42 protein-coding genes (1 of these 42 running past the window's edge) are annotated in these 57671 nt (G+C 56.0%); 13 read left to right on the top strand and 29 right to left on the bottom strand.

The annotated features are described in order from the left end of the window. Window positions 1-143: 143 nt before the first annotated feature. The 12 genes from FE783_RS05245 to FE783_RS05300 all read right to left on the bottom strand — a co-directional run bounded on the left by FE783_RS05245 (window position 144) and on the right by FE783_RS05300 (window position 21817). Window positions 144-1202, bottom strand: a complete 1059-nt coding sequence (locus tag FE783_RS05245) for a hypothetical protein (RefSeq protein WP_138878298.1) — start codon at window positions 1200-1202, stop codon at window positions 144-146. 139 nt (window positions 1203-1341) lie between these two features. After that, window positions 1342-3138, bottom strand: a complete 1797-nt coding sequence (locus tag FE783_RS05250; RefSeq protein ID WP_138878299.1) for an NHL repeat-containing protein — start codon at window positions 3136-3138, stop codon at window positions 1342-1344. A gap of 132 nt (window positions 3139-3270) precedes the next feature. Beyond that, window positions 3271-6933: a dynamin family protein gene (locus tag FE783_RS05255; RefSeq protein WP_138878300.1), complete on the bottom strand. Its 3663-nt coding sequence runs from the start codon at window positions 6931-6933 to the stop codon at window positions 3271-3273. A gap of 137 nt (window positions 6934-7070) precedes the next feature. Then, entirely contained in the window at window positions 7071-7343 is a 273-nt protein-coding gene (locus FE783_RS05260; RefSeq protein ID WP_138878301.1) for an NAD/NADP transhydrogenase alpha subunit, read from the bottom strand. Between the two features lie 43 nt (window positions 7344-7386). After that, window positions 7387-8052 carry an endonuclease III gene (nth, locus tag FE783_RS05265; protein WP_138878302.1) on the bottom strand — a complete coding sequence of 222 codons (666 nt, stop codon included), beginning with the start codon at window positions 8050-8052 and terminating at the stop codon, window positions 7387-7389. 114 nt (window positions 8053-8166) lie between these two features. Then, the gene (locus FE783_RS05270) at window positions 8167-10905 is read right to left on the bottom strand and encodes an S-layer homology domain-containing protein (RefSeq protein WP_138878303.1); all 2739 of its coding nucleotides are present in this window, start codon (window positions 10903-10905) and stop codon (window positions 8167-8169) included. Window positions 10906-10956: 51 nt separating this feature from the next. Next, window positions 10957-11490, bottom strand: coding sequence for a GerMN domain-containing protein (locus FE783_RS05275; RefSeq protein WP_138878304.1), 534 nt, complete (start codon window positions 11488-11490; stop codon window positions 10957-10959). Window positions 11491-11706: 216 nt separating this feature from the next. Further along, window positions 11707-13695 carry an N-acetylmuramoyl-L-alanine amidase family protein gene (locus tag FE783_RS05280; RefSeq protein ID WP_138878305.1) on the bottom strand — a complete coding sequence of 663 codons (1989 nt, stop codon included), beginning with the start codon at window positions 13693-13695 and terminating at the stop codon, window positions 11707-11709. A gap of 668 nt (window positions 13696-14363) precedes the next feature. Next, window positions 14364-14963, bottom strand: coding sequence for a 3-isopropylmalate dehydratase small subunit (gene leuD / locus FE783_RS05285; protein WP_138878306.1), 600 nt, complete (start codon window positions 14961-14963; stop codon window positions 14364-14366). 34 nt (window positions 14964-14997) lie between these two features. Continuing rightward, window positions 14998-16419, bottom strand: coding sequence for a 3-isopropylmalate dehydratase large subunit (gene leuC / locus FE783_RS05290; RefSeq protein ID WP_138878307.1), 1422 nt, complete (start codon window positions 16417-16419; stop codon window positions 14998-15000). A gap of 199 nt (window positions 16420-16618) precedes the next feature. Beyond that, on the bottom strand, window positions 16619-20422 hold the full coding sequence (locus FE783_RS05295) for a heparinase II/III domain-containing protein (protein ID WP_138878308.1): 3804 nt from the start codon (window positions 20420-20422) through the stop codon (window positions 16619-16621). A 45-nt stretch (window positions 20423-20467) separates the two neighbouring features. After that, window positions 20468-21817, bottom strand: a complete 1350-nt coding sequence (locus FE783_RS05300) for an ABC transporter substrate-binding protein (protein ID WP_158301637.1) — start codon at window positions 21815-21817, stop codon at window positions 20468-20470. A 292-nt stretch (window positions 21818-22109) separates the two neighbouring features. Between FE783_RS05300 and FE783_RS05305 the strand changes: the two genes are divergently transcribed. Further along, the gene (locus FE783_RS05305) at window positions 22110-23702 is read left to right on the top strand and encodes an FAD-dependent oxidoreductase (protein WP_138878310.1); all 1593 of its coding nucleotides are present in this window, start codon (window positions 22110-22112) and stop codon (window positions 23700-23702) included. 192 nt (window positions 23703-23894) lie between these two features. Further along, the gene (locus FE783_RS05310) at window positions 23895-26771 is read left to right on the top strand and encodes a TIM-barrel domain-containing protein (protein WP_158301638.1); all 2877 of its coding nucleotides are present in this window, start codon (window positions 23895-23897) and stop codon (window positions 26769-26771) included. Here FE783_RS05310 and FE783_RS05315 read toward each other — a convergent pair. From FE783_RS05315 to FE783_RS05325, 3 genes are read right to left on the bottom strand one after another with little or no spacing between them, the layout of a single operon-like run. Next, window positions 26746-30429: a heparinase II/III domain-containing protein gene (locus FE783_RS05315; protein ID WP_138878312.1), complete on the bottom strand. Its 3684-nt coding sequence runs from the start codon at window positions 30427-30429 to the stop codon at window positions 26746-26748. The two genes, FE783_RS05310 and FE783_RS05315, sit on opposite strands and share 26 nt — an antisense overlap. A gap of 24 nt (window positions 30430-30453) precedes the next feature. Continuing rightward, window positions 30454-31473: a Gfo/Idh/MocA family protein gene (locus FE783_RS05320; RefSeq protein ID WP_138878313.1), complete on the bottom strand. Its 1020-nt coding sequence runs from the start codon at window positions 31471-31473 to the stop codon at window positions 30454-30456. After that, the gene (locus FE783_RS05325; protein WP_138878314.1) at window positions 31473-32477 is read right to left on the bottom strand and encodes a Gfo/Idh/MocA family protein; all 1005 of its coding nucleotides are present in this window, start codon (window positions 32475-32477) and stop codon (window positions 31473-31475) included. The genes FE783_RS05320 and FE783_RS05325 overlap by 1 nt, the downstream gene beginning before the upstream one ends. 330 nt (window positions 32478-32807) lie before the next feature. Between FE783_RS05325 and FE783_RS05330 the strand changes: the two genes are divergently transcribed. Beyond that, entirely contained in the window at window positions 32808-33716 is a 909-nt protein-coding gene (locus tag FE783_RS05330; protein ID WP_138878315.1) for a LysR family transcriptional regulator, read from the top strand. A 25-nt stretch (window positions 33717-33741) separates the two neighbouring features. Continuing rightward, complete coding sequence (locus tag FE783_RS05335; RefSeq protein ID WP_138878316.1) at window positions 33742-34515, top strand: MBL fold metallo-hydrolase; 774 nt, start codon at window positions 33742-33744, stop codon at window positions 34513-34515. 92 nt (window positions 34516-34607) lie between these two features. Here FE783_RS05335 and FE783_RS05340 read toward each other — a convergent pair whose 3' ends face one another. From FE783_RS05340 to FE783_RS05360, 5 genes are all read right to left on the bottom strand, one after another. Further along, a complete protein-coding gene (locus tag FE783_RS05340; RefSeq protein ID WP_138878317.1) occupies window positions 34608-35039 on the bottom strand; it encodes a methylglyoxal synthase in 432 nt (143 codons plus the stop codon). A gap of 244 nt (window positions 35040-35283) precedes the next feature. Further along, on the bottom strand, window positions 35284-36048 hold the full coding sequence (locus FE783_RS05345; RefSeq protein WP_138878318.1) for an amidohydrolase family protein: 765 nt from the start codon (window positions 36046-36048) through the stop codon (window positions 35284-35286). A gap of 33 nt (window positions 36049-36081) precedes the next feature. Next, entirely contained in the window at window positions 36082-36831 is a 750-nt protein-coding gene (locus tag FE783_RS05350; RefSeq protein ID WP_138878319.1) for an amidohydrolase family protein, read from the bottom strand. Between the two features lie 39 nt (window positions 36832-36870). Next, window positions 36871-38097: an aspartate aminotransferase family protein gene (locus FE783_RS05355; protein WP_158301639.1), complete on the bottom strand. Its 1227-nt coding sequence runs from the start codon at window positions 38095-38097 to the stop codon at window positions 36871-36873. Between the two features lie 259 nt (window positions 38098-38356). Continuing rightward, complete coding sequence (locus tag FE783_RS05360; RefSeq protein WP_138878321.1) at window positions 38357-39157, bottom strand: carbon-nitrogen family hydrolase; 801 nt, start codon at window positions 39155-39157, stop codon at window positions 38357-38359. Window positions 39158-39361: 204 nt separating this feature from the next. Here FE783_RS05360 and FE783_RS05365 point away from each other — a divergent pair, with 204 nt between their 5' ends. The 8 genes from FE783_RS05365 (at window position 39362) to mtnB (ending at window position 48574) form a co-directional block, all read left to right on the top strand. Then, window positions 39362-40564, top strand: a complete 1203-nt coding sequence (locus tag FE783_RS05365; RefSeq protein WP_138878322.1) for a pyridoxal phosphate-dependent aminotransferase — start codon at window positions 39362-39364, stop codon at window positions 40562-40564. A 362-nt stretch (window positions 40565-40926) separates the two neighbouring features. Continuing rightward, window positions 40927-42033, top strand: a complete 1107-nt coding sequence (gene proB / locus FE783_RS05370; protein ID WP_138878323.1) for a glutamate 5-kinase — start codon at window positions 40927-40929, stop codon at window positions 42031-42033. A 6-nt stretch (window positions 42034-42039) separates the two neighbouring features. After that, window positions 42040-43785 carry a proline--tRNA ligase gene (locus FE783_RS05375; RefSeq protein WP_138878324.1) on the top strand — a complete coding sequence of 582 codons (1746 nt, stop codon included), beginning with the start codon at window positions 42040-42042 and terminating at the stop codon, window positions 43783-43785. A gap of 36 nt (window positions 43786-43821) precedes the next feature. Next, on the top strand, window positions 43822-45069 hold the full coding sequence (locus FE783_RS05380) for a glutamate-5-semialdehyde dehydrogenase (protein WP_138878325.1): 1248 nt from the start codon (window positions 43822-43824) through the stop codon (window positions 45067-45069). A gap of 36 nt (window positions 45070-45105) precedes the next feature. After that, complete coding sequence (gene proC / locus FE783_RS05385) at window positions 45106-45981, top strand: pyrroline-5-carboxylate reductase (protein ID WP_138878326.1); 876 nt, start codon at window positions 45106-45108, stop codon at window positions 45979-45981. A gap of 2 nt (window positions 45982-45983) precedes the next feature. After that, the gene (locus FE783_RS05390) at window positions 45984-47267 is read left to right on the top strand and encodes a 2,3-diketo-5-methylthiopentyl-1-phosphate enolase (RefSeq protein WP_138878327.1); all 1284 of its coding nucleotides are present in this window, start codon (window positions 45984-45986) and stop codon (window positions 47265-47267) included. Then, complete coding sequence (locus tag FE783_RS05395) at window positions 47264-47926, top strand: 2-hydroxy-3-keto-5-methylthiopentenyl-1-phosphate phosphatase (protein ID WP_138878328.1); 663 nt, start codon at window positions 47264-47266, stop codon at window positions 47924-47926. Before FE783_RS05390 ends, FE783_RS05395 begins: the two co-directional genes overlap by 4 nt. A 3-nt stretch (window positions 47927-47929) precedes the next feature. Further along, entirely contained in the window at window positions 47930-48574 is a 645-nt protein-coding gene (mtnB, locus tag FE783_RS05400) for a methylthioribulose 1-phosphate dehydratase (protein ID WP_138878329.1), read from the top strand. 133 nt (window positions 48575-48707) lie between these two features. Here the strand turns inward: mtnB and FE783_RS05405 are convergent, their stop codons facing one another. From FE783_RS05405 to FE783_RS05440, 8 genes are all read right to left on the bottom strand, one after another. After that, complete coding sequence (locus FE783_RS05405; protein ID WP_138878330.1) at window positions 48708-49169, bottom strand: hypothetical protein; 462 nt, start codon at window positions 49167-49169, stop codon at window positions 48708-48710. 122 nt (window positions 49170-49291) lie between these two features. Continuing rightward, complete coding sequence (locus tag FE783_RS05410) at window positions 49292-50065, bottom strand: hypothetical protein (protein ID WP_138878331.1); 774 nt, start codon at window positions 50063-50065, stop codon at window positions 49292-49294. Between the two features lie 111 nt (window positions 50066-50176). After that, a complete protein-coding gene (locus FE783_RS05415; protein WP_338015766.1) occupies window positions 50177-50863 on the bottom strand; it encodes a DnaD domain protein in 687 nt (228 codons plus the stop codon). Between the two features lie 18 nt (window positions 50864-50881). Continuing rightward, on the bottom strand, window positions 50882-52180 hold the full coding sequence (gene asnS, locus FE783_RS05420; RefSeq protein ID WP_138878332.1) for an asparagine--tRNA ligase: 1299 nt from the start codon (window positions 52178-52180) through the stop codon (window positions 50882-50884). A 29-nt stretch (window positions 52181-52209) separates the two neighbouring features. Then, a complete protein-coding gene (locus tag FE783_RS05425; protein WP_138878333.1) occupies window positions 52210-53430 on the bottom strand; it encodes an acetate/propionate family kinase in 1221 nt (406 codons plus the stop codon). Further along, entirely contained in the window at window positions 53427-54296 is an 870-nt protein-coding gene (locus tag FE783_RS05430; RefSeq protein ID WP_138878334.1) for a 3-hydroxyacyl-CoA dehydrogenase family protein, read from the bottom strand. The genes FE783_RS05425 and FE783_RS05430 overlap by 4 nt, the downstream gene beginning before the upstream one ends. Window positions 54297-54485: 189 nt before the next feature. After that, entirely contained in the window at window positions 54486-55991 is a 1506-nt protein-coding gene (locus tag FE783_RS05435; RefSeq protein ID WP_138878335.1) for an AAA family ATPase, read from the bottom strand. Continuing rightward, window positions 55984-56517, bottom strand: a complete 534-nt coding sequence (locus tag FE783_RS05440) for a hypothetical protein (RefSeq protein ID WP_138878336.1) — start codon at window positions 56515-56517, stop codon at window positions 55984-55986. The genes FE783_RS05435 and FE783_RS05440 overlap by 8 nt, the downstream gene beginning before the upstream one ends. Window positions 56518-56764: 247 nt before the next feature. Here FE783_RS05440 and FE783_RS05445 point away from each other — a divergent pair, with 247 nt between their 5' ends. Beyond that, window positions 56765-57136, top strand: a complete 372-nt coding sequence (locus FE783_RS05445) for a cbb3-type cytochrome c oxidase subunit I (protein WP_138878337.1) — start codon at window positions 56765-56767, stop codon at window positions 57134-57136. Between the two features lie 60 nt (window positions 57137-57196). Here the strand turns inward: FE783_RS05445 and FE783_RS05450 are convergent, their stop codons facing one another. Then, on the bottom strand, window positions 57197-57671 hold the 3' portion of the coding sequence (locus FE783_RS05450; protein ID WP_138878338.1) for a cell wall elongation regulator TseB-like domain-containing protein. Its footprint extends 14 nt past the window's final position; only the last 475 of its 489 coding nucleotides appear in the window; the start codon falls outside the window, past its right edge; its stop codon occupies window positions 57197-57199.

Here is a 57671-nt window from a genome sequence, read left to right on the forward strand (position 1 = left end):
GATCGCCAACCATCTGGCCAAGCTAGCCAGGTAGGGCGATCTTTTCTGTTTCTGGTTAGAGACGTCTCAGAGTTATACATTCTTGATCCAGACTAGCTCGAAAAACTAGGCTTTATAAACAGCCTGACCGGACGATAGTCCGGTTAAATCATCTCGTAGCCGTACCGGTCGATTCTCCAGCCGGACGCTCCATATTGCAAATAACAGGTCAGCTTCGCATCCTGGGTGCCCGATACGATCCAAGTTACCGTAAACACATAGTCCCCGTTCCGGCCGGCCGTGAGCAGCGGATCGCGCACCTCTTTGATCACTACGGGGGGAATGAGCCCCGAAGAGCCGCCCCCGATCAAATAACCGCCTTCGACCTCGGGTACATGGGTCCGCAGCAGTTCGTCCGTCCTGTCTTCCGTAAACGCTCCCCGCAGCCAATGTTTCACTTGATCGCGTTGAGAGGCGCTAATTTTTTTGCCATTATAGGCCAGCCCGTAAAACGACTTGTTCACATTCTCGATCCAGGCGTAGACGGACCAAGGATCGCCGGCCGCTTTTCTCGGATCCGGCTTGAATGTCGGAAACGGCTTCATCTCTTTGGCGAAATCCGGGTTGTTTTGCTCCGGGCTGAGCGGCGGAACGAGATGCAGCGTCTTTACTCCCGCCAACATCGCCGAATCCGAGACGCCTTCCAGGATGTCCGCGTATACGGCTTTATAATCGGTAATAACGATAGAGCCGGTCCCCGTAGATCCCGCTTCACCGAATTTGGACTTGTCCGAATTTGTATCGAAATGCAGCACGAAACGATTCGGCACCTCGTGAAACGTTTTCGCTTTCGGCAAGCTTGCCGCCGATCTATCGTCGACCGTAAAAATAACGTCTCCGGGATTGTACGCTTCCGTTTCCAGATCGAGCACCTCGAATCGGCCGCTTATTTCTTTGCTTCCGCTAAACTGCACGGATACCGAGTTGGTGCCGTGCGTACCCGATTTTACGGACTGTACCGATAAGCCTGCTGCCGAATCGCCGGGACGAATCGTTGCCGGATCGAATAAATTCCCGCTTTCCGTCGGCTGCGGCAAGGAAGGCTGTACGGTCGAAGCGGCGAAAACCTCGGGATTGCGTTCGTAATAGCCGAGTAAGCCGAACAGGAGTACGGCTGCTAACGTCAGTACGGTTAAGATCCGTATCGACCATTCCCGAATCATCGTCCCTCACCTCCCTGTAACATTAGACGGTAAAATCCGGAAATTGTTGCGAGCATTTGCGATAAAAATCGACTTATTTAAACGAGAAACGTGAACCCGCTTCCATCGGGAAGCGGGCTCGATCGTTGTTCTATTACGATTATGAACGAATACCTTCAATAATATCCGCAGTTATCCGGTAAACCGCCTCCTCGACGGCAAAAGCCAAATCGCCGGCGGGCGTTGCGGCAGCGGCTCCGACATGTCCCGGCAGCGCGATTTCCCGGAGAACGGCCGCGCTGCCCGAATCGATCAGCAGCAGCTTGCGGCCGCAGAAGGCGGCCAATGTACGGCTGTCGACCTGCACCATCCAGCTGCAGTCGGCTCCGGTTGCGATACTGTCGACAAACCGCAGCGCCGCAGGGTCGAATATTCGTATGTCCGCCCCGGCACGAACGAATACCTTCGCGTCGAAGGCGACGATCGCTTTGCCGGTCCTCTCGGCCGATTCGAATCGGTGCTCGAATACGAGACCTTTCCCCGGCTCCCATACGCCGAAATAACATGGAACATCTTTATACGGGAGGCCGCTCGCTCCGCCATTCGTCGTGAAATACAAATACCGGCTGTCCGCGGCAAGCCCTGAAACTTGCTGCTCGTTCGGAATCGGGGACTTCCAGCACTCGACTTCGAGCGTCTGCGGATCGATTCTGGACAAGGCGCCGCCATAAGTCCCATAGTTGGCCGACCAGCCGGTCCAGATTGCACCGTCGGGACCCAGCACGCTGCGCCCTTCCGGACGGACGAATTCGGGCGATACCGATCGCAGCGTCTTCGGGTTTGCATTGTTCAGTTGATCCCACGGCTTCGAGGGATCGTAGACGATATGATCGCCCCCGACGTAGGAGGACATGAACAGCTTCCCCTCGAGAAACACCATGCCGTACACTTCACCCCCGGCATCGCATACCGAAGAGGAGTTCCATTCCGAGCGATCCTCGACGTCCAATCGAAAAATCGTCTGACCGAAGCCGCACGAGCCCCATAAGCGCCCTTCTGCGTCGGAAACAAGCGTATGGATGCCCGTCGCCGGCGCTTCTACGGGAATCCGCATCAGCTTCGGAGTTTCGTCCAGACTATCGATAAGGTATATATCTTGTCCGCGTACGCCAGCGAACCGTCCGTTCGCGAGCTCGATCGCCCGGTGCCGCTTGCCGTTCGGCAAAGTTGTTTCAATCGTTTTCAGCTTTTCCCCCAGTCCGTCATCCGGAAGCTGCTCGAACGTGCGGGGGTCATAAAACTCCAGCTGCCCGTCTTTGGCCGTACAAATAAATTCCTCCGTCACTTCCCGTACGACGAATCCGGGAGTGCCGAAATCGCGGAACGTCCGGCTCTCGATATGAAACGCTTTCAGGAACGGCTCGTCATAACCGCCTGCGAGCAATATGTACCCTGGAAGACTGCCGTCCACGGGGCGGCTGTATTGGTTTTTCGGATTGTCCGACGCCCTTCCCATATTCTCGAGCGTATGCGTCACCGGGTCGTATCGCAGCAGCGAGCAGCCGGGCCATGTCCCCCCGTACACGTTACCGTCGGAACCAAGCGTCATCTTCCAAAAATATTTCTCCCCCGGGTCGCTCAGCGGTTCGGCCCACGTGCGGGACGACAAGTCCAAGCAGTGCAGGTAAGCATGCTGCGGGCATGTGCCGACGACGAGCTTCTTATTGTTCCAATTGACGAGCCCCCATGCTCCGGAATCGCCCGGCAGCGGGATCGATTCGCCTTCACCCGTGACCGTGTCGACTAGGATCAGGTTGCCCGTTTGTCCTGCGGCGAAGTTGGACAATACGAGCTTTTCCCGTCCGTCCAGCGGGTCGATGATGACTGTCGACGCCAAAATATTGAAGTTGCGGCAAGGACGTCCTAGTAGCTCATATATGCTTTGCTCCGTATTCATCCGATTCCCTCCATTTGATAACCAGTATTCTACCTGTCTCTCAGTATAACGCGGCATCTTCGCGAGTCAAGACAAAACAGAAAAAAGACGCTCTCCAGCTGCATGCCGGAAAACGTCTTCTTCTTCTTATGCTTATGCCTCGATTAAAGCTTGCAGCTTCTCGCGGGTTGCCGTCAGCTGACCGATATCCACTTTCATATCGAGCGCGGCGAGCATCCCTTCCGCATGCTCGGTCATACGCCGATCCAACCGTTCCTGCACGGTAGACACCCGCTCCCGGTACTGGGCGATATATTCCGATGTGAACAAGACGCCGTGCCGCTCGACATATTCCGCAATCGGCCGCGTCAACAGCTTCTCTACCGCTTCCTTCAGCTGGGCTTTGCCCGGTCCTTCGAAGAAATGTTTGCCGCTCTTGTAAAATCCGGCAAGCCATTTCTCGTCGGCCGGTACATCCATCGTCTCGGACACCGCCGGCGTTTGGAACGGCGCGGACTCATAATCGCCCGCCTCAAAGCCGTCCAGCAGCTGGCCGATCCGCTCCCGCTTCTCGTCGTGGCGCTTCGCCGCCAGACGGTTCAGCGCATTCTCTACGCGAAGCGTAGTCGCATACAGCTCCTGGGACAAATCGTAAGAGATCAGCCGGAGCAAATCGAACCAAGCCGCCCGCATCGAGCTGCGGATCGATCCCGCGTCTTCCCGCAGCACTGCCGGATTGAACGCGTATAGGAACAATTCGCCGAACCGGTATGTCAGCCGCTGCTTTACATAATAGAGCAGCTCCTGAATTTCTTTATCCGCTTCCCGCTCCTCGGCGGCCGAATCCGTATCGCGAAGGAGCAGCTCCGCTTGCTTCCTCGCTTCCCGTACCGTTTCCATATTCCGCTTGCGCTGTTCCTCGCCTTCCCGCGCTCCGGCAATCCAACGATTCAGCAGCGATGCGGACCGTTCCAGCTCCTGACCGGCGGAACGGACGGCAATACCCGCCAGCTCCCCGACGGCAAACCGCACGAAATCGCGCTCGAACCGGAGGATGCCGCTGCTTCCCGCCGCCGCCGAATCGCGCTGCAGCTTGCCTTCCAGCGCCATCAGGCTCGATACCGGATAAATACGGGGATTGCGGATCCCGTAACGCAGCAGGTTGTCTCCGACGTGACCGACGACTCCGTCCAGCTCCTCGCGGCTCGCTGCCAAATCGGCCGCATTAACGAGGAAAAACATTTTATCGAGCTCGAAGCTGTCCTTCACGCGCCCAAGCTGCAGCAGAAACTCCCGGTCCGCTTGGGAAAACGCATGGTTGTAGTAGGTGACGAACAAAATCGCGTCAGCATTCTTTATATAGTTGAAGGCTACGCCGGTATGGCGCGCATTGATCGAATCCGCTCCGGGCGTATCGACCAATATCATCCCTTGCTCGGTAAGCGGACATAAATAATACAGCTCAATAAAGTCCACGAAGCACGATTTGCTCTCCTCAGCCACAAAGTCGCGAAACCGCTCCAGATCGACCCGCAGCTCTTGTCCGAGCACGTCCTTCGCTTCGCTCCATCCTTTGCGGACGGCTTTCAAGAACGTATAATGCGGCTTGCCGCTCGGACCGACCCGATCCGGCGACAGCGCTTCGATTTGCGCAAGCGCCGCGTCCATATCGGCCGATTGGACCCCGCCAAGCACGTTCAAGGAGAACAGAACATCGTCTGCGATCGTATCCGCCGTTTTCATTTTGACCTTGACGGCGCCATGAGGCCACGCTTCCGTAGGCGGCATGATTTTGTTGATCGCGGCCGTCGTCGGGTTCGGGGAAACGGGCAGGATCGACTCGCCCATCAACGCGTTGGCGAAAGACGATTTGCCGGCACTGAACGCGCCGAACAACGCTATCGTAAAGTGGCTTTGCGTGAGCCGCTCCGCCTTGTCCTTCATGGAACGGATAATCGACTGCATCGACGGAACGGGCTCGAGCAGCTTGCACGCTTCCGACAGCTTCGACGCCGTCCGTGCCATCGTGGAACGGAAATTTTCCGCCTCCGGCTTCGCCGAGCTTGGCTCCGCACCGGCTTCGCCGTCCAATGCAAGCGACCAGCGTTCCGACGATTCCGCACCGTGAGCGGCTGCGTCCGGGGTGTTCGCTTGCCCTTTATGCTCTTGAATACGTTCGGGATCGGGCAGCTTCCCGGCCAAGTCCGGACCGTTGAAAGGAAACGATGCGAGCAATGCCGCTTCATGCCGCTGTTCTTCCCGCTCGATGGACTGAAGCTCGCGATAGGCGGTCAACCGCTCCGATAGCTGCTCTTTCTCGCGGCTCAGCTCGGCCACTTCCCGATCCGCTACGGCGTACACGTTCCGGACGATCCGATCAATCAGGTCGAATGCGGCGCGCCGAAATACGCTTTTCGTTTCCGTCGAGATAAGCTTCGAATAATTCAACGCATATTCATTTGAAACGATCGCACCGGTCTGAACTTGAGCAGCCAGCCACTCCTCGTCTATCGTCCGTTTGGCAGCCGCCAGCTCCTCGTCGATTTGTGCGGGCTCCACGCCGTAGCTCTCGCCGGCCTGTATGAGCTGCGCGCGTAAATGCCAGACGATATTCGCCTCCACCTTCTCCGAATAGTCGGAAGCGAACGCAGATAGCCGTGACTCGATTTCTTTGGCCGTAGCGGCCGCCCGGGCGAACAGTCCGACCTTGAAGCCCGGCTTCCGGCTCTGCAAGTAATGGTGCGCCAAATCCCGTGTCGTCGCGGGCGTGACGTTGGCATTATCGAGCAGGTTGACGGTTTCTTTCCGCCATTCGACGAGCAATTTTTCTCCCGACTGCTTCCGCTCCTCGATCGTTCTCTGAAGAGCTTCGTACCGGTCCGGCAGGTCGTTTCCCCCTTCCTGCTCGATCTGAATGCGCAGCCGCGCTTTCTCGTCCTCATTGCGCTCCGATATCCGTTGCCCGTGCTCTCCGATCAGATGCCGCACCGATTGAACCAAGCTGTTGTCCCGCAGCGGCTCTGCTATTTCCATCAATTTTCCGATCAAGGAGACAAGCTTGCCCCATTCGTCGTTCGGATCTTCGGGCCGTTTCACCGATGTATACAAAATGCCGTCCGGCTCGATGTGCCAGCTCTCGAATGCGCGGTGTACGCTTTCTCTGTATTCCGCAAAAGGCAGCTCGCGTTCCCGGTGCTTGTCGATCATATTCACGATCAAATAAAGCGGCTTTCCCCATTCCTTCAGCCTTTTCGTGAAGGCGAAGTTGATCTCCGATTGAACATGATTGTAATCCATCACGTAAAAAACGACGTCCGCCATGTGCAGCGCCGATTCCGTAGCCATCATATGGGCATTGTCGGTCGAATCGATTCCCGGCGTATCCAGAAGAGCCGCTTTGTCGGCTAGAAACGGAATCGGATAGCGGATGCTGACGGATTCGATTTCTTCGCCGTTTTTGCAATAATCGTCAAGCTGATCGAGCGGAACCTCGGTGAAGACCGCATCGCCCTTGTCGCTCCCGGCCCGTTTGACCGTCGCTCCCGCCGCTCCGTTGCGGATCGTCACCACGTTGGCGCTGGTCGGAATCGGACTCGAAGGCAACAGGTGATGTCCGCATAATTTATTGATCAGGCTCGATTTCCCGGCCGAGAAATGGCCGCAGAAAGCGATGTTCAGAACTTGGTCGGCCGCTTTGACGGCCAATTGTTTCATTTTTACCGCATGCAAGTGATCCCCGGCTTCGGCCATCTTGGTGCCAATCGAAAGAATCGCTTCCTCCGCATTGGCCATCGCCCGGATCTCCACTGTACTCATGATCAAAGTCTCCCCTCAATTATCCCCCAAAAGATTCCCCAAAAAGTGACGTGATGCTCCGAAGCTTATTCCGAGTACTTTTCGGGGAGCCCCGAAAATAACGCCACAAAAAGAAAAAAACCGAATTTCTCCGGTTTCTAGTGTACCACATTTTCATTTTCAGGTATAAATATTTCAAACACTTCGCCATGCTGCAAAATCGTGATGTCTTTCTCCCGCACCTTCATGACGACTACGTCGGGTTTCGTTCTCATCCGCTCGATGTAATTTTCCGGAACGTCCCCGGATTCGCTCACCATGACGCCTTCGATCTCTGTCTCCTCGTTCTCGGCGAGAGGGGTGCTGATCACTTTCTCGTAAATGTCCGAGAACACTTCAAAATCGTTCGTATAGACCGCTATGCATTTCATGCTGAATCCCACCTTCGATTATTGGCTGTACCTGGTTACTTCGCTACTTTATAGATTTCCTCTTTTTGGGCGTTTTCATACGCTGTTTCCCTTCCTTGCACTCGGTCAGAAGCGGACAAACCGCGCATTGCGGATTTTGCGCTTTGCAATGATACCTGCCGAAAAAAATGAGCCGGTGATGCGTCTCGGTCCATTCGTCCCGCGGCACTTGCTTCATCAGCTTCTGCTCCACCTGCAAAACCGTATCGTCCTCCGCGGCCAAGCCGAGCCGTTTGGAAACCCGCTCCACATGGGTATCGACCGCGATTGCCGGAATGCCGAAAGCGTTGGAGACGACCACATTCGCCGTTTTGCGGCCAACGCCGGGAAGCTCGACCAGCTGCTCGTGCTTTTGCGGAACTTGCCCATCGTACCGCTCCAGCAGCATCCGGCACAAGCTTTGAATGTTTTTGGCCTTGTTCCGGAACAGTCCGATCCGGCGAATGTCCTGCTCCAGCTCTTCGAGCGGTACCGTCAAATAATCGCCCGGAGACGTATATTTGCGGAACAGATCGGCCGTTACTTTATTCACCGTCTCGTCCGTGCATTGAGCGGACAGCAATACCGCAATCGTCAGCTCGAACGGATTGGAATGATGAAGCTCGCAGTGTGCATCGGGAAACAGTTCGGCAATCGTGTCGAGAATATGCCGCGTCTTTTTGCTCGTCATGCGCTACTCTCCTCGGATACGGGTCAGATTTGCCCAACGATCACGCAAAAACGTCGCCGGGGCAGGCATGAGCCCGCTCCGGCGACGCTAACCGCACGTATTGACGAATGAACGTTACGGCTTGGCGATTTCGAGAACTCTGTCGTTTAAGAAATAGACGGTTACGGTTTCGCCTGCAACGAACGAAGTCGGAGCCAGTACTTGCGTTCCTTGATGCAAGTATGCTTTCGAATGCAGCAGGTAGTTGGCCTTATCGTTGATCGAAGCGCGCATAAACGTCATTTCCCTGGTAGTAGCATCGTACGATTGGACGGTCCGTTGTTGTCCGCCGATCAGCTGGACAATCGTGCTTCCGCCCGAATTTTTGACTATTTGTATCCGATCTTCCGGATTAAGCACCGAGAGGGAAGGCAGTACCGTATTACCGCTCTTCACGATCGCGTTCGCCCCGATCTCGACGACTTGGGTATTATTCGAGTAGTCGGTTACGGTAATTTTCCCGCCCGCTGCATCGACGGAAGCGACTTTGCCCCTGATCGCGTCGACAAGCTGGACGCTTTCCAGCGAGCTTCCGACAAACGTCATTTGGAGCGGTTCATCGATCTGGATAGATCCGATTCCTACAGCCGTACCGTTCTGATGAACCGGCAATGCAAATAACGAATAATTGCCAATGCCCCCGGCCGCATCGATAACCGTAACTTTGTTGGCGGCCGCATCAACCGCTGTCGTATGAACGAGCTGCGTTTCTCTCACGGAGAGCGACACGACATTCTCCTGGTTTCCGTCGAAGAAACCGCGGACATAGTCGCCCGCCTTCAGATCGGACAGCTTCGCGATAGGCTGGCTGTACTTGCTCACGTAGGCGTTGCTCATCGTTTTGTACGTTTGGGAAATGCCGCTTGCCGTCTTGATCGTCACTTCACCGGTCGTCGTGCTGACGGAAACGACCGTGCCTTCCATTCTAGTAGCAAATTGAACGGAAATCAACTTATCCTGCGAAGCGATAATGTTGACTCGTTTGCCTTTGACCAGATAGCCTTTGAACGTTTCGAGCGGAAGCGAGTTATCGTCGTATTTGAGCGCAGTGGAATCGGTGATCGTATAAATTTTCGGACGGCCTTGGTCATCTTTGACGATCAAATATTTGCTGTCCGCATTATACTGCTCGATCGTCGCCAGCGTCAAATTCTCGATCGTCCGTCCGACTACCGAAATTTTATCGATCTTGTTCTGGTTGATCTCGAGCTTCATCTCGTCGCCGGGCATTAAATCCCGGATGGAGCCGTATTGGTTTTCACCCAATACGACAAGCAGCTTGTCCGATACTTTGTAGGCGGCCAGCTGTTCGCCCGCTTTCTGGATCGTCACGATCGACTTATCTTCACTGATGGACAGAAGCTTGCCCGTTTCGCGTTTCTCGACCAGCTGTTGAACGACCTCGATCGAAACTAGCTTGTCGTTCTTGATCACGACACGGACTACATCGCCTTGGAACAAGTTGGCCGGATCGAAATATTTCTCCGCTTGCACAAACACGGATTTGTCGGGGATCGTAAACTTCTCGATCACGCCGGTACCGTTGTCCTTGACCGTGACGGTCTGAGCCGCCAGGTCGACCGACTGGAAGGCGCCGGTTACGGTTTTGTTCACGGGAGTTTTTTTGACGATGATCTGGGCTACTTTCGCTTCCGGGATGAGCGCGTGCTTCCTGATCTCTACGACGGAGTTCTCCTGAAGCGATCCGAGACTGAGACCAGCGCCGTTCAGATCCCTTACGGAAACGTTGGAAGCCAGCTCGTATGTATAATACTTGCCGTCCGCTTGGATGGAAGCCGTCAAATCGTTAATATTGACGCTGACCAGCGTGCCTTCGAAGCTTTTCATCGGAACTTCGTCGTTCGTCACTTCGATGAAATAGGCGGTATTCTGGTTTTGCAGCACGTACACTTCATTGTACAGCTTAATGTCGGAAGCGGACAGCCGATCCGTATCGCTCTTGCTCGTGTAGAACGAAGCTCCCGTATTGATCTGTAAATCTCTAGTCTTCCCGCTGCTGTCGCGGATCGTCAGCTTGCTGCCCTCGATTGCCATGACTGTACCGGCCACGATCCGGTTGGACGGATTCGCCAAATATTTCTCAGCGCGGCTCCAGAAGGTCGCCATCTGTGCTCTCGTTACGTTGCCGTCCGGACGGAATGTATTGTCCTCGAAGCCTTGTACGATCCCGAGCGATAAAGCGGCATTGACAAATCCAAGAGCGGATTCGGAAATTTTGGAATTATCCGCAAACGAGGTAGACGTGCCGGCCTTATTGGTCGCGTCCTGCGTTTTGCCGATGGCCCGGACTACGATTTTGGCAACCCATTCCCGGGATGCTTCCTTCGTACCCCATTTCTTGCCCTGCGTATATTCTTCCTGCAAATTAATCAGCTTCTGATCGATTGCATAAGCGACATATGGCCTTGCGTCTTTGCGCACGTCGTCATCGCCGAACGGCAGCGCGACGCTGGTCTTGCTTTGGAGAGCCGCATTCTCCAGGCCCATCATTCGGATGGCCATAATGATGACGTCCTGCTGGCTGACCGAGCTTTCCGGATTGTAGCGGCCGAAATCATCCCCCTGCACGACTCCTTCTACAGCGAGCCTGGTGACGTGTTTGATCGCCCAATGGGTGACCGGAACGTCCGGAAAGCTTAACCGCAAAGACGTCGAGCTGCTTGAGCTGCTCGTATTGCCGGTCGTATTCCCGCTCGGAGTGTCCGCCGCGTAGGCGGAAGAGGCCAACATCATTGTAGATACTAGTGAACAAGCTACGGCTAGCTTGAAAGTTTTCTTCATTTTCCGTTTCATTGCGCTTCTTCTCCCCGCCTTCTCCAATCTTTACGTCCGCATTCTATTGTGTCAATTCCGTTTCATCGGATGCGGGAGGCTTACGTGTCCCATGAGACTTTCTATCTTCTTCCCGTCCAACAACACTTCGATCGTCTGAACCTCGCTGAACTGGAACAACGATTTGCGGATCGATTGAACGAGCAAATCTTCGCCTGGAGCACCCAAGCGCCCGTTGTCCGCAATGCTGATGTCGACCGTCAAATTCCCGCTCTGGTTCGTAACGGATCGATACGTAATGCCTTTGCTTAATGACGAAAGCGATGCTTCCGGAGCTGTTTTCAATGCGTCGAGCGCCGCCTTGTACTTGTCGGCGTCGGTAGCATACGTTACGTTCGCTTCGCGTTCGATCAGCTTGTCGAGATTATCGTCGGCATAATACGTTTTTACTTTCAGCTGCTTCGCGGCCGGAGTTTCCGTCTTCGTGCCGGTTCCCGAGCCGGATGCGGCGGGATCGGTTTTCGTTTTCGCGTTGGCGCAGCCGGTCATGGCAAGCGTGAGCGTCAGACCGAGAAGTAGTTGCTTGTAACCGAACTTTCGCTTCATCGAAATCACTCCTAAGATCTTTGCTGAAAGCAAAGATTACTTCGTAAGCACTACCGAACTTTGCCGTAGGCAAAGTTTACTTCGTAAGCACTACTGATCTTTGCTGAAAGCAAAGATTACTTCGTAAGCATTACCGAACTTTGCCGTAGGCAAAGTTTACTTCGTTAAGCGCTGCTGAGCCTTGCCGGATAAGCAGCCCGATACTGAGGGCAAATGTTACTTTGCGGGTTGGACGGCTTTATCTAAAGCCGATTCTTTAGGCGTTTCCGCCGTCCCCGTCGATTTGACCGTCGTCGATTCCGGGGCGGTTTTCACCGCGGAAGATTCCGTGGACGTTTTGGTCGAGGACGACTCTGGTTGTTTCGTCTGTTGGGAAGGCACTGATTTTACTTCAACCGAGGCGTCGGGGATGTTCAACTGCTCCTTGATAGCCGCCGCGATCGACGCTGCCACCCGGTCTTGAAACTCTTCGGTATACATCAAGGATTCGTCGGTCGAATTGCTTAAATATCCGACTTCGACGAGCACGGCGGGCATCGTCGTCTCCCGGGTCACTTTAAGGTTCCCATTGCGAACACCCCGGTCGGCGAGTCCTGTCGCTTCTACTACCCTCTTGTGCACAATTCCGGCGAAAGCGACACTGTCCGAGCGGGTGTAATAGGTTTCGGTTCCGCTTATATCCGGTTTGAAAGAATTTCCATGAATCGATATAAACAAGTCGGCATTTGCACCGTTGGCCAAATCTACACGATCCTGCAGCGTAGGGTACGTGTCGTTCGTGCGGGTCATAATCGTTTTGATCGACGGCTCTTTTTGCAGCAGCTTGTACACTTTATTCGACACGGACAGGGTAAAATCCTTCTCTTTGCGCGAAGTTATGGATATCGCGCCCGGATCTGTGTCTCCGTGACCGGCGTCCACGACCACCGTGTACTTCTTGTCTTGGAAGCTTACTGCCCATTGCTTGACCGGTTTTGTTTCCGTTAAGTGGTAGTCCGAATTTTGCTTCATGTCGAGCACGATGCGGACCGTTGTGTCGGAATATTGGGAATAGCGTATTTTCTCGACCTTCGGATGCTGGATTTGAAGCTCCACTTGTCCCACGCCGCCTGGTTTGGCGAAAGTGCCGAGGTTCGAGTTGGGCAAATCGATTACGATCCGAAACGGACCTTGCAGCGTAGAAGTGACGGGAACGACATCCGCACTCGTTCGAATGATAATCTCTTCGCCCGATACTTCCAGCTTCGTCAGCGTCGACAAGGTTTTATCTCCAGCCGTCGAAGTCCCTCCGGAAGGCTTGCTTGTACCGCCCGAGCCCGTAGTCGGAGACTTGCCGTCGTTTGATCCGGTACTGTTGCCTGATGTCCCTCCGGCAGTTGAAGAAGAATTGCCGTCCGCCGGTTTCCCGGAAATACTGCTTGAACTTGATCCGGTAGTTCCTGTGGAGCCTGTTGTTCCTGTCGAGCCCGTTGTTCCTGTCGAGCCCGTTGTTCCTGTCGAGCCCGTTGTTCCTGTCGAGCCCGTTGTTCCTGTCGAACCCGTTGTTCCTGTGGAGCCCGTAGCTCCTGTCGAGCCCGTAGCTCCTGTCGAGCCCGTAGCTCCTGTCGAGCCCGTAGCTCCTGTCGAGCCCGTTGTTCCTGTGGAGCCCGTAGCTCCTGTCGAGCCCGTTGTTCCTGTCGAGCCCGTTGTTCCTGTCGAGCCCGTTGACTGTCCGGTCTTACCGTCTGAAGCTTGTTGTCCTCCGCTGTTGTCCGACGATGCCGCTTCTTGCGCCACCTTGAACAATCGAACCGATGGCGTCGTTTCATCCCAGACGACCTTCATGCCCAGCTGTTCGGCGATAAAACGTACAGGGACGAGCGTATTGCCGTCCTTGATAACGGGCGGAGCCTCCAGTGTCCAACTGACGCCGTTGGATACGGCGACCGGATTGTCGATCTTCAGCTGGATCGTCGTTTGCTCCTGCTCGATTTTTACCGCTCGTTCCTGTTCCAGCCAGGTTACTTTCGCTTTCAATTCCTCAGAAATGATCCGTACCGGAACGATCGTCGTTCCACCGTTAACGATTTGTGGCGCCACCTCGGGGATCAGCTTCTTCTCGTTCAAGAACAGCTGGATCGGATTGTCGGCGGCAAACGCTTGGATTGGCACGAGCAGCATCAAGGCGATCAACAGGGTCGGCAGCAACAGTTTTAAGTACTTCATCGTCCACCTCTAAGCTTCATTTCGATTTGGTAGCCGTTCGGGCGAAATCTTTCATCACTTCTTCCTTCTATCAAAATTCGAGAGAATGGGACAGAAGTTTGCATAGATTTGCCAGCATCAGACATAACGTTAGACGCCCAAAAACAAGCAAAAGTTGCGTGAAAACCACAAAAAAGTCTATCATTTTGACAAAACATATAAAAAAAGAATCGATAGAGCGTCGCAGCTCGCGATTAGCCCAATCTTTCGCCAATTTTCGCCCTGCGGTGGGGACTTGTGCGGAGATCACCCCCCTTGAAAAACGGACGGTGGTAAATAGCGGAAGAAAAAGACGTTATTGTGGCGGATTGGGCCGCAATCCAAGAAATAAAGGAAATATTCGACCCTATTTCCTAGAAATCCGGCATAGATATCGATTACTATCGTGAAAACACCCAAAATAAGAGCAAAAATCTCCGCTATTCCAGCCGCCTGGCACCATAGGGGCAAAATAAGATCGATTTCTTCCGCTATCTAAGCGAAAGGTCCATCGACCGCAGCTCCGATAACAGCGTGCTTCCGATCAGCGGCAATCTCAACACAAAAAATCCCGAGAAAGCCGCGCATAAGCTCAAATGGCTTACGTCGCTGCTTCCCGGGATTCCCCGATTCATGATTTAACGATCAGCTTAGGCAAGACGAGCCGCTTGCTTCGCCTCATAAGCGGAGATCAAGCTTTCGTGCTGCAGCGTCAGGCCGATATCGTCGAGACCGAGCAGCAAAAACTGACGGCGGTGTTCGTCCAGATCGAACGCGATGCTCAAACCTTTGTCGTCGGTAATCGTCTTATTCTCCAGATCGACGTTCAGCTTGTAGCCAACGTTTGCGGCCGTGCGCTGGAACAGCTCTTCCACTTGCTCTTCGCTCAGCTTGATCGGCAGGATGCCGTTCTTGAAGCAGTTGTTGTAGAAGATGTCGGCAAAAGACGGTGCGATCACGACTTGGAAGCCGTAGTCCATAATCGCCCATGGAGCGTGCTCGCGGGACGAGCCGCAGCCGAAGTTGGCGCGGGAAATGAGCACCGAAGCGCCTTGATAGCGCGGTTTGTTCAGATCGAAATTCGGATTCACGTTGCCCTGCTCGTCGAAACGCCATTCGAAGAACAGAAACTGGCCGAAGCCGGTACGTTCGATCCGCTTCAGAAACTGCTTAGGGATAATGGCGTCCGTATCGACGTTCACACGGTCCACCGGACCAACGAGGCCCGTATGCTGTTTGAATGCTTCCATCGGTTATCTCTCCTTATCGCTTCAATCGTCCGTATTATACGCCTGCTTCGACTTTGAACGTCCAGTCGCGAACGTCGACGAAATGCCCCGCGATCGCAGCGGCAGCCGCCATCGCCGGAGACACGAGATGTGTACGTCCGCCGCGGCCTTGACGGCCCTCGAAGTTCCGGTTCGACGTGGAAGCGCACCGTTCGCCCGGGCTCAGCACGTCCGGATTCATCGCCAGACACATGCTGCAGCCCGCGTCGCGCCATTCGAAGCCCGCTTCGGAGAACACTTTGTCCAAGCCTTCCTTCTCCGCCTGCAGCTTCACGCGGCCGGAGCCAGGTACGACAATCGCGTTAACGTGAGAGGCGACTTTGTAGCCTTTCGCCACTTCCGCGGCAGCGCGCAAATCTTCGATACGGCCGTTCGTGCAGGAGCCGATAAAGACGCGGTCCACTTTCAGCTCGGTCATCGGCGTGCCCGGGGTCAGACCCATATATTCGATCGCCTTCTCGGCGGCTTTGCGTTCGTTCTCGGTCGGTAGGCTGGCCGGATTCGGCACGTTCGCCGTAACGTCGGTTCCCATACCCGGGCTCGTTCCCCAAGTCACTTGAGGGATGAGCGATTCGGCGTCAAAATCGACGACAGTATCGAACGTCGCGCCTTCATCGGTAACAAGCTGTTTCCACTCGGCAACGGCACGGTCGTACGCTTCGCCTTGCGGCACATAGTCGCGGCCGCGCAAGTATTCGAACGTCGTCTCGTCAGGAGCGATCATACCCGCTCTGGCGCCGGCTTCGATCGACATGTTGCACACCGTCATCCGCTCTTCCATCGTCAGCCCGCGAATCGCTTCGCCCGTATATTCGATTACATAGCCCGTTGCGAAATCGGTGCCGTACTTGGCGATGATGCCGAGGATCAAGTCTTTGGCCGTGACGCCCGTTCTCAGCTTGCCGACGACGCGCACTTCCATCGTTTTCGGTTTCGCCTGCTGCAAGCATTGGGTAGCGAGCACATGCTCGACTTCGCTCGTGCCGATCCCGAACGCCAGAGCGCCGAATGCGCCATGCGTGGATGTGTGGCTGTCGCCGCATACGATCGTTTTGCCCGGATGGGTCAATCCGACCTCAGGTCCCATAACGTGTACAACGCCTTGGTCGACGTGGTTCAAGTCGAACAGCATGACTCCGAAGTCCGCGCAGTTTTGCGACAGCGTGTCGATTTGCTGCTTGGAGATCGGGTCCTTGATGTTGAAACGGTCTTTCGTCGGCACGTTATGGTCCATCGTAGCGAACGTCAAGTCCGGGCGGCGCACTTTGCGGTTCGCCAGCCGGAGCCCTTCGAACGCCTGGGGCGATGTAACTTCGTGCACCAAGTGCAGGTCGATATAAATGATGCTCGGTTTGCCTTGCTCCTGATAAATGACATGATTGTCCCAAATTTTCTCGAACAGCGTTCTCTTTGCCATTAGGAATCACCTCTCCGATCTTTGTTTCGATTTTACCATGTCCCTCTTGATTGCTCCAAGATATAATTTCTATAGGTCCAATAGGTAATGACTATAAGGCGAATGGAAAACGCATAAAAGGGTACACGTCAGAGCAGTTTATTACTGGAACAAAAATCTGCCGGAAGCTCTTAAGAGAGCAATCCGGCAGATCGGCCGTTTATTGTTCCGCGATAAGGTCGATCCGGAACGTATGGGTTCCTTTCCATTTCGTAGCCGGGTAGTAGAGCATCTGCGATGGACGATCGGACGTGATCTCGTCGCTCAAATAAGCGAAGCCGGGGTCCATGCCGACCGCAATCGTCGTGACGCCTTGCGTTTCGTCACGGGTTACGCCCGTAATCCGGTAAGCGTGAGCGGTCTGATCCGGATGGGTGACGAACACGTAACGTCCGACCGCGGACGGCGGAACGACCGCCGGAGTGACGAACGCATCCGTTTCCCCCGGTATTTGTCCGCGATTCACCTTCGTAATATCGCCCGTGACCGTTCCCGCGCCGACCAATTGATCCGTACCCTTCCGAAGCAAGGTGCCTCCCGAAACATACATTTTGGTCACCGCGCCGTTCTCCAGGCGGATAAAGCCCATTTTGCCGATCATGGTCATATCGCCGACCGTAAGCGGCTGTCCGCCGTTATTCGGAGAGCTGAGGATGATATCGGTCGTATTACCGTACGAAACGGAAACTACTGCCTCTCCCGTCGTTTCGTCCGATTTCAGCACTTGTACGCTATCGATCAGCGCGTTCGCTCCGGCGGCGTACGGTTCCATGACATGGATGAATTGACTTCTCAGATCGGTACCTTCTTTGCGCAGGACGAATTTCGGCATATCGTATTTGACGGCCTCCGTATTCGTGTCGAAATTCAGCCCGTTTACGCGGGTCGACCTCAGCGACGGCGATTTGCCGATGAACAGCCGATTGTTCCCGCTGCCGGCGTAGCCGAATATTTTCATATTCGCCTTGTCGACGGTGCCGCTTTTCGTCGTCATCGCAAGCTCGTACGTACCGTCCGGCACATCCGCCTTCCGCACGTCCTTCACATAAATGTAGCCGTAATATTGATTGTCGCTCGTGCCGCCCGTATCCGTCTCCTGAGCCGGCTGTATAATCGTTGGGCTTCCGTTAACCAGATAAGGTCCGTAATTCTCGAGCGCCACGTTGGCCGTAATAGCCGCATCGCGATTCGCGTCGCCGTTCAGCGTATATTCATGCTTGCTGCCCCCCGCCACGCGGAACAAATCGACGACATATCCCGAACCGCCAGCCGCCCCGTTAAATCCGATAAACCACGGCTCCCTGCTGTACTCCGTAACGCCCGGATAGGCGTTTTCCTGATGTGCCTGCATCGCCTGAACATCTCCCGATGGCGAGAACAGACTGTAGTCGGTCAGCTTGCCGCCCGGCTTGGCGGCCGCCCCTTGGATCGTAGCGTCTTTGCCGTCCACGACGACCGTGTTATGACCCAATGTAGAAACGGACCACTGCCGGTAAAACGTATGCGTATACCCGAGGTCGGGCAGCAGCTCTTGGCCTTCCCCATACAGCGTCAAATTTAACGGATCTTTATGATCGTGCCCGTATTTCGGGGAGAACGTCATATACAGCTGCGATTGACCGGCTCCTTGACCGCGTATCAGCTTCGCGATACCCGCCGCCGGCATGACGAGCGAAGAATCGTTCTGCGGCGCCGTCGCCTTCTGGAAAGCCCAAGTATCGTTGATCGGGAAATAGTTGCCGTTCGGATAAGCAAGCAGATTCGGCACGTTAAGCAAGGAACCGATTTGCGGCAGCATGACGGACGGATCGAAATTATCGAATCGCTGGCCCGTTATGGAGGACAAGTAGCCCGCCGGATCGGTCCATCCGGCCGCATAACCCGCCGTCCCCCGGATGCCGTTGCTCGTCTGGTTATGGTACGAAAGCGTTATTTCTTTCCAAAAACCGTCGAACAAGAAGCCGCTCTTGGCAAACTCGTCCATCCGTTTTACCGCTTCATGAACGTAACGCGGTTCCTTCAACGCTTTCCCGAGCTGGATAAGGCCGATCCAATTCGAATACTCGACATTGCTGTTCAGCACCGGGTACGTATAAATCGATTCGATGGACGGAATGAGCATGCCGTCCACGATTTTGCTCCGGACGTCTTCTCCGGCTTCGGCGCCGAGCAGAGCGAAAGCGTCGGTCTTATCGACCTCGGCGAAAGCGTCAGCCAGCGGACGCAGCGCCACAAGCTCCTGCAAAGTCCACCGCTCCCACATTCCGCCAAAATAGTTGTAAGGCGGGACGGCCTGTCCGTCCATCGGGTATTGGTTCCATATCGTATCGTTGATTCTCACCCAGCCTGCATACGCTTGACTGAACCGATACAGCAATCTGGCCGCCCCGAGAGGGTCGGTCGCAGCCAATTCCTTCGTCCGTTTCACCGCATGGAGCCGCTGCTGGTGCCATAGATGGGCCGACAGGAAGTAACGCTTGCCCGTGCCGTCCACATAATAAGGATAGTCGACCTGCTCGCCTTTTTTGTTCGTGACGGTCAGCTTGTTCGTTTCTTTATAAGTATCGTTCGGGTAATCGATCTTCAGCGCGTCCGCCGACGTAATGCTCCATGGCTTGGATGCGCTCCAAGTATAATTCGCGGACCGGAACCCGAGCTGCGTATTATGCGGAACGCCTGTGGCAAAAAATCCGACCCGGTCGGGGATAAGCTGCATGAGAAGCTGCACTTCCGCGCTGGGCGGCTGGTAAGTGACAGGGGTTACCGTCGTTACGGAAGGCGGAACATGATACAGCCGTTCCCCCGCTTCGATCAGGCTATTACGGTCGAAAGTGAACTCTGCCAGCTTCGCGGACTCGTCTCCATGGCTCCCTGCGAATAGCTGCAGCCGGTATAATCCATCTTCCAGCGGGGCCGGATGCGAAAATCCGAGCATATAGTCGTTCCCTTGCTTGGTCAGCGCCGCATCGCCGAGAATCGTCCGCTCTCCGGACGGTGAAGTCCACACAAGCCGAATATCGGCATGTTTCAGCTGCGGGTAGCTGGATTTCCTGAATACCAGAACTTTCTCGCCGAAGCTTTTGAACAGCAAGCGGGCGTTTTGCGGCCGCCAAGCCTCTGCCGGGCTGCCTGCGGAAATAGAAGGCGGCTTCGCCATATACAGAGTGCCCAGACGGTTTTCATTCGTTACGCCGGCGTGTAGCGTAAATGCCCTTTGGTCGAACGGCCGGGTCCGGTCGTCGTCGATCAAGGTCGAAGTCCGGACCGGAACCCAAGAGCTCGCCGGATAAGGAGAGTCGGGGCCGTAGTAACGTACGATATTGAGCTTAAGCTCCGAAGTCGGCGCAAGCCGCGGTCCTCCGATCGCGCTCCAAGGTACGACCACCTCCGCCGACCAGCTACCGTCCGCCCGTTTGTGCACGACAGGCGAAACCTGCTTGCCCAGCACCAGATTGACGAACTTCTGCTCGCTGTCCTGAGGGTCCTGGCCCGTCCAGTTGTTGAAGCTGATTCCTACCGGATGCGTATCCGTCGTAACGTTTACCGGAATCGTATAGAAAGTGAATTCATCCACCCCATTGCCAAGGACGATAAATAATCGCTCCGCTGCAGGAGGCACATCGTAACCCGTCGGGCTTTCCAATGAAATGTACAACCGGTTCGGATCGTATACGACTTTGACAACCGCATCATGCCCGGTATCGAGGTTGTCGAAAAACGTTTTGAATCCTTGCAACGGCTGTGCTTGTCCCCAAACCGGCTCATTCAGGATGCCGTCCGCCGAGATCGGACCATAAGTGTTGGACGTGACGACTCCAAAGCGGTCATCCAGCATATCGACGCGCGGATAAGCATCCGGTTCCGCTCCCGCTTCCTCGGCATACAGCCCCGGGAAGGTAACGGCTTGAATCAACAGCATCAGGAAGAGCAGCCAAGCTATGCTGCGAACGCGAACGGAATTCACTTTTCTTCACTCCTTCGGTTTACCGGAGTCCGGCTTGCGATCGATTCACTTGCTCTTCAACTCCGCAATTTGCTTGTTGGCAGCTTCTTCCGCTTCCCGCAGCGCCGTATTGACGTCCTTCTGCCCGGACACCACTTTATCGAACGCGCTGATCAGAGCCGCCCTTGCCGCAATATAATATTGATCCTTCAAATTCATTTCACCGTATCGGGGCGGTACGAGCGCCTTCACGTTTTTGCCCTTCAATTCCGGGATACCGCTGCCGAGCTGGCCGATATAATCCACGTTTTGGAGCGGCGGCGTGGCACCGGTCGTTACAAGCTCCCGCTGGATGTCGTCGGAGACGAATTGCGTAATCGCCGCGAACGCTTCGTCCCTGAATTTGCTCGTCGAAGAAACCAAGTAATACCGGACGCTCGGCTGCGGCCCTTCTTTCGGATTGCTTTGGAAGGCGGGAAACGGCGCGATATCCCAGTTCATGTCCCATTTCTCGCTGACGGCTCTTATCCCCGCATCGTTCACTCCGATAACGATCGCAACCGTCTTTTCCTTCGAGAACATCGTGCGCGATAACGTAAGACTCGTCAGCTTCGAAGGCTCGGAGAAGTTCGGAATCAGCGTATACAGCGGAACGAGCCTGTCGAATACCCGCTTCCAATAATCGTTCGACAACGTTGCTTGCACGGTCTTGGGGTCGACGTATCGAGGCGCTTTCTCGTTCATGTCAAGCATGGAGATAATATCTCCGGCGAAGCCGTAATATTGCACGCCGCCTTCGACCCGGGTCAGCTTCCGCGCCGTCTCGTAAATTTGTTCCCAGGTCATGTTGTCGGTCAAATAAGGGACGCCGAACTTATCGAACAAATCTTTGTTGTAATACAGCGTGTAAGAGCTTACTCTTCCAGGCAGGCCGAACAGCTTGCCCCCGGTAATCCGCTTCATGGAATCGATCGTCACCGGAATAAACCGGTTCAGGTCGTAATTGTACTTCTTCACCAGATCCGAAATGTCCGAATCCAGCCCCACGTCGATAATCGGCTGCACGTCCGGGGTCGATATGATGATATCGATGGGCGTTTTCGCCGTTACGACGTCCTTCAAAGACGTTCCCGTTCCGGGCGCAATGAATTTGAATTTGAAATTCGGATATTTCCGCTGGATATACTGCCCTTCCGATGCCATAAACCCTTCATAATTGCCGCTCAGCATCGAATACACCGTAAGCTCCACTTGCTTGTTCGGATCGATCGGATCCGCGGCTTTGACGCCGGCAGGCGCTTTCTGATTGTCGGCCGACGGGGCCGTCCCTCCTCCCCCCTCTTCTTTGCCGCAGGCTGCGAGTACCACCAGCGCCGCCAAAGTTGCCGCACTCAGCAAACTTTTTTTATTTCCCATCTTCGACTTGCCCCTCTCTCGATGATAGACCGGTTCGCCGTATGAAAATGACAGCGTTTTCTCCCGCTCGTTGCTTTGATTATAGCGGACCGCATTTTTCGCCAACAAGGAATCCTTATGACCTCGCATAGTATTTTCGTTACCCGTTGTCCCCGTTTTTGCGGGTTCGCCGAAACGGTCGGGCACGAGGTCATCAAAATACTACTTGAGGTCATCAGGCTTGCTTATGCCTGCGGGCATTCCGAGCTACCATGTATAAGAATCGACTTCACACCCATACGGAGGAATGAACATGGTACGCGAAATGAAAGCCGATATCGTCATAATCGGAGGAAGTCTAGGAGGCTGCGCCGCCGCGCTTGCCGCCGCACGTCTCGGCAAGACGGTGCTGATGACGGAAGAGACGGAGTGGATCGGAGGGCAGCTGACGAGTCAAGCGGTGCCGCCGGACGAGAACCGCTGGATCGAGCAGTTCGGCGGCACGGGCAGCTATCGCCTGTTCCGTGATAAGGTCAGAGACTATTACCGCCGCAATGTGCCGCTGACACCGGAAGCGGCCGCGATTCCCAATCTGAATCCGGGAAATGCCAAAGTAAGCCGAATCAGCCATGACCCGCGAGTCGCTCTGGCGGTGCTGCTGGAAATGCTCGCTCCTTATACGCTCAGCGGCAAACTGGTCATCCTGTCCCGATGCCGGGCGGAAGCAGCCGAAATGGATGGAGACCGGATCCGCTCGATTACGGTGAGGAATGTCCTAACAGGAACAGTGACGATTGCGGCCGCCCCGTATTTTCTCGACGCTACCGATTGCGGCGAGCTGCTGCCGCTGACCGGGACCGAATATGTGACGGGAGCGGAATCCAAAGCCGAGACCGGCGAGCGTCACGCGCTCGATGGACCGGCCGATCCGCAAGACATGCAGGCGATTACGCACTGCTTTGTCGTGGATTATATAGAGGGCGGTCAGCATACGATCGACAAGCCGAACGATTACGAATTTTGGCGGTCGTACCGGCCCGATTTTTGGCCCGACCAATTTTTGAGCTTCTCGGGAGTTCGGCCTTCGACATTGGAGCATGTGCGCTACGATCTGTTCCCCGGAGGGCAAGGACTGACGTTTTGGGAAGGCTTCTCGCTCATGTCGTACCGGCGTCTGGCGGATAAAACCAGCTTCGCTCCCGGCACGTTCGACGGCGATATGACCGTTGTCAATTGGCCGCAGAACGATTACTTCCTCGGCTCGATCATCGATGTAGACGAAGCGGAGAAATCCCGCAATCTCCGGCGGGCCAAGGAACTGAGTCTCTCGCTGCTGTACTGGCTGCAGACGGAAGCTCCGCGGCCCGACGGCAAATACGGCTATCCCGGCTTTCGCCTGCGCAAGGACGTTTTCGGTACGGATGACGGCATGGCGCTCTATCCGTATATTCGCGAGTCGAGAAGAATCAAGGCGGAATTTACGATTTTGGAGCAATACGTCAATCCGTTGGATCGGCCTGACGGGCGGGCCGCCGTATTCACCGACTCCGTCGGGATCGGACATTACGGCATTGATCTCCATCCGAGCACCGGAAACCGCCATTACATCCATTTGAACGCGCTTCCTTTCCAAATTCCGCTCGGCAGCCTGATCCCCGTCCGAGTCGACAATCTGCTGCCGTCTTGCAAAAATATCGGAACGACGCATATTACGAACGGCTGCTATCGGCTCCATCCCGTAGAGTGGAACATCGGCGAAGCGTCCGGCGCTTTGGCTGCCTTTTGTCTGGAACGCGGGGAATCGCCGCGCGCCGTCCGAAACGATCCGGCTCTGCTTGCCGACTTCCAGAGCGTGCTAACGAAGCAGGGTGTCGAGCTTGCATGGCCCGACTCCGTCGTCGGCTGACATTCCCGGGACCTAACAGTACGTCTGTCCGGTTCCCGAGGGCGAATGCGGAACGTTTTCCGCCGAATCCATACTCCGATTCAGGCCGATCTGCTGGCAGGTCGGCCTTTCCCCTATCCGCGCCGATAACGAAATGTGCTAAACTAATACATATCGTCTTCCATCGAGGATTAGCGACAAGGGGGTATGCGCATGTGCAGCAATCGTGATTCCATAATCTTTCAAACCGCATCCGGCTCATCCCTATGCGTCGTACCGGTCGCTCCCCATACGTTTCATATCCGCGTCAACCGGACGGGGCTATTCGAAGCGCCGACCCCGCTAACCCGGCTAGGTATCGCGGTTCCTCCCTCTTCTCCGGTCAATTGGCATACGGAAAATGCCGGAGACGTATTGCGTTTGATCACCGATGAAGCCATTCTGCAATTGGATCGCCGTACCGGGAACGCCTCCTTGTACGATAAATCGGACAACATGCTGACCCGGCAAACGCAACCGCCATACGGCGGCGGGGCCGACGGCTTCGGAGCGCAGTTCGCGCTGTCGGAGGATGAGCGGCTGTACGGATTAGGCGATCAATACGACGCTCCTCTAATGAAAAGGGGCCGCGTCATTTCCATAAGCTTGCGCGGCAACCGGGTGCACGCCCCCGTCCCTCTGCTGCTGTCGAGCAAAGGATGGGCGCTTCTGGTCGATACCGATGCCGAGCATGAGTTCGACGTCGGCCGATCGTCCCCGGACGAGCTTCGGTTTCACGGAAGACGCGGGGAGTTGGCCTACTATTTGATTGCGGGCGGGACACTCGCGGAGCTGCTCGGCAAACAAGCCCTCTTGACCGGCCCTTCCGTGCTGCTCCCCCTATGGGCATACGGCCTCAGCTTCATCTGCAACCAGCAGGCGGCAGCCCGCGATCTGATTGAGGATGCCCTGAAATTCAGGCGCGAAGGCATCCCGTGCGATATGATCGGACTGGAGCCGACTTGGATGGACCGGCCTTTCGACTATGAAGCTCCCGTACGGTGGCACCCCGAGAAATTTTACATTCCGCAATGGATGCCGGAAGGCGCTCACACGTTCATGGGCGCCTTGCAGACGATGGGATTTAAACTGAGCCTGGGTCTGTATTTGCCGGAGAGTCCCCGCGATGGAACCGGATCGGTCACCGATAACCCCACTTGGTACGACTATTTGAAGACGTTCGTCGCACAAGGAGTGCAGGGCTTCAAACTGTGCACTTCCGTGCCCATTCAGGAGCAACGCGTGCCCGCCGATCAAGAGGACGAAGATGCGGCGTCCACTTTGACGATTGCCGGATCGATCGGCAAAGTCATCCAGGAGGGGTACGCTGGACAGACGGGGAAACGGCCGATCATATACACGCCGGTAGGTTATACCGGGGTGAACAAATATGCCGCGATGTGGTCGGGAGGCCGGAATCAGCCGCATTTGTCCGTTCTCAGCTTGGGCTTGTCGGGCATTCCGAATATGGGAGTCGATATGAATCTGCATAACCCCGCAGGGATCCATTTCGGTTTCTTCCAGCCATGGTCGAAAGTAAACAGCTGGGCGTACTGGCGGCATCCGTTGCTGCTCGATACGGACTTGCTGGCTATATTCAAAACGTATGCGAAGCTGCGTTACCGCCTGCTGCCTTATATATACTCCGCCGCCAGCGTCGCCGCCCGCACGGGACTGCCGATCGCGAGAGCGATGCCGCTCGCTTATCCTGAGGATGCCGCGGCCGTTCCGCTGCAAAACCAATACATGTTCGGAGACGAGTTGCTCGTCGCGGTGTTCACCGATCAAGTATATTTGCCGGACGGAGAATGGATCGATTACTGGACCGGCGACAAATATGCCGGACCCGCCCACATTGCGTACCGCACACCGCCGCACGCCGGCGGACCGTTGTTCGTGCGCGCCGGAGCGATTGTGCCCATGTGGCCGGATATGGAACACGCCGGACAGAAGCCGCCCGACCAGATGGAATTGCACCTGTATCCCGGCAGCGACAGGCAATATTCGTTATATGAGGACGATGGAGTCACTCTCGGCTATTTGAGGGGAGAATCGGCGGCAACGGACATCGTCTGCAAGCATAAACGGGACGGCTACCATGTGGAAATCGGGCCGCGTATCGGGCATTTCCGGGATATGAAGGAACAGCGGCATTGGAATTTGTTCATCCATACACGCGACAAACCGGCGATTGTCAAAGTAAACGGGGAACAATGGCGCGAGGCGGCCGGAGCCCGCAAAGATCCGGCGCCGTCGCTCTGGTCGTTCAACCGCAGAGCCGGTCTGATCCGGCTGTCGATCCATGAGGCGGCCGCAGGCTCGCCGCAGTCCACCCGGTTGGAATTGATTTATTCCGCCGAGAAGGAAGCGCGCCGCTCGGAGCCTCAGCCAGCCCGGAACGGCAGCAAAGCGAGGAAAACATCGGGCGAGATCGAGAAAGAGCTTGAAATCGGGCTGGAAACGGGTGATGAAGCCAAGGCGTTGTCCGCGCTTGAGCAATGGTGGGAGGCGCGGACAGCTGGAGACCGTTCGCCGGAAAACATCCGCGAACATTGGCTGTATATGAACGGACTGTTCGTACGTTCCGTAGAGCGCAAAGGAAGAACATTGAGCGAAATGCTCGGGGAGGAGCCCTCGTACCGGTTTCAGCCGGGTCCGGACGACGGAGCGGAGCAAGCCTACGAGACGCTCGCGCAGATGGCGAAAAGTATAGTCGAGTATGACAACAAGCAGCGCGGGAGGACGAACGAAATCGTTCGCCGGGCGACCGGCATCATTATGCAGGAATTGGATCAGGAGCTGTCCCTCCAAGCCGTGGCGGATCGGCTGCATTTGAATTCCTCCTACTTGAGCAGAAGGTTCAAGAAAGAAATCGGCAAGTCGTTCTCCGACTATGTGCTGGAAAAAAAGATGGAGCTCGCCAAGGAGCTCCTGCTGACCGGATCGACCGTCAACGCGACGGCGGACCGGACCGGCTTCAAAGAGGCCAGTTACTTTATTCGCGTGTTCCGTAAATATTGGGGTGTCACTCCCGGGGAAATGAAGCCGTAACGACGTTGTCGATCCGGAACGTGTGGCTCCCCGTCCATTCGCTCCCCGGGTAATACGTCATTCGGGACGGACGGTTCGATGGCGACTCGTTCCCTACTAAGTCCGTGTAGACGAATCCCGGGTCCCCGTCCAAGCCGAGAGCGGTTTGTCCGGCCTGCGGCAGCCGGGTTACGGAGACGACCGGGTAAGCGGCGGTAGATAAATCGGGATGAGTAATGACGACATAACGGCCGACGACGGATTGCGGGATATCGCAATCAACGACCAGCGCATGCTCTCCTCCCGTCCGGTCCGGCATGGTAACGTCCAAGATCGTGCCGGTAATCGGACCGCCTCCTTGTAAGGTATGGCCGCCCGCCGTCAAACGGGTTCCGCCTATCAGCATCATGCGCCGGACCTGCCCGTTCTCGATCCGGATGAATCCGCTCTTCCCCTCGAGCTCCCACTCGCCTGCCCGCAGTGGTTCTCCGCCGTCATTATGCGGAGAACTCATCATAACATCGGTCACATTGCCGTATGTTACAGCCACCACCGCTTGCTTGGTCGCCTCGTCCGACAGCAGTACATCCACCCGCTCGATGAGCGGTTTGCCGCCGGCCGAGTAAGGCTCCATCACATGGACAAACTGGCTGTCCAGCTCGGCTCCTTCCCGGCTGTCCCGCCTTACGATCCACTTCGGCATATCGTACTTGACCGCTTCGCTGTTGCGATCCCCGTCCAAGCCGTTCAGGCGGGTCGATCTCAAGGAAGGCGCGCGGCCCAGAAACAGTCGATTGTTCCCTTTCCCGGCGTATCCGAACACCTTAAGCCCTGCACGAGGTGTCTCTCCGTCGCTCGTAGTCAAAGTCATGTCGTAAATACCGCCCGGCAAATCCGCCGTTTTCACCCGTTTCACGTAAGCATAGGCGTAATATTGATTGTCGCTTGTGCCGCCATAATCGGTTTCCTGCTTCGGCTCGATGATATCCGGTTGTCCTTCCACCAAATACGGTCCATAATCCGTCATCCCGATATTCGCGACGATTTCGGATTCCCCGTTGGCCTCTCCGTTCAATGCATATTCGTGACGCGAGCCGCCGCTTACGCGGAAAAGGTCGACCGTATAGCCTTCGGCAGCCGCCGCCCCTTCGAAACCGATAAACCACAACTCCCGCGAATATTCCTTCAATTCCTCATACGCGGCTTCCTGACGGGCTCGAACGACTTGAACATCCCCGTCGCTTGCGAACATCGCGATGTTCCCGCCATTGTGGGCGCTGCCGGATATCCGGGCGTCCCGTCCGTTCACCGTAACGGTATTGTGTCCGAGCGTGGAAACCGTCCATTGCCGGTAAAACGTGTGCGTATAACCGAGATCGGGCAGCAGCTCCGCCCCGTCCGAGTAAAGCGCAATGTTCAGCGGATCTTTATGGTCGTGACCGTTATTGGGCGAGAAGGTCAAATACAGCTGCGCCTGTTCACGCCCTTCGCCCCGCGTCAGCTTCGCGATGCCCGCCCGCGGCATTATCAACGATCGCGTCGACCGCGGGGTCTCCGCCTTCTGAAAAGCCCACGTATCGTTCACCGGGAAACACTTCCCGTCCGGATAAGCGAGCAGATCGGGCAGCTCCAGCATGCGGGCAAGCTGCGGAACAGCCACCCCGGTATCGAACCGATCGTAGCGCACGCCGTCTCGAGGGCTCTTATAGCCGGCAGAATCGCTCCATCCATCCAAATGGCGGATCGTTTGGATCAACCCGCCGTACGTTTGCCGATGATAAGACAACGAAATTTCTTTCCAGAAGCCGTCCGCCAAGTAAGAGCATTTGACGAACCGCGTCATCCGTTCAACGGCCTCGTGAACATACTGCGGCTCACGTAGCGCCATGCCGAGCCGGATCAAGCCGATCCAATTCGGAAAGTCGACATTGTGCTGCAGCACCGGGTACGTAAGAACGGATTCGAGTGACGGACGCAGCATGCGGTCGACGATTCGGGCGCGAACGTCCTCTCCGGCTTCCTCACTGAGCAGTTCGAAAGCATTCGTCCGGTCGACCTCGAGGAAGGCATCGATCAGCGGCAGCATCCCGTGCATATCCATCAAGCTCCATCGGTCCCACATACCGCCGAAATACGGATACGGCGGCTCGGCATGACCCGGTACCGGATGCTGGACCCAGACCGAGTCGTTGAAGCGAACCCAGCCCTCGTAGGCGACGGCGAAACGGAGCAATAGTCGCGCCGCCCCGAGCGGATCGCCCGCGGCGAGCTTGCCGGTCTCGGCGACGGCATGCTTGCGCTGATAATGCCAAAGATGGGCGGACAAAAAATAACGTCTGCCATGTTCGTCTTCATAGTACGGGTATTCGACCGGCTTTCCCATCCGGTTGAGGACGGTCAGCTTGTTCGACTCCGGGTACCGGTCGTTCGGATAAGACATTCCGTCCTCGTCTACGGATACGATGCTCCATGGCGCTTCCGGCGACCAAGTATAGTTGGCCGAACGAAAGCCGAGCATTGGGCGATGCGGCACACCCGCAGCGAAAAAACCGACTTTGTCCGGAACGAGCCGTTCCAAAAATCGCACTTGCTCCGATGGCGGGGCCGGGGAAACCTGCTTTTTCGGCTCGTCCGGTGCGGATGACGCCAAAACCGTCGAACGTTCTCCCGCAGCGATCAAGTCGAACCGATCGAATGAGATGATCTCGAACCTCTTGTCGATCGGCCCTTCCCCCTCCACGAAAAGCCGGATTTGATACACCCCGTCCTCCAGCGGCTCGGGATGGACGAAATTCAGCGACCACTCCGTGCCCTGCCTGACCGAATCGTACGGTGCGATTACCGATGATCGGCCCCGCGGATCGATCCACGAAACAACGAGTCGTCTCGGATCGACGGCTTCCGGCAAATCGTCGCATTGCAAAACGAGCGTTTTCTCGGTAAAGCCCCTGTACAGCAGCGTGGCCGATGAAGACAGACGGCCCCCCGGAGGCTGTCCGATGAATACGGCGCCGAGCCGACCCTCGTTTGCCACGTACAAATCGAGACGAAATATTCTTTCATCCAAAGGCCGGCGTACATCGTCCATCCGGACCGTCCCCGTTCGGATCGGAACCCAGGAAGTGAGCGGGAGCTCGCTGTCCGGACCGCAATAACGAATGACAGTAATCCGCCACTCCGCACCGATCCTCGTATCGGGCTTGTTCAAGGCGGCCAGCGGAACGGTCGCTTCCGCCCTCCAGCTCCCATTCTCCCCCTTCGCGACAACCGTACGGACGCCTGCTTCCTCACCGAGAGTAATGAACGTTTGCCGTCTGTCCCGCGGCTCCGCCCCCGTCCAATTGTTATAGCCGATCGCAAAAGGATGCGGGCCGAAAGTCACGGCGACGGGAATCGAATAGAACGTGTCCGGGTCGGCTGGCAATACCAACAGAAAGAACAATGATTCCGCCTCGGGAGCGGCTCCCGCCGCCCGATCGCTTTCCGACTCGATATAGAGATTGCCCCGGTCGATCGCCAGCTTCACCCGGGTGTCCGGAACGGCAGGCTCGTTATGGAAAGCCGTTGCGAAGCCTCCGATAGGCGCGGCCGATTCAGCGGTTTTCCCCATAACCGCCCATTTGTCCGTATAAATCCGGACGGCACAATCGCGCCCGCCGATAACATTTTGCAGATTCACACAACCGCCACCTTCCCGAACGATTCATTGTGGAGCCGATGGACGGAGCTCGACGATCCGCTCCTCGGCTGCAGAAATATAGGCAGCTTCCATAAGCTGAGTCAATGCAATCCCCTGCTCGATTGTGATGGCCGGAACTTTATCGTAGATCACATAGTCCGCCCACTGATCAATGGGCGCCGGCAAGCTCGGCGGAAGCTTATCCGGCCGTATCCACCCGGAATGAGGCTCCGAGGGCAGGAGCGAACTGCGGATTTCCATCTGATTTCCGAACAGGAGGCAGCCTTCCGTCCCGTAAATTTCCACGAGCGCCGGGCAGTGCCTGCTGGCGAAGCCGGCTTCGACGACCGCCATCGCCCCGTCCGGATAGCTCAGCGTAACGACGGCATTGTCTTCCACCTCGCGTCCGGTAACGTAGCCGAACCGGGCCGATACCGATGCCGGCATGCCGAGAAAATGATGCACCATAGCCATCGGATGGCAGCCCAGATCGATCAATGCCCCGCCCCCGCACTCCGACTTGTCGTAAAAATGCGCGGGCAGCCAGCCGTCGGGCGCCCCTTCCCTAGGGAGCGCGCCGTCGTGGGCAAGCCGCATGCGGACGAACGTGATTCTCCCGAGGAGCCCTTGATCGACGACCGCTTTGGCATACATCGTCTTCTGATCGCCGAGCCGAGGCAGCGACACGGTAAGTTTGACGCCGTTACGTCTTGCGGCATCCGCGATTCTCTCCGCATCGGCGGTGTGCAGCGCCAGCACTTTTTCCGTAAATATATGCTTACCCGCGTCCGCAGCCGCAATGATCACTTCCGGGTGCATGCTGGAAGGCGCGTTCACGACGACGGCATCCACATCCGGATTTGATAGCACGGCTTGCAAATCTTCGAAATACGGAACGTTCAGCTGCTCCGCCATCCGCATACCGCGATCGGGCAGCTCGTCCCACACGGCAACGATGGCGCAGTCCGACCGTTCGGTCAATTGCTTCGCATATCCTCGCGCATGGACATGCCAGAAGCTGAGTATCGCAATCCGCAGCGCCATTATACGCCCCTCCCCGCCGTGTCCGGTTGACCAGCCGGCTCAACCTTGTAACCGGCAGCCTCATAGATCGCTTCCGTAAATGCAACAACTTTCAAAGCATACTCGCCAGGTACCAATACCTCATGCTTGCCGCGTATCGAATCGATGAAGCTGCGGTCCGGATCGGTGACCGATTCGGGCAGCTCCGGCTCGACCGGATCTTGACCGTTCAACTGCAGCGTGATGCGGCCGTTGTCGTAAAAGATGCCGCCGGCAGCGCCGATGAAGGCGTAAGTTTCTTTCAGCTTGGCGAGCGGCGCCAGCCCGACAATGTTCATGCTGCCAATCGCTCCTTCCGCAAACCGGATGGCGGTAAACGTGTCGACTTCCACAGGCGATCCATGACATTCCAGTTGGACGGACACTTGCTGCGGCGTAAGGCCGGTCGTCCACAGCAGCACGTCGATAATATGGCTGCCGGAATCCATCAGCATGCCGCCGCCGGACAGCTCCGGCATTTGCCGCCAAGTCCCTTCCTGCGCCTGCTTCCAATTCTGATGCAGCGTTGCGGTGACGGATGCAAGCTTGCCGATTACACCGTCGGCAATGGCCGAGCGAATATAGAGAAACTGCGGCATAAAATGCCGTTGAAACGATACTTGCAGCACTTTTCCGCTTTTCTCCGCGACGGCCATTAACCGTTCCGCTTCCTTGGAGGAGCACGTCATCGGCTTCTCGATCAAGACGTGCTTGCCGGCCGAAAGCGCTTCCTCCGCATGCCGGGCATGCAAAGTATGCGGTGAGCATATGATTACGGCGTCGACTTCGCCGATGTTCAGCATTTCCGTATGATTGTCGAATTCCTTGGCCCGATCCAGCCCGAATTTCTGCTTCAGCAGCTGCCTGCCCCGTTCACCCGGATCCGCAAGCGCAACGATCTCCACTCCTTCTAACCGCGACATTCTCATCGCATGGCTGTGGGCGATATTGCCGCACCCGATAAAACCGACACGAATGGTGCTCATGCTCGTTCCTCCCCAGTCGAATTGTTGTTGACGATGCCCATTATACGAAGCCGATCCGGGGCCGACAATGCAATCTGATGCTCTCGAGCAGTACTCTCATTACTGTTGGATGATTAGCGTGACCGATACCCTCGATAACGACACGATAGTACTATTTCGCGGCGCGCAGGCACAGGTTCATCCCCGAATGTTCGCCGACCCGGCGATCGAAGCGAAACTTTACGCAACGAATAATTCATGCAAACTCTTTATGAAAGGAACCCTAATCGTATATGATGGATACGTGCCGCACGAAATGAAATGTCCGACACTACTGGGAGGAAAGCCCGAATGGAATTCAGGCAGCTGCAATATGCGATTCAAATCGCCGCCGAAAAAAACTTCTCGCGGGCCGCGGAGAAGCTGCACATCGCGCAGCCTTCGCTTAGCCAGCAGCTGTCCAAGCTCGAGAAGGAGCTCGGGGTTTTGCTGTTTCACCGCAATACGAACTCGGTCGAGCTGACGCATGCAGGCGCTTTGTTCGTAGAGAAAGCTCAAAAAATCGTCGATATGATCGGTGAAATCCGGCAAGAAATGGACGATATATCCCAATTGCGCAAAGGCAGACTCATCATCGGAAGCATGCCGATCACGGGAGCCCATATGCTGCCGATCGTCCTGCCCGTTTTTCGGGAGCGGTATCCCGAAATCGAAATCGTGCTCGTGGAGGAGACATCCGCCAATTTGACGCAGTTGACCGCGGAAGGCAGAACGGACCTCAGCGTGCTGTCGCTGCCGCTGCTCGAGCATTCGCTAGAATACGAGCCGCTGGTCGAAGAAGAAATCCGACTGGCCGTACCGCCCCATCATCCGTCCGCAAGCATCGCCGCCGACGACGGAACCGTAGACTTGGCCCAGTTCCGGGACGAACCTTTTATCGTGCTCAAAAAAGGGCAAGGACTTCGCCAAACCGCCATCGATTTTTGCTTGGACGCCGGATTCGCTCCGCGGATCGTATTCGAGAGCAGCAATATCGAAACGGTGCAGTCGCTCGTCGCGGCCGGAATGGGTGTCGCCTTTGTGCCCTCGATGGTTGAAAGAGGGAAATGGAGCGAATCGGCACCCGCCTATTTGTCTATCCGCAGCCGGCCGACGCGTACGCTGGTCATTGCCAGAAAAAAGGGCAGGTACGTATCGAAAGCGGCGGAAGCGTTTATCGCAACGATGCAGGAGCTCGTACGCGACGGCGCAATTTCTTGATTTCGCGAAGAAAGGATCGACACGGATGGATCAACTGACGTTTTTGGGTACGGGAGATTCGATGGGAGTGCCCCGGATGTACTGCAATTGTGCGGTTTGCGACGAGTCGCGCACGACGGGGCTCAACCGGAGATACCGTTCATCGGCGCTGCTGCGTACGGAGGAAGGAGAAATGCTGATCGATTGCGGTCCCGACTGGGTGACGCAAATGGAGATGATCGGATTGCGGTCGCTGGAACGGGCATTGATCACGCATCCTCACCACGATCATATAGCGGGGTTGCCCGAATGGTTCGACGCTTGCCGCTGGACCAAAGGAAGAGGAGCGGCTTTCGCTCCGAACACCGTATTCGCAACAATCCGCAGGCAATATCCTTGGCTGGAGAAGCGTCTTTCTTATGTACCTAATGACGGCGGCATGGAATTCGGAGGGTGGCGGATATCGCCCTGGGAAGTTTGCCACGGCAAAAACGGCACGTCGTTCGCCTACCGCTTCGAGAAAAACGGCTATAGCTGGGCTTATTGTTCGGACGCGATTCAACTGACCGAGCAACAAAAAAAGCCGCTTCACGGCTTGAACATGCTGGTGCTCGGCACGAATTTTTACAAAGAAGACGCAAAACCCGAATCGCGTTCCGTATATGACATGACGGAGGCGTTCGAACTGCTGCTGGAAACGAAGCCTGAACGCGTCTATTTTACCCATATGTCGCACGGGGTCGACATCGGAGCCGGATACGCCCTTCCCGCAGGCGTCCAGCTCGCCCGCCACGGCATGACCGTATCGCTGGGCACTTGACGCTACTTGCGGCAGTCGCTGCCAAGCACGTTCGTTCATCCCCGCTCCTCGGGAATCTTCGTCACCCCGGGGAGTTTGCCTACGAGCGGCAATCAGCCTTCCGTGCCGCTTCTGCGTTCCGTACGGTAGCGATGGACGACGTTTCTCCACGCGAGATCGTGACGCTCCAACGATTTGATAAGCAGCTCGGCAGTCGCTATATTAGTCGCAACCGGTACACACTGCACATCGCACAGACGGAGCAGCGCCGTTACATCCGGTTCGTGAGCAAGGGCAACGAGCGGGTCGCGGAGGAAGATGACGGCGTCGATCTCGTTTTGCGCTACGAGCGCTCCGATTTGCTGGTCGCCCCCGAGCGGGCCGGACTTCAATTTCACGACACTGATTTTGGCCTCTTCGGCGATCTTTTGTCCGGTCGAACCCGTTGCGAACAAGGTGTGCTGAACGAATACCTTCTCATAAGCGATAACGAGATTAACCAGTTCCGCTTTCTTAACATCATGCGCGATTAATGCGATATTCATAATGTTACCTCTCCCTTCATCCTCAACGATTAATGTAATAAATCATAACGCGTACTGTGCTTATGCTTGAATATTACATCATTTACAACATGAAATCAATACAAGATGTAAGATTATATAACATGATATTAAAATATTTTTTCAACCATCTCGTTTCGTGTAAGGAAATATAACAAAAATAGACCACCTCTAGTTCGAGGTAGCCTACTCAATTCCCATTATACAACATGCTTCACCGCGGCAATCAGCCATTCTTTGTCAAAACTTTGGCGTTTTCCGCAAAAATGCCCTTCTTCGCCGTTTCGGGAATATCGACCCTATCGACGATACAAAACGAGCTTTTCAAACAATACAGCGGATGCTGCGAGCCGTATACGAGCTTCTCCGCGGGAATCAGCTTGAGCAGCTCCTCCAGAACGAACACTTTGTCCTTCAACCCGCACGTATCGAAGTAAAGGCGCGGCAGCTGATTCGCCGCTTCTTTCAGCGACACGATTTCGCCAAACCGGATGTTCAGCACGACAATGTCCAGATCCGGCTGACCGGACACGAATTTGCCTAGCGAGGCGACGTCGAGCGGCTTCGGTTTCATCAAATAATCGAGGCGCTCGTCTTCCATCCGCTTCGTCACGAACAACGGAAGCCCATGCCGCTTCAGCTCCCGGCACAGCTCGGCCACCGGTTCGTCATTCAGATCGTAATCGTGATAAGTCGGATAAATCCGTACCCCGCGTATGTCGAATCGGCTCAATCCGTCCTCGATATCCCGCTGCCATCCCGGCAGTGTCGGATTCACCGTCAAAACATGCTTATATTCCGTACCGCCGATCAAGGCATGGAGCTCCTCGTCGCCTTCGAACGGGTCATTGTAGAAAATGCTGTTCAGCGAAGCGACATACCCGCCGGTAATGCCGTTCTCGCGGTGAACGCGCCGGAGATCGTCCAGCGTATTTTTGCGTATTTTCCGAAACGGCCAGTGGCCGAGCAGAGCGTTTACATCGGTGTACATCGGTTCCCCTCCTCGAGCTCCGTCGCGCCTCGCTTACCCAACCTTATAGTTCGGATCGAACAACTCCAGCGCGTTTTTGTAATAGATCCGTTCTTTCTCCTCCGGCGATAGATCCGCTTCCTCCACCTGGCCGAAATTGACCAAGTACGTAATCGGCATATCGGAACCGAATACGATTCGGTCGACGCCTACCCGCTCTACCGCATAATCGACGTCGTCGCGGCGAAACGGAGTTCCCGAGAAGTCGTGCCATACGTTGCGGCAGCCGCGGACCGCCTTGATCCCGTGGTAGCAATTTCCTCCGAAATGGGCCATCAACAGCTTCGCATTCGGGTAGCGATTCGCCAGATTGGCGACCTGGGGACCCGTAGTCTCATATTTCAACTGTCCGACCGCTTTATGAAACGAATGGATCAAGATCGGAATATTGGCCTCGATACAAGTCTCGACGAGCGGAAACACGCGCGGGTCGTCGCAAAAGGTCGCCACCCACAGCTTCATTCCGTTCATCCCGTACGTTTCGATCCCGCGCTTCAATACGTCGAGCGCATTGGCATGAGCCGGATTGACGTAGCAATAACCGCTGACCAGGTCCGGCTTTTCCTTCATAAAACGGTATACGTCCGCATTCAGACTGGCGACTTCCGCCTCGTCCGAATAGTGCGATTTCAGCCCAGACACATGCAGCTTCGCTATTCCGAACATGTCGCAAGCACGGAGCAATTCGCGGGTACTGCCTTCGTAATCGCCGCCCCAAATATGGGTATGCACGTCTATGATCATGTCTTACCCCGCTTTCCGCTATTCTTGATGAGTATGCTTCTAAACCGCAATCTCTTTGCAAGCGCGCTCCAAACGCTCCAACGCTTCGGCGATGTCTTCATCCTTATGGCTGAAGTTGACATAGGAGACATTATACAGTGAGACTCCGTTGCGGTAAGCCGCCCGGAAAAACGATTCCCTGACGGCAGCACTTCCTCCGTCCTTCAGCGTAAAGGTCGGACACGGCCAAAAGCCTTTCAGTTCGAGCGGAATGCCGTTCTCCGAGAAAATGGCGTTTAAGTCTCCCCACAGCTTCTCCCCTTGCCTCCACAAGTGTCCGACAACGTCTTGATCTTTGTAGACGGCCAGAGTCGCTTTCGATGCGGCTAGCGAAAGCGTTTCCCCGCCGAACGTGCTGGAGATGACGGCGCCGCCCCGGTTGCATGCGGCCATTACTTCCTTGCTCCCTACATACGCGGACAGCGGCATGCCGTTGGCAATGCCTTTGCTGAACACGGCCAAGTCCGGGTTGACGCCGAAATATTGCTGCACCCCGCCGATCGCGACCCGGAAGCCCGTTACGATCTCGTCATAGATCATCAGCACCCCATGCTTGCGGGTCAACTCCCGGACAGCCGGGTAAAACGTTTCGCCTTTGGCCATTCCCGCATAGTCGGCCGCGATGACGACAGCCGCTATCTCTCCCCCGCAATGGTCGAACCAGCGCTCCAGCGAGGCGAGATCGTTCCAGCCTACGGCGTGATGCAGCCCGCCGAGAGCGGACGGCACGCCGGGGACGCCTTTCCCCGATGCTTGTTGGCCCGGCAGCGATTGGCCGCCTCCCGCCAAGGCGTTCAGCCAGCCGTTGTAGCCGATCTGCACGATACGGTCGCGCCCCGTGTAAGTCCGGGCAATCCGAATAACCGCAGCGAGCGCCTCCCCGCCTGTCTTCAGAAAGCGTGCCTGCTCGGCGCAAGGAATAAGCTCGCACAGCTGCTCCGCCACCTCGGCTTCCAGCGGGTGAGCGTGGCCGAATATAATTCCGTTCGCGAGCTGCCGGCGAATGGCGTCATCGACGTCCGGAAATTGATAGCCTAGCGTAATCGGACCGAGGCCGTTGCGGAAATCGATAAATTCGTTGCCGTCGGCGTCCCATACCCGGCAGCCTTTTCCTTTTACAATAACGGCGGGCTCTTCGGGCAGCAGCGTCGGCGCCTTCGAGCAGGTGCTCGAGCCCCAAGGAATCGCCTTCTCTAGACGCTCATGCCATTGCACGGACGATGTCATATGCATGATTCCCCCATCGATACATATTTATATACATGTTTCCAACCTGTCTATTATTACATCATATCCGGAGGTTCAAGGCAAGAAAAAGATTTGCCGGAAATGGCCGATAGCGGCATCATCCCCCGCGATTTCGTGCCGATTGCGGTTATTTTCGCAGTTGTCGAGAGTATTGGTAGAAGCGGCTCTGTTAGAGGCTGAAATAAGGGCGACTTCGCAGAAAAAGGCGCCTGCTTGCGCAGACGCCGGACTTGACCTCTCAATATAACTCGGGGCGCCGATCCGCGAACACCGGAATGGTCGACCGCACCTTGTCCACGACCTTCAAATCTATGGCGGCCGTCAAAATTTTCTCCGTCTCGTCGCCTTCCGCAACGATTTCCCCCCACGGGTCGATGACCATCGAGTGTCCGAAAAACGACGTCGTTCCGCTCGTCCCTACCCGGTTGCAAGCCACGACGTACATCTGGTTCTCGATCGCTCTTGCCGTCAGAAGCGTTCGCCAATGGTGCAGCCGGGGATGCGGCCATTCGGCGGGGACGAACATCAGCTTGGCTCCGCCGAGAGCAAGCTTCCGGGTCAGCTCGGGAAAACGAATATCGTAGCAAATCATCATTCCGGCCGGAATGCCGTCTACGTCCATCAGCCCGATTTTGTCACCGGCGTGCAAATATTTCTCTTCATCCATTAGGCGGAACAGATGGATTTTCGAATAATCGGCCGTACGGTTGCCGTCCCGGTCAAAAGCGAATATCGTATTGCGGACCTGATCGCCGGCCAGCTCCGAGACGGAACCCGCGATGACGTTCACGCGGTGCTTGCGGCAAAAGCCGGACACAAACTCGGCCGTCCGCTCCCCGCTCCGGTCCGCGATATCGCGGATGCGATCCAGCGCGTAGCCCGTATTCCACATCTCCGGAAACAGGATGACGTCCGGCTTAATCTCGGCCCGTACAGCCTCCTCCATCATTTCCGACAGCTTGGCGAAATTGGCATCCGGCTCTCCTATGGCGATGTCCATTTGCAGCAGAGCGATGTTCAATTGTTGTTGATCGGACATGTTCGGTTTCACTCCTTCTATAATCTGGCTCCGGTAAGCTTTCTATTATTTTAGTCGATCGGGCGCCGATGAGCAACGAGCAGGCCGCCACGTCGTTAACCGTATCGGCCGCAAGCCGATGAAAAAGAGTTGGAAATGAGGCTCCGGACGGGTATAATCAGAGATATCGCCCAACTATAAGTCTACCATTCGGAGTGAAATAGGATGAATTTACCCGCCAACACGACTTCCGCTTTTCCGATCGAAGCGGCCGACCGGCTTAAACGGCTGCCGACACAATTTTTTGCCTCTCTTGTCAGCAAAGTGAACCGGCAAATCGCTCTCGGGCACGATGTGATCAACCTCGGCCAAGGCAATCCCGACCAACCAACTCCCGCGCACATCGTAACCGCCCTGCAGGAGGCGGCGCCGGATGCGAAATATCACAAATATTCCCCGTTCAGCGGGTACGGTTTTCTGAAGGAAGCGATCGCCAAGCGCTACCTCGAAGATTACGGCGTGCAGCTCGATCCGGAAACCGAGGTCGCCATTCTGTTCGGCGGCAAGACGGGACTGGTCGAAATCAGCCAATGCTTGTTGAACGCCGGTGACGTCTGCCTCGTGCCGGACCCGGGCTATCCCGACTACTGGTCGGGCGTGGAATTGGCCGGCGGCCGCATGGCGTTTATGCCGCTGCGGGAAGGCAACGATTTTCTTCCCGACTACTCCGCCTTGTCGCCGGACGATGTGAACAAGGCGAAGCTGATGTTCATCAATTATCCGAACAATCCGACCGCCGCTTGCGCACCGGCCTCCTTCTACGACGATACGATCCGGTTTGCGGCGAAGAACGGCATCGTCGTGGCGAGCGACTTCGCCTACGGCGCCATCGGCTTTGACGGCAAACGGCCGGTCAGCTTCCTCGAACGGCCGGGAGCCAAAGAAGTCGGCGTCGAATTTTATACGCTGTCGAAAACGTACAATATGGCCGGCTGGCGCGTAGGCTTTGCGCTAGGCAACGCCGAAGTCGTGAGACTGATCAATTTGATCCAGGATCATTACTATGTAAGTCTGTTCGGGGGGATCCAGGCCGCCGCCGCGCACGCTTTGACCGCTCCGCAAGACTGCGTGCGGCAGCTGAATGCCGTGTACGAGAGCCGGCGCAACGCGCTGTTCGGCGCTTTGGCCCGGATCGGCTGGGAGGCGAAGCCTTCCGAAGGCTCCTTCTTCGCTTGGCTGCCTGTGCCGAAGCGGTACACCTCGGCCGAATTTGCCGACCTGCTGCTGAACGAAGCTCACGTGATGGTCGCTCCGGGAATCGGCTTCGGCACGCATGGAGAAGGCTATGTGCGCGTCGGCCTGCTCTCGTCCGAGGAACGGCTCGAAGAAGCGGTTCGGCGAATCGGCGCGCTGAATTTGTTCGGTTGAGGATATTGCGCCGAAATTCTTTACAAACGGCAGCCGGAGTGATATTCTATTTAGTAACATTTCGAACATAACGTGATGACGGGACCAGTAGGAAAAATGCCCACACGCCCAGAGAGTAAATTTCGAAGGCTGCGAAAATTTACCGTGATGGCTTTGCCGAAACCCACCCCCGAACGGTCAACGACGAGTTGAACAGCTCCCTGCTGTTATCAGGGAACGAAGATGACGATCCGCTTGCAAAGGGACCGTCAATTAAGGTGGTACCGCGGAAGCCGACTTTCGTCCTTAACAGGATGGGAGTCTTTTTGTTTTTCCCCGCGAATCGCCGCCGTCAAAACGATAGAGCAAGGTGGGACACCAGTATGCACCAACGAATCGTAATCAAAATCGGCAGCAGCTCGCTCACATCGGACGAAGGCGGGCTGAATCGCTCCAAAATCGATTTTTTTGCCGGAGAGCTGTCCCGGCTTCAGGATGAAGGATACAGCGTCGTGCTTGTCACATCCGGCGCCGTCGCTGCCGGATTCCGCAAAATCGGCTACGCCAAGCGGCCGAAGGCGCTTCACGAGAAGCAAGCTTCGGCGGCGGTCGGCCAGGCGCTGCTCATGCAGTGCTATAATGAAGCTTTCGCGAAGCACGACTATTCGGTTGCGCAAATTTTACTCACCCGTTCCGACTTCAGAAGCCGCAAGCGGAACCACAATGCGCTCATGACGATGCAGGAGCTGATGATCCGCAGAGTGATCCCGATTATTAACGAGAACGATACCGTCGCCGTCGACGAGCTGAAGTTCGGAGAGAACGATACGTTATCCGCCCTCGTCGCCAATTTGCTGAAAGCGCAGAAGCTGGTCATCCTTACCGATACCGACGGCTTGTATACGGACGACCCGCGCAAAAACAGCAACGCGCACCGCATCGACCGTGTCGAGGAAATAAGCGAGGACATTTTCCGCATCGCCGGAGGCTCGGGTTCTTCCGTCGGCACGGGCGGCATGCGCTCCAAGGTCGAAGCGGCGAGAATCGCCACGAGCGGCGGAGTTCCCGTCTTTGTAGGCCGGGCGGATGAACCCGGAGATATTCTCCATGCGGTGCGAGGTACGGGCAAAGGCACTTATTTCGATACAAGCTCGCATACGTTGTCCACTAAAAAGCAGTGGATCGGCTTCCACTCCGAGCCGCAAGGCAAAGTGCAGGTCGACACCGGAGCGGAACGAGCACTTATCGACGGAGGCAAAAGCTTGCTGCCGGCCGGCGTAACCGAAGTGGACGGAGAATTCCATCCGGGTGACGTGATCGAGGTAACGGACTTGAATGGACGCACGCTTGGCCGAGGAGTAGTCAACTACGCATCTTGGCAATTGAAGGCCGTAGCCGGCCTATCAACCGATGAAGTTCGCAAGCGCGTGGACGTATCGCGGATCGAAGTCGTCCACCGGGACGAATGGATCGTTTTTGCGGGGAGGTAACCATATATGAGGCTGCGACATACGCTCATTCCGACATTGAGGGACGACCCTTCCGATGCCGAGACGGCAAGCCACCGGTTTATGGCGCGCGCCGGTCTGATCCGACAGCTTGCTTCCGGGGTCTATACTTACCTTCCGCTCGGTTACCGCGTCCTGCGCAATGTAGAGCGGATCATCCGGGAGGAAATGGAGAAGGCCGGCGCGGTCGAGCTGCTGCTGCCGGCGCTTCATCCGGCGGAGCTGTGGCAGGAGAGCGGCCGCTGGGACGTGTACGGCGACGAGCTGATGCGTCTCAAAGACCGCAACGGACGGCCGTTCGCGCTCGGGGCTACTCATGAGGAGGCAATTACTTCGCTCGTCCGGGACGAAGTGAAGTCGTACAAGAAGCTCCCGCTCACGCTTTATCAAATCCAGACGAAATTCCGCGACGAAAGGCGTCCGCGCTACGGGCTGCTCCGGGGCCGCGAATTTCTGATGAAGGACGCCTACTCGTTCGATGCCTCTCAGGAAGGGCTTGATCAGAGCTATACGAGGATGTACGACGCGTATACCGCCATTTTCACAAGATGCGGGTTGAAGTTCCGTGCCATCGAAGCCGACTCGGGGGCGATAGGCGGCTCCGATACACATGAATTTATGGCGCTGTCGGACATCGGCGAAGATACGATCGTACATTGCGGTCAATGCGATTATGCGGCCAATCTCGAGCTGGCGGAATCGGTCGGGAGCGTAAACGCCAAAGCGGATGCGGGCGGCGTGGCCGCCGACAAAGCCGAACCGGGCGCCACCGCCCCCGCTGCCTTCGGCGCCGGACAAATCGTCGAGACGCCGAATTGCAGAACGATCGCCCAGCTGACCCGTTTCTTCGGTGTCGGACCGGAACGCATCGTCAAGTCGATCGCGCTGCTCATCGACGGACGCCCGGTCGTAGCACTCGTCCGGGGAGACCGCGAGCTGAACGAGACGAAGATCAAACGCATGCTCGGCGCAACGTCCGCGGAATTGATGTCGGAGCAGGATATTACGGATAAGCTCGGGTCCGTAGCGGGATTTATCGGGCCGGTCAACTTGCCGTCCGACATCCCGATTATGGCGGACGAAGAAATTCGCGGTATGCGCCAAGCGATCGTAGGAGCCAACGCCGCTGACCGCCATCTGGTTGACGTCGATGCGGACCGTGACTTCCGGATCAATCTGTACGGCGACCTTCGGACGGCGACTGCCGGAGACCGGTGCACCCGCTGCGGAGGAGAACTCCGCTTCGATAAGGGCATTGAAGTCGGCCATGTCTTCAAGCTCGGCACGAAATACAGCGAGGCGATGCGCGCGACGTATTTGGACGATTCCGGCAAGTCCAACCCGTATATCATGGGCTGCTACGGCATCGGCGTCTCCCGCCTGCTGGCGGCTATCGTCGAGCAGCATCACAACGATGCGGGAATCGTCTGGCCCGCCGAGATAACGCCGTATCGCGTTCATCTCATCGTCATCCAGACCAACAATACCGTACAGATGGAACTGGCCGAGAAGCTGTATCGCGACTTGCAAAACGCGGGCTGCGACGTGCTGTACGACGACCGCGACGATCGGGCCGGGGCCAAATTCGCCGATGCCGATCTGATCGGCCTCCCGCTGCGGGTAACGGTCGGGAAACGCGCCGCCGAAGGCATCGTCGAGTGCAAACGAAGAAGCGAAGCGGAATCGTTCGAGCTGGCTGCCGATCGATTGACCGATTTCGTACGGAGCATGTAAACGGCATTTCATCCAATATCCGGAGGAGGACTACTTATGAGTGAAGTTCGCGAGAAAGCGGCAAAAGCGAAGCAAGCCGCCCGCATCATGAACCGTTTGACGACGGAGCAAAAAAACGAAGCGCTCGCGTTGATGGCGGATGCGCTGATCGCCGAAAGCGCGGCCATTCTGGAAGCGAACGCCAAAGATTTGGAGCGCGGCCGGCAGGAAGGCACCTCCGAGTCGCTGCTTGACCGTCTCGCCTTGACCGAAAAGCGGATCGAAGGGATTGCGGAAGGGCTTCGGCAAATTATCGAGCTTCCCGATCCGACCGGACGCCTGTTGGAAGAAACGACTCGTCCGAACGGCCTCGTGATCCGCAAATATACGGTCCCGCTCGGCGTAATCGGAATCGTGTACGAAGCGCGCCCCAATGTCACCGTCGACGCCGCCGGCCTATGCTTAAAAAGCGGAAACTCGGTCGTGCTCCGCGGCGGGTCGGCCGCGCTCGAATCGAATAAAGCGATCGTGGGCATTATGCATAAAGCGTTGTCCCGCTCCGCTTTGCCGCCGGACTGCGTGCAAATTATCGAGAGCTCGGACCGCTCTTCGGTCGACGAGCTGCTGAAGCTGAACGGGCTGCTCGACGTCATCATTCCGAGGGGCGGACGTTCGCTTATCCAGAATGTCGTGCAAAACTCGACGGTTCCCGTTATCGAAACGGGCGAAGGCATTTGCCATACGTATCTGGACGACGAAGCCGATCCGGCAATTGCCGAGCCGATCGTCATCAATGCGAAAGTGCAGCGCCCTTCCGTATGCAACTCGATGGAGACGCTGCTCGTTCACGAACGGTATGCGGGGGCGCATCTGGCCGATCTTGCCGGGAAGCTTAAAGAGCTGGGAGTCGAGCTGAGAGGCTGCGACAGAAGCCGTTCGCTCGTACCCGGGATGAAGGAAGCGACGGAGACGGACTGGCGGACCGAGTACAACGATCTCATCCTGTCCGTCAAGGTCGTAGACGGTTTGGACGAAGCGCTCGAGCATATAAGCGCATACGGTACGCTTCATTCGGAATGCATCGTTACCGAGCATACCGAACGCGCCGAACGTTTTCTTAAGGAAGTCGACGCGGCTTCCGTCTACCATAACGCCTCCACCCGCTTTACCGACGGATTCGAATTCGGGTACGGCGCGGAGATTGGAATCAGCACGCAGAAGCTGCATGCGCGCGGTCCGATGGGGCTGCCTGCTCTGACCTCGACGAAATATGTCGTGCACGGAACCGGGCAAATCCGCGGATAGAACCCGGCCGCCCGGCCAGGAAAGGAGACTTGTACGATGAGTAATACGGCTATGCTGCAGGAGAAAATCGCATTTATCGGCGCGGGTTCGTTAGCCGAATCCATGTTTCGCGGACTGATCGAGAAAGAAATCGCCGTGCCGGAAAACATATATGCCGTCAACCGTCAAGACGACGAGAGGCTGCAATACGTGCGGGAAACTTACGGAATCCAGGCGTCGCGCCACCCCCAAGAGCTGGAACGACGGGTCCGGGAAGCGGATATAGTCGTCCTGAACATGAAGCCTAAAGATGCCGCGTCCGGCATTGCCGAAATCCGCCATCTGTTTCGCCCGGACCAACTGATCGTGTCCGTCATGGCGGGAATTTCCATCGAGACGCTTCAGCGCTTTCTCGGCGGAACTTTCCCTATTGCGCGGACAATGCCGAACACGAGCAGCACGATCGGACTCGGAGCGACCGGGATCAGCTTCTCCGAGACCGTATCCGCCGGGCAGCGTCGCACCGCTCTCGCCTTGTTCGAGGCGGTAGGCGTCGTCACCATTGTAGAAGAGCACAAGCTCGACATCGTGACCGGCGTCTCGGGCAGCGGCCCCGCTTATATATACTACATCATGGAAGCGATGATTTCCGCAGGCGTTGAAGGCGGACTGTCCGAGGAGTCGGCCCGCGAGCTGACGGTTCAAACCGTATTGGGCGCCGCCCAAATGGTCAAAACGACAAACGAAGCGCCAAGCGAGCTACGTCGGAAAGTGACGTCTCCGAACGGAACGACTCAGGCCGCCATCGAGCTGCTGCAGGAAAACCGCGTAGCGGAATCCGTCGGCCGCGCCGTATTCCGCGCCGCCGAGCGGGCACGCGAGATGGGCAAGCAGATCGCCGAACAATCTTTGCCGCAAGGAAAGCAGGTGTAGTTATGAGTTCTTATTGCGTCGCAACTTACCGTTGTTATGACGACAAAGCCGATTTTCATAAAAAAGCCCAATCGATCGCCGTAGGACTGACCGTCGGCAGCTGGACCGAGCTGCCTGCGGCGAAGCAAAAGGAAATGGAAAAGCATCTGGGGCAAGTTCTCTCCGTACAAGTGACGGAAGCATCCGACGCTCCGGACGGCTCAGGCGGACGTTACGCCGATATCCGGATCGCTTATCCCGACATCAACTTCAGCGCCGATGTCCCGGCCCTGCTCGTCACCGTGTTCGGGAAGCTGTCGATGGACGGGAGGATCAAGCTGATCGATCTGCAGTTCTCCCCTTCCTTCCTGAGCGGGTTCGGCGGGCCGAAATTCGGCGTTGCCGGCGTGCGCGAGCTGCTCGGCGTTCATGACCGCCCGCTGCTCATGAGCATTTTCAAGTCCGTAGTCGGTCACGATCTCGAAGAGCTGAGCCATCAGTTCTACGGTCAAGCCGCAGGCGGGGTCGATCTGATCAAGGACGACGAAATTTTGTTCGAGAATCCGCTCACCCCTATCGAGAAACGGGTCGAAGCTTGCATGGCGGCGGCAGGCCGGGCTCAAGCCGTAACGGGGCAAAAGCTGCTCTATGCCGTGAACGTGACCGGCCCCGCTTCCAAGCTGGCGGATCAAGCAAAGAAGGCGATTGCCGCCGGAGCGAACGCGATTTTGTTCAATGTGCTTGCCTACGGCTTCGATACGCTGCGCGAGTTGAGCGCCGATCCGGATATTAACGTCCCGATCGCGGCGCATCCGGCCTTGGCGGGAGCTTTGTATCCGTCGCCTCATTACGGCATCTCCGCCTCCGTGCTGCTGGGCAAGCTGATGCGGCTGTGCGGAGCCGACCTCGTCTTGTTCCCTTCGCCATACGGCTCCGTCGTTATGCCGAAGGAAGAGAATATGGCGATCCGTCATGCGCTCGTCACCGACAAGCTGGACGAGGATTACGTATACCGTGCGCCGGGGAGCGTAGACAATCTGCCGTCCCTCCTGCTGCGAAGCAGCTTCCCCGTTCCGTCGGCGGGCATCCACCCGGGGCTCGTTCCTTGGATCATTCGCGATTTCGGAACCGAAGTTGTCGTAAACGCCGGAGGAGGCATTCACGGCCACCCGCTGGGCACGGCCGCGGGCGGACAAGCTTTCCGGCAAGCTATTGAGGCCGTTATGAACGGCGTCGCCTTGGCCGATTACGCCGAGTCGCATCCGGAGCTGGACGCCGCCATCGAACGGTGGGGGGCCAAACAATGAAGCGCCCGATTATTTTCTGCGATTTCGACGGAACGATTACGGAGAGCGATAACATCGTCGCCATTATGCGGCATTTCAACCCGCCGGGCTGGGAGACGCTGGTCGATCAAGTCGTTACGAACAAGATCAGCATCCGGGACGGCGTCGGGCGCATGTTCGAGCTGCTTCCTTCTTCAAGCAAGGACGAAGTGGCGAAATTCGTCTTCGATACCGCAAACATTAGAGCCGGTTTCCCGGAGCTTCTGAGCTATTGCGAGCAAAACGGCATCGAGTTTCTGGTCACGAGCGGCGGGATCGACTTTTTCCTGCTGCCGCTGCTCGAGCCTTTTCCGATTCCGGAAGAGCGGATTTATTGCAATGCCAGCGATTTTTCCGGGGAACGGATTCGAATCGTTTGGCCGCACCGGTGCGACGAGCACTGCTCGAACGACTGCGGGATGTGCAAGACGACGGTCATCCGCCGTTATTCCGAAGAAGATTATATGCGGATATTGATTGGGGACAGCGTTACGGATTTCGAAGGCGCAAAGCTCGCCGACCTCGTATTTGCCAGATCGCACCTGATCACGAAATGCGAACAGCTCGGCTTGCCCTATGTGCCTTATGAAACATTCCATGACGTGATCCGTCATCTGAAGTCGATTCAGGAAGGAGAATAAGCTTTGAACGATCCCATCTATACATTGGAGCAGCGCCAGCTTGCTTTCAGTCAATTGAAGGAAGTAAAAACGGAGCTTGACGCGCGCGGCTGGTTTCCCGCGACAAGCGGCAACTTGTCGGTACGGGTAGGCGAATTCGCTTCCGACCGTTTCGCCTTCGCCGTCACCTCGAGCGGCCGGGACAAGTCGAAGCATTCGCCGGAAGACTACTTGATCGTGGACGGCAGCGGGCGTCCGGTTGAACCGACGAGATTGAAGCCTTCGGCCGAAACGCTCATCCATTGCGAGATTTACAGGTTGACCGGCTGCGGTGCCGTGTTCCACGTCCATACCGTGTACAACAATATCATTTCCGAGCTGTACGCGGAGGGCGGCTATGTACCGTTTCAAGGGGTGGAGCTGATCAAGGCGTTCAACATCTGGGAGGAAGACGCGCGCATCGAAGTGCCGATCCTGCCGAACTATGCGGACATCGCGAGAATCGCCGCCCTCGTCGAAGGTCGGCTTGACGCGAGAGTACCGGGTATCGTGCTGCGCAATCACGGCATTTACGCCTGGGGGGCCAACGTGTTCGAGGCGAAGCGTCATCTGGAAGCTTTCGAGTTTTTGTTCGAGTATGCTTATCGCTGGAAAGCTTTGAATCTGTAATCCTCTACTACACCGAGCGGCCAAATGGCCGCTTTTAAACCGTTGAGAAAGTCAAAGTGGAGTGCATTCCCCAAACCCTTGTCATCGTCGCCTCCTCTTTTTGCGTACTTTCTCAACAAATTTTTCACCGGCCCTACGGCCGCTCCACCACCCCGATGCCAAGGGCATAGTGCTGTTCAAGAATATGACGCACGCTCGATTGTTCCCCGCTCAAGCAGCGAACCATCAGGATCAATTCCGCAGCCGGCCGCCTCACCCGCTTCTTCTTCAATAAACGCCGGTTCACGAACAAGTCCAGCGCAAACCCGATGAGGAACCCGGTTATAAACCCGATCAGCCCCCAAATGACCGGCCCCCAAGTCAAAATAAAACCAAAGCTGGCTCCGAGCACGGCACAAACGGTACCGATCACGGCACCGATGTCGAACAAACTGATCCCGTCGGAACGATGAATCGAATCTAGCAGAGACCGGCCTCCCAGCATCTGTTCAAGCGGAACGGCCATAATCCGTTCTTTGCCGATTCCAAGCTGCTCGAGTTCGGCAACGGCCAGTTCTACGTCCAACGATTGCTGAAACGCAGAAATTATATACATAGCGGCGTGCCCCCAAGTACAAAGTCAGACTTGCATGGTACTCTTCAAAGTTGGAATTTTTGCTTAGGACGAATCCTCGTACGGATTGGATTACACAAAATATTGCTCTGACTTTGTACTAATCATAGCGGCATATCGAACGAGTCGGATTGATATTCATTCCGTAAATATTGGGACTGTTCCTTGCGGAATAGTTCGTTGTACTCCACTGCGATGACGTAGGAATCATATATCGAGAACCCGTAGATGGACGGCAGAAAAAGCGTCCATTCGATATCGAGCACGGCGACGGCCTCCCGAAACGAACCGATCATCGTTAAATAGAAAGCTTCGAGGAAATGCGACATGACCACCTGCATGATCGTCATGCACAGCAATAAAAATCCCGTCGGAATCAGATGCAGGTACAGGTGACCGAGTCCCGGCATGAGCACAGACCAGAATATGGCAAGCTGCGGACTTCGTTTGTCGAGGAAATTAACCGAGAACGGCCCGATAAAGAACGACTGGATCGGAGATTGGGCATAACGCCCCAGCTTCACGATTTTGTTCGTATCGACTGTAAGCCTGTAGCTGTCCCATATGGAATAAATGTAAACGGCAATGTAAAGCAGCACCCATCGTTTATCCAGCACTTGGCGGGCCAGATCGAATTGACCTGTAAAGGAGTACACCATCGCTTCATTTAATTTGGAGAACCAGTTGATTACGACTTCCCATATAAGCAGGAAGTACCCTTTCAGATACCTGCCGATCAGCAAATGTCCGAATCCCGGGAAAGCCGCGGCCCACCAAGCGACGGTCAGCGGATGCCGTAAATGCAAATAGGTCATATTGTAGGAACTGATATGGGAAAGGTACTTCCGGGGAAGATCCCCTTTCGACTGATGGCTCATGGCAGGTCCTCCAGCTTGTTAACGGCAGATGTCAGATGTATGCTTTAGATTTAGCAGAACGCTCCTCTTTTATCCGATACCGGGTGCTGACTAAAAAAAGAAAGAGGCCGCTTATCGGCCTCCTCTGAATTTTTGCGTATATTCTCTCGCCTGCTCGGGCGTCTGAACGCGGTTACGGTTCCACTCCAGCAAGATCCGGTCGATATAACGGAAATGGATGACACCGGCAAACACCGCTTCTTTAAGCGCGAACAAGATCAGTTCTTCCGGATAGCGGTCCCGGTCGAGCCACTGGGATACCGTCTCGCACTCCATCGGAGTCAAAGGACGGGCAAACTCTTTCTCGAATACGGTAAATATATCGGCCGCTTCCGTCTTGGCAGGCGCCGCCTTGGAGGCCGGAGAGGCCGAGCCTCTCCCTTCCCGGGCTTCCTCGGTCCACGCGTCCGCCAATTTGCGGTACATCGGAGTAAGGTTATAGGACTCGCTCAGTATCCCGGTCTGCGGGTCGATCTCTTCGTCGATCTGCAGTACTTGATCCTTCAGCAGGCGCTGCAGCGCCTTGATGACGGTATCCGGCTGGGCCGACATGCGTCCTTGCAGCTCCTCCAAGGTCGGAAAATCTTTGCCCTCTTTGTCTTTGTAAGCCATTAACTGAATGAGCAGCATCGCTTCCGTGTCGGACAGCTTCATTCTTTTGTACAGTCTAAGCAGCATGACCGGAATCGAGACGCCGCCCGCCTGCATGGCCGCCGCCATTCCCCGTTCGATCTGTTTACGGTCTTCCCCTTTCGCCAAACGAACGCCTCCTCCCCATTAAGGATATAACCGGTACAACAGGCGCGGGAATGGAATCGTCTCCCTCACGTGTTCAAGCCCGCATATCCAGGCGACGGTACGCTCCAGCCCGAGTCCGAACCCGGAATGAGGAACGGTGCCGTACTTCCGCAGGTCCAAATACCAGCGATAAGCATCCTCGGCCAGCTCGTGTTCCTTGAAACGTTCCTGCATCAAATCCGGATCGTCGATTCTTTGGCTTCCCCCGATAATTTCCCCGTAGCCTTCCGGCGCGATCATATCGGCGCAAAGCACGACTTCCGGGCGGTTCGGGTCCGGCTTCATATAGAACGCTTTGAACGAAGCCGGATAATGCGTAATGAAGACCGGTTTATCGAATTGCTGAGCGATCTCCGTCTCGTGCGGCGCTCCGAAATCTTCGCCCCACTCGATCTCGTGCCCGTTCTGTTTCAGCCGGCGAATCGCTTCGTCATATGTGATTCGGGGAAACGGCGCTTGAATGGGCTCCAGCTTGGAAATGTCCCGGCCGAGCGTCTCCAGCTCCTTCCGGCAATTCGCCACGACGGATTGAACGATATGGGAGACGAAACGCTCCTGCACGACCAGATTTTGCTCATGATCGACAAACGCCATTTCCGGCTCGATCATCCAAAACTCGATCAAATGACGGCGCGTTTTCGATTTCTCCGCACGGAACGTCGGGCCGAACGAATAGACTTTGCCGAGCGCCATAGCAGCCGCTTCCATATACAATTGACCGCTTTGGGTCAAATACGCGTCTTCATCGAAATATTTCGTATGGAACAAATTCGTCGTACCTTCACAGGACGATGGCGTCAAGATCGGAGGATCTACAAGGTAAAACCCGTTATCGTCAAAAAACTGCTGAATGGCGCGGATGATTTGCGCCCGCACGACCATGATCGCCCGCTGACGCGGCGCCCGCAGCCACAGATGGCGGTGGTCCATCAGGAAATCGACGCCGTGCTCCTTCGGCGTAATCGGGTAATCGACCGCCAGCTGGATCACTTCCACGCCGGTGACGCTCAGCTCGAATCCGCTCTGGCTTCGCGCATCCTCCCGGACCATGCCTGTCACATAGAGCGAGCTTTCTTGCGTAAGCTTGGAAGCGGCTTCCCACACTTCGTCCGGAACCTCGCTTTTCACAACAACGCCCTGAATGAAGCCGGTGCCGTCGCGCAGCTGCAGAAACTGGATTTTACCGCTCGATCGTTTGTGGTGCAGCCAGCAGCCGATTCGAACCGGCTTCCCGGCATGACGGCTCACTTCCCGTATCGTGCTTAGCTCCATCTTCATTCCTCCTTATGTTCCCAATCCTATCCTATTTACGTCGACGGCTGCAGCGTCTTGTTCACTGCTTCCCGGAACGTATCTCTCGCAATCATCAGCTCTTCGTTGGTCGGGATGACCCAAACTTCGATGCGCGAATCGGGGGTAGAAATGATTCGGTCGCCGCCGGATTTCTTCTCGTTCGCTTCGTCATCCAGCTTGATGCCGAGAAAGCTCAGCTGATCGCAAACCGACTTGCGCAGCAAGGAGCTGTTCTCTCCGACTCCCGCCGTAAATACGAGCGCGTCGAAGCCGTTCATCGCCGCGGCGTAAGCGCCGATATATTTTCTCAGCCTGTACTCGTACATGTCGAACGCGAGCTTCGCGTTGCGGTCTCCTTCTTGCGCCGCCTCGATAATTTCGCGCATGTCTCCCATGCCTCCCGATACGGCAAACAAACCGCTGTGCTTGTTCAGCATCGAGTTCACTTCGTTCAGCGACAAATCTTCCTTGTCCATGGCGAACGGTACGATGGCGGGATCGATGTCGCCGCTTCTGGTGCCCATCATGAGACCCTCGAGCGGAGTCATCCCCATGCTCGTATCGAATGAATGGCCGTTCATAATGGCCGTGACGCTGGCGCCGTTCCCGATATGACAGGTGATCATCTTCATCTGGTCCAGCGGCCGTCCGCACAGCTCCGCCACCCGACCGCTTACGTACTGGTGGGACGTGCCGTGGAAACCGTATCGCCGGACGCGATGCTTCTTGTAGAACACGTTCGGAATCGGATACCGGAAAGAAACCGCGGGCATCGTCTGGTGAAACGCCGTATCGAACGCCGCTACCTGCGTAATATGCGGCAGGTTTGCTTCAACGGCTAGAATGCCCGTGAGCGCCCCGGGATTATGCAGAGGAGCCAGGTCGAACAGCCGTTTGATCTCCTGTTTGACGCCTTCGTCGATAAGTACGGAACCGGAGAACGATTCCCCTCCATGCACAACGCGATGACCTACCGCATGCACATCTTCCAAGGAAACAAGAACGCCTTCCTTTGGGTCGGTCAATATTCGCAGCACTTTGCGGATGGCCGTCGTATGGTCCAATATTTCGCTGACTTCGCGTATTTCCAGCTTGCCGGCAGGCTCATGCGTCAGCATCGCCGTCTCCATGCCGATCCGTTCGACTTTCCCTCTCGCAAGCACCGTCTCGTTCGTCATGTCGAACAGCTGGTATTTGACCGAAGAGCTGCCCGCATTGATCACAAGCACGTTCACAGCCGGTCACCGTCCTCGTCATATTCGAAAAATCCCGTACCCGTCTTGACCCCGAGATGGCCGGCCCGCACCATCTGCTTCAGCATGAACGACGGCCGATATTTCAAATCCCCGTATTCCCGGAACATCCGTTCCATCGCGGCCAGCACCGCATCGAGACCGAACCTGTCGGCCATCTCGAGCGGGCCGTAGCGGAAATCGTAGCCGACTCTCATCGCGGTATCGATATCTTCGGCGGAAGCGACCCCTTCCGAAAGCGTGTGCATCGCTTCGTTGATTAACGTACAAATGAGTCTGGTCGTGACGAATCCGGGAGACTCGTAGACCATGATGCCTTTTCTGCGAATCGTCTGCTCGACGAAGCTGCGGACGGTCTCATACGTTTCATTCGACGTCTTCAAGCCGCGCACGATCTCGACAAGCGGGCTTTTGCCGGCGGGATAAGTGAAGTGCAGCCCTATGACCCGCTCCGGACGGGCCGTTTCCCCCGCAAGCTCGGTCAAGCTGAGCGTGGACGTATTGCTTGCAATGATGACGTCCGGGCATATGGCGTCAAGCCTCCCGAATACTTCTTTCTTGATGTCCAGATCCTCGGACACGGTCTCGATAATCATCTCGCACGAGGCCAATTGCTCGATGGCGAACGTCTTATGAATTTTGCCCAGAATCAGCTTCTTCTCCGCTTCTGTTATCGCCCATTTCTCCAATTGCTTCAACAAGCTAAGCTCTATGCATCTCCACGCGTGCTCCAGCTTCTCCTGGCTTTTCTCCAGCAGCAGCACATCGATTCCCCTCGCCGCCAGCATTTCCGCGATTCCTTGTCCCATCGTCCCGGCGCCGACGACGCCGATTTTTGTAATTTGCACGCTTGAATCTCCTTCCGGACAAACCTTCGATGACTGAATCCTATACATCGATGATACACCTAAAGGCGAAATATTTCACCCACAGACACAAAAAGTCCGCAAATGCTAGTAAAACCAGACGAAACGAAAACAAACCTCAGCTACTGGCTGAAGTTTGTTTTCGTTTTTGTTTTGGCTCCAATCGACGGATCAAGCCGAAGTTTTGCCCGCCTTCGCCTCGGCAAGCAGCGCCCGGAACGAATCCCCGGGCAGCTGTTCCTCCCGGATCAAGATGTCCAGCGATTGCTCGAATACGAATCGGTAATGCTCCAGCATATCGCGGGTCGCTTGATGCAGCGTGTCGAGAATAGCCGAGTTTTCTTTCATCAGTTCTTCCTGCGTCACCATCTGCCGATCGATGATGCCTAGACCGGTCAATCCGGAATCCATCATCGTCCTCACGAGATGCAGCGCCTGCTCGAAATCGTTCCGCGAGCCGGTGCTCCGTCCGCCGTAGAATATTTCTTCGGCGACGGCTCCGCCGAGCGCGATCATGATTTGCTGCTCCAGCTCGGTGCGCGTGTACAAATATTGATCCTGCTGCGGATTGTGACGGACATATCCGAGCGCCTGTCCGCGCGGACTTAGCGACACCATGGATACGGAACCCGGCTTGACCATTTCCGCCGCGATGGCGTGCCCGAGCTCATGCAGTGCGACGCGCTTGCGCTCTTCCATCGTCGATTCCCGGTCCGTTTTCTCGCCCATCATCACTTTATCGATAGCAAGGGAGAAATGCTTCTGGTCGATTTCCGGATTGTCATCTCTCATGGCATAGATCGCCGCTTCGTTCATGACGCTCTCGAGCTGGGCGCCGGAGAAGCCGAACGTTTCCCCGGCCACCCGATCCATGCTGGCTTCGGTCGAAACCGGTTTGTTTTTGGCATGAATTTGCAAAATATGCATACGGCCTTTCTTGTCCGGCAAATCGACCTGGATATGCCGGTCGAACCGTCCCGGGCGCAGCAAAGCGCTGTCCAGCATTTCTTTCCGGTTTGTCGCGGCCACCATCAAAATGCGCGGCGTATCGGCTGTATGAATGCCGTCCATCTCGGTCAGCAGCTGGTTCAACGTCTGATCGTACTCGCGGTGCTGCCCGCCTTCCCGCTTCCCGCCGACGACATCGATCTCGTCGATGAAAATGATCGCGCTGTCCTTCCCTTCCTTGGCCGCCCGGCTGCGGGCTTCCTTGAACAGATCGCGGACGCGGCTTGCGCCGACACCGACGTACATCTCCACGAATTCGCTGCCCGAAGCCGATACGAAGACCGAATTCGTGTAATGTGCCGCGGCTTTCGCCATCAAGGTTTTCCCCGTTCCCGGAGGCCCTGTGAGCAGAATGCCTTTCAGCGGCCTTATTCCGAATTTACGGATTTCTTCATGACGGATCAGGAAATCCAACGCTTCTTTCAATTCATTCTTGGCTCGGTCCTGACCGCCGATATCGTCGAATGTCAAATAAGAAGGCGTCCGGCTTTTTCCTTTCCTCTCGGAGGAAGCGACTCCCAGGTTGTCCCGCATACGCGTTACATACAATAAGGAGAAAAGAATGACCCCTGCAAGTACAAGCGGGATCACATTTACGCCCATAAAAATAAGAAACGCAAGCAGGACCGGCACGAATCCGATCAGCACTTCTTTGCTTATTTTACTCATTAGGCCACACTCCTATCCGCTGTGCTTTGCGGGGAAGCAGCTTGTATTTGTGATGCGTTCCATCGGTCAGATGCACATAAACGTACTGATCGTCCATTTCCGTGCTTACTTGAAGTCCCGGAAATGCAGCCTTCTTCGCCTCCAGAGCGGCCGGAATCGCCGTATAGTGCTTGCCTTCCATCGCTTCCGCCACGTCGAACAAAGCATCCGACCACCAACGGTCCAGCTCCGGCGTGCTCGTGTCCTTTACGACCAATTCAACCTGCTTATTGCCGATTATCGAACTGCCTTTTTCCACAATCGAATTATATATTTCACGAAGATTCGCGTCGGACTTAGGAGTTACTTCAATCGACACCGTATCGCTGCCGACATTGATTATAGACTGCTCGATGCCCGGCTGCTCCTGCACGATCCGCGAAAGAGGATTTTCCATCGCCAAGCTGTCATATAGAAACCAACCTCCGAACAAAACGGCCGAAGACACAATAACGCTCGTTAAAACAGGTAAGAGACGCAACTTCACGCGACGTCCCCCTTTCTTAAGCAAATTTAGTTTGATTCTCGAACTGCTATACAAAGAGTATATCATAGTTGATATACCGATTTGTGATGCAATGTGTGGAAACCGCAATCGGAGCGCGATGAATGTCGCATTAAACTATTTTTTTGGGGACAAAAGGAATTGAAGGCGTTTGCAACGAATAGGGATAATGTCATACATACTATTGTCGAATGCATACATCTTCTTGAAGGAGGAGAAGGAAAACGATATGGGAGCTCGCTTTATTCAAGTATCGGTCATTTACTTCTTGATCGGAGTCGTCATGGGGCTTGCTATGGGGATCGCGGAGGCGTTCAGATATACGTCCGCGCACGCACATATCAACTTGCTCGGTTGGGCGTCTTTGGCGATTATCGGCGTTATTTATACGGTGTACCCGGATGCGGGCAAGACGAAGCTCGCGGGCGTCCAGTTCTGGCTCCACAATATCGGCTTGCCGCTTCTTGTGATCAGCATGTTCATGTTCGCTCACGACAATAAAGGAGTCGGGATTCCGACAGCGGCGATCGGCGGCTTGCTCGTGATCGCGTCGGTCGTTCTGTTTGTCATCAACGTCCTTCGTAAAGTGCGCCAGCGCTAATCTTGAAGAAAAAAAAGGGCTGATCCCGGGAACTGCTTCCCGGAACCGGCCCTTTTGCACTCATTTTCGCTTACTCAGCCGCCAAGTATCGATCTCCGCGCCGTTATCGAAGCGGTAGTAGCCGTAATAATGTCGGGTTCCGTCATCCTCCGTGCGCTTGTAGAACACTTCCCACACGTAGGTGCCGTTCAGGACACCCGGCAGCACGCGAACGATTTCGTTATCCCCGTTTAGCTCCAATACTTTTTGACGCACGTCCGATTCCGCGATTCCCGCGCTAGCGTACTCCATGTGCACGTTCGTCCCGTCCACCCAGAATATCGCCTCTTTGCCGGCGGAATCCTTTCCGAATACGATCATGTACGGCTTCTCGCCGACGAAGCTTTCCACCCGATCGACCGTCGCCCCATACGTATGCTCGGTTACGGAATTTGCCGCGGCCTCGCGTCTCGCCCATTCCTCGCCATGAATCGTCCGGTAGAAAAAAACGAGCGCGACCGTGATCAGCACGAGCAATAGGATTGCGCTGTACGTC

Origin of the sequence: Paenibacillus mesophilus (assembly GCF_005938385.1) — a bacterium.
Lineage (GTDB): Bacteria > Bacillota > Bacilli > Paenibacillales > NBRC-103111 > Paenibacillus_AB > Paenibacillus_AB mesophilus.

Coding starts and splice junctions, on each gene's coding strand:
- FE783_RS05245 (WP_138878298.1), bottom strand. CDS start 1,202: ATGATTCGGGAATGGTCGATACGGATCTTAACCGTACTGACGTTAGCA.
- FE783_RS05250 (WP_138878299.1), bottom strand. CDS start 3,138: ATGAATACGGAGCAAAGCATATATGAGCTACTAGGACGTCCTTGCCGC.
- FE783_RS05255 (WP_138878300.1), bottom strand. CDS start 6,933: ATGAGTACAGTGGAGATCCGGGCGATGGCCAATGCGGAGGAAGCGATT.
- FE783_RS05260 (WP_138878301.1), bottom strand. CDS start 7,343: ATGAAATGCATAGCGGTCTATACGAACGATTTTGAAGTGTTCTCGGAC.
- nth (WP_138878302.1), bottom strand. CDS start 8,052: ATGACGAGCAAAAAGACGCGGCATATTCTCGACACGATTGCCGAACTG.
- FE783_RS05270 (WP_138878303.1), bottom strand. CDS start 10,905: ATGAAACGGAAAATGAAGAAAACTTTCAAGCTAGCCGTAGCTTGTTCA.
- FE783_RS05275 (WP_138878304.1), bottom strand. CDS start 11,490: ATGAAGCGAAAGTTCGGTTACAAGCAACTACTTCTCGGTCTGACGCTC.
- FE783_RS05280 (WP_138878305.1), bottom strand. CDS start 13,695: ATGAAGTACTTAAAACTGTTGCTGCCGACCCTGTTGATCGCCTTGATG.
- leuD (WP_138878306.1), bottom strand. CDS start 14,963: ATGGAAGCATTCAAACAGCATACGGGCCTCGTTGGTCCGGTGGACCGT.
- leuC (WP_138878307.1), bottom strand. CDS start 16,419: ATGGCAAAGAGAACGCTGTTCGAGAAAATTTGGGACAATCATGTCATT.
- FE783_RS05300 (WP_158301637.1), bottom strand. CDS start 21,817: ATGGGAAATAAAAAAAGTTTGCTGAGTGCGGCAACTTTGGCGGCGCTG.
- FE783_RS05305 (WP_138878310.1), top strand. CDS start 22,110: ATGGTACGCGAAATGAAAGCCGATATCGTCATAATCGGAGGAAGTCTA.
- FE783_RS05310 (WP_158301638.1), top strand. CDS start 23,895: ATGTGCAGCAATCGTGATTCCATAATCTTTCAAACCGCATCCGGCTCA.
- FE783_RS05320 (WP_138878313.1), bottom strand. CDS start 31,473: ATGGCGCTGCGGATTGCGATACTCAGCTTCTGGCATGTCCATGCGCGA.
- FE783_RS05325 (WP_138878314.1), bottom strand. CDS start 32,477: ATGAGCACCATTCGTGTCGGTTTTATCGGGTGCGGCAATATCGCCCAC.
- FE783_RS05330 (WP_138878315.1), top strand. CDS start 32,808: ATGGAATTCAGGCAGCTGCAATATGCGATTCAAATCGCCGCCGAAAAA.
- FE783_RS05335 (WP_138878316.1), top strand. CDS start 33,742: ATGGATCAACTGACGTTTTTGGGTACGGGAGATTCGATGGGAGTGCCC.
- FE783_RS05340 (WP_138878317.1), bottom strand. CDS start 35,039: ATGAATATCGCATTAATCGCGCATGATGTTAAGAAAGCGGAACTGGTT.
- FE783_RS05345 (WP_138878318.1), bottom strand. CDS start 36,048: ATGTACACCGATGTAAACGCTCTGCTCGGCCACTGGCCGTTTCGGAAA.
- FE783_RS05350 (WP_138878319.1), bottom strand. CDS start 36,831: ATGATCATAGACGTGCATACCCATATTTGGGGCGGCGATTACGAAGGC.
- FE783_RS05355 (WP_158301639.1), bottom strand. CDS start 38,097: ATGACATCGTCCGTGCAATGGCATGAGCGTCTAGAGAAGGCGATTCCT.
- FE783_RS05360 (WP_138878321.1), bottom strand. CDS start 39,157: ATGTCCGATCAACAACAATTGAACATCGCTCTGCTGCAAATGGACATC.
- FE783_RS05365 (WP_138878322.1), top strand. CDS start 39,362: ATGAATTTACCCGCCAACACGACTTCCGCTTTTCCGATCGAAGCGGCC.
- proB (WP_138878323.1), top strand. CDS start 40,927: ATGCACCAACGAATCGTAATCAAAATCGGCAGCAGCTCGCTCACATCG.
- FE783_RS05375 (WP_138878324.1), top strand. CDS start 42,040: ATGAGGCTGCGACATACGCTCATTCCGACATTGAGGGACGACCCTTCC.
- FE783_RS05380 (WP_138878325.1), top strand. CDS start 43,822: ATGAGTGAAGTTCGCGAGAAAGCGGCAAAAGCGAAGCAAGCCGCCCGC.
- proC (WP_138878326.1), top strand. CDS start 45,106: ATGAGTAATACGGCTATGCTGCAGGAGAAAATCGCATTTATCGGCGCG.
- FE783_RS05390 (WP_138878327.1), top strand. CDS start 45,984: ATGAGTTCTTATTGCGTCGCAACTTACCGTTGTTATGACGACAAAGCC.
- FE783_RS05395 (WP_138878328.1), top strand. CDS start 47,264: ATGAAGCGCCCGATTATTTTCTGCGATTTCGACGGAACGATTACGGAG.
- FE783_RS05405 (WP_138878330.1), bottom strand. CDS start 49,169: ATGTATATAATTTCTGCGTTTCAGCAATCGTTGGACGTAGAACTGGCC.
- FE783_RS05410 (WP_138878331.1), bottom strand. CDS start 50,065: ATGAGCCATCAGTCGAAAGGGGATCTTCCCCGGAAGTACCTTTCCCAT.
- asnS (WP_138878332.1), bottom strand. CDS start 52,180: ATGAAGATGGAGCTAAGCACGATACGGGAAGTGAGCCGTCATGCCGGG.
- FE783_RS05435 (WP_138878335.1), bottom strand. CDS start 55,991: ATGAGTAAAATAAGCAAAGAAGTGCTGATCGGATTCGTGCCGGTCCTG.
- FE783_RS05445 (WP_138878337.1), top strand. CDS start 56,765: ATGGGAGCTCGCTTTATTCAAGTATCGGTCATTTACTTCTTGATCGGA.